Source organism: Rhizobium sp. OAE497, from assembly GCF_040546565.1.
Taxonomy (GTDB): Bacteria; Pseudomonadota; Alphaproteobacteria; order Rhizobiales; family Rhizobiaceae; genus Rhizobium.
Map to the genome: position 1 here is coordinate 339,691 of NZ_JBEPOA010000002.1, position 56,688 is coordinate 396,378.

At 62.6% G+C, this 56,688-nt stretch carries 55 protein-coding genes (2 of these 55 cut by a window edge); 29 read left to right on the top strand and 26 right to left on the bottom strand.

Going from position 1 to position 56,688, the window contains the following annotated elements; all coding sequences use genetic code 11:
* Both ABIE40_RS21120 and ABIE40_RS21125 read left to right on the top strand, forming a co-directional pair.
* Positions 1-353, top strand: the 3' end of a protein-coding gene (locus ABIE40_RS21120; RefSeq protein ID WP_199625617.1) for a DHA2 family efflux MFS transporter permease subunit. It extends 1,225 nt beyond the left edge of the window; only the last 353 of its 1,578 coding nucleotides appear in the window; its start codon lies off the left edge, out of view; it ends in the stop codon at positions 351-353.
* A gap of 14 nt (positions 354-367) precedes the next feature.
* On the top strand, positions 368-1,648 hold the full coding sequence (locus ABIE40_RS21125; RefSeq protein WP_199625618.1) for a beta-ketoacyl-ACP synthase: 1,281 nt from the start codon (positions 368-370) through the stop codon (positions 1,646-1,648).
* Here the strand turns inward: ABIE40_RS21125 and ABIE40_RS21130 are convergent.
* On the bottom strand, positions 1,645-2,232 hold the full coding sequence (locus ABIE40_RS21130) for a TetR/AcrR family transcriptional regulator (protein WP_354541100.1): 588 nt from the start codon (positions 2,230-2,232) through the stop codon (positions 1,645-1,647). The two genes, ABIE40_RS21125 and ABIE40_RS21130, sit on opposite strands and share 4 nt — an antisense overlap.
* A gap of 141 nt (positions 2,233-2,373) precedes the next feature.
* On the opposite strand from ABIE40_RS21130, the gene ABIE40_RS21135 reads away from it, so the two are divergent.
* Both ABIE40_RS21135 and ABIE40_RS21140 read left to right on the top strand, forming a co-directional pair.
* Positions 2,374-3,093: an SDR family oxidoreductase gene (locus tag ABIE40_RS21135; protein ID WP_199625619.1), complete on the top strand. Its 720-nt coding sequence runs from the start codon at positions 2,374-2,376 to the stop codon at positions 3,091-3,093.
* Positions 3,094-3,212: 119 nt separating this feature from the next.
* Entirely contained in the window at positions 3,213-4,367 is a 1,155-nt protein-coding gene (locus tag ABIE40_RS21140) for a metallophosphoesterase (protein WP_199625620.1), read from the top strand.
* A gap of 27 nt (positions 4,368-4,394) precedes the next feature.
* On the opposite strand, the gene ABIE40_RS21145 is transcribed toward ABIE40_RS21140, so the two are convergent.
* From ABIE40_RS21145 to ABIE40_RS21175, 7 genes are read right to left on the bottom strand one after another with little or no spacing between them, the layout of a single operon-like run.
* Complete coding sequence (locus tag ABIE40_RS21145; RefSeq protein WP_199625621.1) at positions 4,395-5,279, bottom strand: alanyl-tRNA editing protein; 885 nt, start codon at positions 5,277-5,279, stop codon at positions 4,395-4,397.
* Positions 5,280-5,301: 22 nt separating this feature from the next.
* Positions 5,302-6,249 carry a threonine ammonia-lyase gene (locus tag ABIE40_RS21150; protein ID WP_199625622.1) on the bottom strand — a complete coding sequence of 316 codons (948 nt, stop codon included), beginning with the start codon at positions 6,247-6,249 and terminating at the stop codon, positions 5,302-5,304.
* Positions 6,250-6,270: 21 nt separating this feature from the next.
* Entirely contained in the window at positions 6,271-7,260 is a 990-nt protein-coding gene (locus ABIE40_RS21155; RefSeq protein WP_199625623.1) for an ornithine cyclodeaminase family protein, read from the bottom strand.
* A 7-nt stretch (positions 7,261-7,267) separates the two neighbouring features.
* A complete protein-coding gene (locus tag ABIE40_RS21160; protein ID WP_199625624.1) occupies positions 7,268-8,380 on the bottom strand; it encodes a DUF2817 domain-containing protein in 1,113 nt (370 codons plus the stop codon).
* Between the two features lie 17 nt (positions 8,381-8,397).
* The gene (locus ABIE40_RS21165) at positions 8,398-9,555 is read right to left on the bottom strand and encodes a M20 metallopeptidase family protein (protein WP_354541101.1); all 1,158 of its coding nucleotides are present in this window, start codon (positions 9,553-9,555) and stop codon (positions 8,398-8,400) included.
* A 39-nt stretch (positions 9,556-9,594) separates the two neighbouring features.
* Positions 9,595-10,551, bottom strand: coding sequence for a Rossmann-fold NAD(P)-binding domain-containing protein (locus ABIE40_RS21170; RefSeq protein WP_199625625.1), 957 nt, complete (start codon positions 10,549-10,551; stop codon positions 9,595-9,597).
* Positions 10,548-11,504 (bottom strand): threonine/serine dehydratase, encoded by a 957-nt coding sequence (locus ABIE40_RS21175; protein WP_199625626.1) that lies wholly within the window; start codon positions 11,502-11,504, stop codon positions 10,548-10,550. Before ABIE40_RS21175 ends, ABIE40_RS21170 begins: the two co-directional genes overlap by 4 nt.
* A gap of 276 nt (positions 11,505-11,780) precedes the next feature.
* Here ABIE40_RS21175 and ABIE40_RS21180 point away from each other — a divergent pair, with 276 nt between their 5' ends.
* The 5 genes from ABIE40_RS21180 (at position 11,781) to ABIE40_RS21200 (ending at position 15,546) form a co-directional block, all read left to right on the top strand.
* Positions 11,781-12,443 carry a helix-turn-helix transcriptional regulator gene (locus ABIE40_RS21180; protein WP_199625627.1) on the top strand — a complete coding sequence of 221 codons (663 nt, stop codon included), beginning with the start codon at positions 11,781-11,783 and terminating at the stop codon, positions 12,441-12,443.
* Between the two features lie 66 nt (positions 12,444-12,509).
* Complete coding sequence (locus tag ABIE40_RS21185; RefSeq protein ID WP_199625628.1) at positions 12,510-13,283, top strand: lysine/arginine/ornithine ABC transporter substrate-binding protein; 774 nt, start codon at positions 12,510-12,512, stop codon at positions 13,281-13,283.
* A 27-nt stretch (positions 13,284-13,310) separates the two neighbouring features.
* Positions 13,311-14,015: an ABC transporter permease gene (locus ABIE40_RS21190; RefSeq protein ID WP_199625629.1), complete on the top strand. Its 705-nt coding sequence runs from the start codon at positions 13,311-13,313 to the stop codon at positions 14,013-14,015.
* Positions 14,012-14,698: an ABC transporter permease gene (locus tag ABIE40_RS21195; protein WP_112714641.1), complete on the top strand. Its 687-nt coding sequence runs from the start codon at positions 14,012-14,014 to the stop codon at positions 14,696-14,698. The genes ABIE40_RS21190 and ABIE40_RS21195 overlap by 4 nt, the downstream gene beginning before the upstream one ends.
* 212 nt (positions 14,699-14,910) lie before the next feature.
* Complete coding sequence (locus ABIE40_RS21200) at positions 14,911-15,546, top strand: hypothetical protein (RefSeq protein ID WP_199625630.1); 636 nt, start codon at positions 14,911-14,913, stop codon at positions 15,544-15,546.
* 7 nt (positions 15,547-15,553) lie between these two features.
* Here ABIE40_RS21200 and ABIE40_RS21205 read toward each other — a convergent pair whose 3' ends face one another.
* Positions 15,554-16,882 (bottom strand): aminotransferase-like domain-containing protein, encoded by a 1,329-nt coding sequence (locus tag ABIE40_RS21205; RefSeq protein ID WP_199625631.1) that lies wholly within the window; start codon positions 16,880-16,882, stop codon positions 15,554-15,556.
* 101 nt (positions 16,883-16,983) lie between these two features.
* Here ABIE40_RS21205 and ABIE40_RS21210 point away from each other — a divergent pair, with 101 nt between their 5' ends.
* The 11 genes from ABIE40_RS21210 to ABIE40_RS21260 all read left to right on the top strand — a co-directional run bounded on the left by ABIE40_RS21210 (position 16,984) and on the right by ABIE40_RS21260 (position 29,285).
* Positions 16,984-17,964, top strand: coding sequence for a substrate-binding domain-containing protein (locus tag ABIE40_RS21210; protein ID WP_199625632.1), 981 nt, complete (start codon positions 16,984-16,986; stop codon positions 17,962-17,964).
* 35 nt (positions 17,965-17,999) lie between these two features.
* Positions 18,000-18,884: an ABC transporter substrate-binding protein gene (locus ABIE40_RS21215; protein ID WP_199625633.1), complete on the top strand. Its 885-nt coding sequence runs from the start codon at positions 18,000-18,002 to the stop codon at positions 18,882-18,884.
* Positions 18,881-19,837 carry an amino acid ABC transporter permease gene (locus tag ABIE40_RS21220; protein ID WP_199625634.1) on the top strand — a complete coding sequence of 319 codons (957 nt, stop codon included), beginning with the start codon at positions 18,881-18,883 and terminating at the stop codon, positions 19,835-19,837. The genes ABIE40_RS21215 and ABIE40_RS21220 overlap by 4 nt, the downstream gene beginning before the upstream one ends.
* The gene (locus ABIE40_RS21225; protein WP_130280405.1) at positions 19,834-20,613 is read left to right on the top strand and encodes an amino acid ABC transporter ATP-binding protein; all 780 of its coding nucleotides are present in this window, start codon (positions 19,834-19,836) and stop codon (positions 20,611-20,613) included. The genes ABIE40_RS21220 and ABIE40_RS21225 overlap by 4 nt, the downstream gene beginning before the upstream one ends.
* A gap of 84 nt (positions 20,614-20,697) precedes the next feature.
* Positions 20,698-21,879, top strand: coding sequence for a M20 aminoacylase family protein (locus ABIE40_RS21230; protein ID WP_199625635.1), 1,182 nt, complete (start codon positions 20,698-20,700; stop codon positions 21,877-21,879).
* A gap of 260 nt (positions 21,880-22,139) precedes the next feature.
* Entirely contained in the window at positions 22,140-23,297 is a 1,158-nt protein-coding gene (locus ABIE40_RS21235; RefSeq protein WP_199625636.1) for a Gfo/Idh/MocA family protein, read from the top strand.
* Between the two features lie 13 nt (positions 23,298-23,310).
* Positions 23,311-24,195 (top strand): carbohydrate ABC transporter permease, encoded by an 885-nt coding sequence (locus ABIE40_RS21240; RefSeq protein ID WP_199625637.1) that lies wholly within the window; start codon positions 23,311-23,313, stop codon positions 24,193-24,195.
* Positions 24,192-25,049 (top strand): carbohydrate ABC transporter permease, encoded by an 858-nt coding sequence (locus ABIE40_RS21245; RefSeq protein ID WP_199625638.1) that lies wholly within the window; start codon positions 24,192-24,194, stop codon positions 25,047-25,049. The genes ABIE40_RS21240 and ABIE40_RS21245 overlap by 4 nt, the downstream gene beginning before the upstream one ends.
* 74 nt (positions 25,050-25,123) lie before the next feature.
* A complete protein-coding gene (locus ABIE40_RS21250; RefSeq protein ID WP_112714661.1) occupies positions 25,124-26,329 on the top strand; it encodes an ABC transporter substrate-binding protein in 1,206 nt (401 codons plus the stop codon).
* 87 nt (positions 26,330-26,416) lie between these two features.
* Positions 26,417-27,550: an ABC transporter ATP-binding protein gene (locus ABIE40_RS21255; RefSeq protein ID WP_199625639.1), complete on the top strand. Its 1,134-nt coding sequence runs from the start codon at positions 26,417-26,419 to the stop codon at positions 27,548-27,550.
* Positions 27,551-27,875: 325 nt separating this feature from the next.
* Positions 27,876-29,285 (top strand): sensor domain-containing diguanylate cyclase, encoded by a 1,410-nt coding sequence (locus tag ABIE40_RS21260; RefSeq protein WP_199625640.1) that lies wholly within the window; start codon positions 27,876-27,878, stop codon positions 29,283-29,285.
* 99 nt (positions 29,286-29,384) lie between these two features.
* Here ABIE40_RS21260 and ABIE40_RS21265 read toward each other — a convergent pair whose 3' ends face one another.
* Positions 29,385-29,756 (bottom strand): glutathione binding-like protein, encoded by a 372-nt coding sequence (locus ABIE40_RS21265; RefSeq protein WP_199625641.1) that lies wholly within the window; start codon positions 29,754-29,756, stop codon positions 29,385-29,387.
* A 71-nt stretch (positions 29,757-29,827) separates the two neighbouring features.
* Between ABIE40_RS21265 and ABIE40_RS21270 the strand changes: the two genes are divergently transcribed.
* From ABIE40_RS21270 to ABIE40_RS21300, 7 genes are all read left to right on the top strand, one after another.
* Positions 29,828-30,814 (top strand): BMP family protein, encoded by a 987-nt coding sequence (locus ABIE40_RS21270; protein ID WP_199625642.1) that lies wholly within the window; start codon positions 29,828-29,830, stop codon positions 30,812-30,814.
* Positions 30,815-30,823: 9 nt separating this feature from the next.
* Entirely contained in the window at positions 30,824-32,236 is a 1,413-nt protein-coding gene (locus tag ABIE40_RS21275; protein ID WP_199625643.1) for an amidase, read from the top strand.
* Positions 32,233-33,759, top strand: coding sequence for an ABC transporter ATP-binding protein (locus tag ABIE40_RS21280; RefSeq protein WP_199625644.1), 1,527 nt, complete (start codon positions 32,233-32,235; stop codon positions 33,757-33,759). The genes ABIE40_RS21275 and ABIE40_RS21280 overlap by 4 nt, the downstream gene beginning before the upstream one ends.
* The gene (locus ABIE40_RS21285) at positions 33,749-34,798 is read left to right on the top strand and encodes an ABC transporter permease (protein ID WP_199625645.1); all 1,050 of its coding nucleotides are present in this window, start codon (positions 33,749-33,751) and stop codon (positions 34,796-34,798) included. The genes ABIE40_RS21280 and ABIE40_RS21285 overlap by 11 nt, the downstream gene beginning before the upstream one ends.
* Positions 34,795-35,736, top strand: coding sequence for an ABC transporter permease (locus ABIE40_RS21290; protein ID WP_199625646.1), 942 nt, complete (start codon positions 34,795-34,797; stop codon positions 35,734-35,736). Before ABIE40_RS21285 ends, ABIE40_RS21290 begins: the two co-directional genes overlap by 4 nt.
* 20 nt (positions 35,737-35,756) lie before the next feature.
* Positions 35,757-37,046, top strand: coding sequence for an amidohydrolase family protein (locus ABIE40_RS21295; RefSeq protein ID WP_199625647.1), 1,290 nt, complete (start codon positions 35,757-35,759; stop codon positions 37,044-37,046).
* A 279-nt stretch (positions 37,047-37,325) separates the two neighbouring features.
* Positions 37,326-37,937, top strand: coding sequence for a pyridoxamine 5'-phosphate oxidase family protein (locus ABIE40_RS21300; RefSeq protein WP_199625648.1), 612 nt, complete (start codon positions 37,326-37,328; stop codon positions 37,935-37,937).
* A gap of 232 nt (positions 37,938-38,169) precedes the next feature.
* On the opposite strand, the gene ABIE40_RS21305 is transcribed toward ABIE40_RS21300, so the two are convergent.
* Together ABIE40_RS21305 and ABIE40_RS21310 are read right to left on the bottom strand one after the other, a co-directional pair.
* Entirely contained in the window at positions 38,170-39,180 is a 1,011-nt protein-coding gene (locus tag ABIE40_RS21305; RefSeq protein WP_199625649.1) for an alpha/beta hydrolase, read from the bottom strand.
* 177 nt (positions 39,181-39,357) lie between these two features.
* Positions 39,358-40,269, bottom strand: coding sequence for an alpha/beta fold hydrolase (locus ABIE40_RS21310; protein WP_199625650.1), 912 nt, complete (start codon positions 40,267-40,269; stop codon positions 39,358-39,360).
* A 148-nt stretch (positions 40,270-40,417) separates the two neighbouring features.
* Between ABIE40_RS21310 and ABIE40_RS21315 the strand changes: the two genes are divergently transcribed.
* Entirely contained in the window at positions 40,418-41,047 is a 630-nt protein-coding gene (locus ABIE40_RS21315) for a TetR/AcrR family transcriptional regulator (protein ID WP_354541102.1), read from the top strand.
* 47 nt (positions 41,048-41,094) lie between these two features.
* On the opposite strand, the gene ABIE40_RS21320 is transcribed toward ABIE40_RS21315, so the two are convergent.
* From ABIE40_RS21320 to ABIE40_RS21345, 6 genes are read right to left on the bottom strand one after another with little or no spacing between them, the layout of a single operon-like run.
* Positions 41,095-42,249 (bottom strand): VWA domain-containing protein, encoded by a 1,155-nt coding sequence (locus ABIE40_RS21320; protein WP_199625651.1) that lies wholly within the window; start codon positions 42,247-42,249, stop codon positions 41,095-41,097.
* The gene (locus ABIE40_RS21325; protein ID WP_199625652.1) at positions 42,246-44,558 is read right to left on the bottom strand and encodes a DUF5682 family protein; all 2,313 of its coding nucleotides are present in this window, start codon (positions 44,556-44,558) and stop codon (positions 42,246-42,248) included. Before ABIE40_RS21325 ends, ABIE40_RS21320 begins: the two co-directional genes overlap by 4 nt.
* The gene (locus ABIE40_RS21330) at positions 44,558-45,640 is read right to left on the bottom strand and encodes an ATP-binding protein (protein WP_112714691.1); all 1,083 of its coding nucleotides are present in this window, start codon (positions 45,638-45,640) and stop codon (positions 44,558-44,560) included. The genes ABIE40_RS21325 and ABIE40_RS21330 overlap by 1 nt, the downstream gene beginning before the upstream one ends.
* Positions 45,633-46,583 carry a DUF5691 domain-containing protein gene (locus ABIE40_RS21335; RefSeq protein ID WP_354541103.1) on the bottom strand — a complete coding sequence of 317 codons (951 nt, stop codon included), beginning with the start codon at positions 46,581-46,583 and terminating at the stop codon, positions 45,633-45,635. The genes ABIE40_RS21330 and ABIE40_RS21335 overlap by 8 nt, the downstream gene beginning before the upstream one ends.
* A gap of 14 nt (positions 46,584-46,597) precedes the next feature.
* The gene (locus ABIE40_RS21340) at positions 46,598-47,044 is read right to left on the bottom strand and encodes a hypothetical protein (RefSeq protein WP_199625654.1); all 447 of its coding nucleotides are present in this window, start codon (positions 47,042-47,044) and stop codon (positions 46,598-46,600) included.
* The gene (locus ABIE40_RS21345; RefSeq protein WP_199625655.1) at positions 47,041-48,327 is read right to left on the bottom strand and encodes an SWIM zinc finger family protein; all 1,287 of its coding nucleotides are present in this window, start codon (positions 48,325-48,327) and stop codon (positions 47,041-47,043) included. Before ABIE40_RS21345 ends, ABIE40_RS21340 begins: the two co-directional genes overlap by 4 nt.
* A gap of 452 nt (positions 48,328-48,779) precedes the next feature.
* Here ABIE40_RS21345 and ABIE40_RS21350 point away from each other — a divergent pair, with 452 nt between their 5' ends.
* On the top strand, positions 48,780-49,097 hold the full coding sequence (locus tag ABIE40_RS21350; protein WP_199625656.1) for a hypothetical protein: 318 nt from the start codon (positions 48,780-48,782) through the stop codon (positions 49,095-49,097).
* 48 nt (positions 49,098-49,145) lie between these two features.
* On the opposite strand, the gene ABIE40_RS21355 is transcribed toward ABIE40_RS21350, so the two are convergent.
* From ABIE40_RS21355 to ABIE40_RS21390, 8 genes are all read right to left on the bottom strand, one after another.
* A complete protein-coding gene (locus ABIE40_RS21355) occupies positions 49,146-50,240 on the bottom strand; it encodes an ABC transporter ATP-binding protein (protein WP_199625657.1) in 1,095 nt (364 codons plus the stop codon).
* Complete coding sequence (locus tag ABIE40_RS21360; RefSeq protein WP_199625658.1) at positions 50,240-51,286, bottom strand: NAD(P)-dependent alcohol dehydrogenase; 1,047 nt, start codon at positions 51,284-51,286, stop codon at positions 50,240-50,242. The genes ABIE40_RS21355 and ABIE40_RS21360 overlap by 1 nt, the downstream gene beginning before the upstream one ends.
* Before the next feature lie 18 nt (positions 51,287-51,304).
* Positions 51,305-52,126 carry a carbohydrate ABC transporter permease gene (locus ABIE40_RS21365; RefSeq protein WP_112714703.1) on the bottom strand — a complete coding sequence of 274 codons (822 nt, stop codon included), beginning with the start codon at positions 52,124-52,126 and terminating at the stop codon, positions 51,305-51,307.
* Entirely contained in the window at positions 52,123-52,941 is an 819-nt protein-coding gene (locus ABIE40_RS21370) for a carbohydrate ABC transporter permease (protein WP_413712535.1), read from the bottom strand. The genes ABIE40_RS21365 and ABIE40_RS21370 overlap by 4 nt, the downstream gene beginning before the upstream one ends.
* Before the next feature lie 130 nt (positions 52,942-53,071).
* Complete coding sequence (locus ABIE40_RS21375; RefSeq protein ID WP_199625897.1) at positions 53,072-54,340, bottom strand: ABC transporter substrate-binding protein; 1,269 nt, start codon at positions 54,338-54,340, stop codon at positions 53,072-53,074.
* 155 nt (positions 54,341-54,495) lie between these two features.
* A complete protein-coding gene (locus ABIE40_RS21380; protein ID WP_199625659.1) occupies positions 54,496-55,455 on the bottom strand; it encodes an AraC family transcriptional regulator in 960 nt (319 codons plus the stop codon).
* 152 nt (positions 55,456-55,607) lie between these two features.
* Entirely contained in the window at positions 55,608-55,820 is a 213-nt protein-coding gene (locus ABIE40_RS21385; protein ID WP_112714709.1) for a hypothetical protein, read from the bottom strand.
* Between the two features lie 72 nt (positions 55,821-55,892).
* Positions 55,893-56,688 carry the 3' portion of a D-TA family PLP-dependent enzyme gene (locus tag ABIE40_RS21390; protein WP_199625660.1) on the bottom strand. 305 nt of this gene lie beyond the right edge of the window, so the window shows 796 of its 1,101 coding nt (coding positions 306-1,101); its start codon lies beyond the right edge, outside the window; the stop codon is at positions 55,893-55,895.

Here is a 56,688-nt window from a genome sequence, read left to right on the forward strand (position 1 = left end):
GCAATCTTGGCGGCGCCGTCGGCATCGCCGTCAGCGCGGCGATCATCAACAACCGCACCAACATGCATTTCAACGCCATCGCCTCCAACCTGACGCCCGCAAACGGCGCCATGGAGCGGCTGACGGGCGGCGTTGCACAGCGCTATTCGGAGGTCGCCGGAAGCATCAATGACGGCCACACCGCAGCGCTGAAGCAACTCTTCAAGCTCGCTTATCGCGAAGCCTCGACCATGGCCTATGCCGATGCCTTCCGGGTGATCATGGTTGCCTTCGTCTTCGCCACCGCGCTCGTGCCGCTGTTGCGCAACGTCACCCCGCCGAAGGGCGCGCAGCCAGGCGGCGGCGGTCACTGATCAGGAGCAATGAAATGACAGCTTACAGGGATCACCTCGGCCGCCCGGTTGTCGCCGTCACCGGCATGGGCATCATCACCTCGCTCGGTCAGGGCATGAAGGATAACTGGGATGCCCTGACATCGGGAACCTCGGGTATTCACGCGATCACCCGCTTCCCGACGGAAGGGCTCTCGACCCGGATCGCCGGCACCGTCGATTTCATCGGCACTCCCGCGCCGAACGCCGTCGAGCGCGCCTATGCCTTCGCCCGCGAAACGACGATCGAGGCGTTGGCGCAGGCCGGCCTCTCCGGCGATTTCAACGGCCCGCTTTTTCTGGCGGCTCCGCCGATCGAGCCGGAATGGAGCGCTCGCTTCGAGCTCGCCGACCGCGCGCCGCCATCCGATCATCCGGGCGACGGCTACAAGCGCTTCCTCGCCGCGATGCGTTCAAAAAACGATCCTGATTTCTACGAGGCCGCACTCTTCGGCGCGATCTCCGAGCGGCTGTCGGATCGCTTCGGCACCCGCGGCCTGCCGGTGACGCTGTCGACGGCCTGCGCGTCTGGCGTCACCGCCATCCAGCTCGGCATCGAGGCCATCCGCCAGGGCCGCACCGAGCGGGCGCTGACGGTCGCGACCGATGGCTCGCTCAGCGCCGAAGCGCTGATCCGCTTCTTGCTGCTCTCCGCTCTGTCGACCCAGAACGACCCGCCGAGCAAGGCTTCTAAGCCGTTCAGCAAGGACCGCGATGGTTTCGTCATAGCGGAAGGCGCCGCCACGCTGGTGCTGGAATCGCTGGAAACCGCCGTTGCCCGCGGTGCAAGGATCCTCGGCATCATGAAGGGCGCAGGCGACAAGGCCGACAGCTTCCATCGCACCCGCTCGTCACCCGATGGCGGCCCGGCGATCGCAACGATCCGCGCGGCTCTCGCCGATGCCGGTCTCGATGAAAGCGGCATCGGCTATATCAATGCCCACGGAACATCGACGCCCGAGAACGACAAGATGGAATATGGCGCGATGTCGGCGGTCTTCGGCGATGCGCTCGCGGGCATTCCGCTATCCTCCAACAAGTCGATGATCGGCCATACGCTGACCGCGGCCGGCGCCGTCGAGGCCGTCTTCTCGCTGCAGACGATGCTGACCGGCACGCTGCCGCCGACGATCAACTACGCCAATCCCGATCCGGCGATCGCGCTCGACGTGGTGCCGAACCGCAAGCGCGACAAGCAGGTCTCCGCCGTCCTCTCGAACTCCTTCGGCTTCGGCGGACAGAACGCCAGCCTCGTCATGGCGCTGGAGCCGGCCTAAGCTCGCCCGGCCCGCGCCGCACTGTCGAGCAGGGTGCCGACGGCCAGCGTGGCAGAGGCGAAGGGATCGGAGTTGCGGCAGACCTGCGCCATCACCAGCGCCCCCTGAAACAGGACGGCGATCTGTTTTCCGAGCGCGCTCGGATCGGCCGCGCCGAAGCGGGCGCACATCTCGATGAAGCGCTGCTCGACATAGTAGCCGAGCCGTTCGCCACGGGCGGCGATACCCTCATGCTTGCCGGCATATTCCTGCGAGGCGCGCACGCCGAGGCAGCCGCGCCGGTCGGCCTCCAGCATTACGCGGCGGCTGTCGAAACAGGCAAGAATCTGGGCGCGTGGATCGCTGTCGGCGGCTAGGGCCGGTGCGAAATAGGCGTCGGCAATGCCCTCGCCGTAATAGTCGAGCACCGCCTCGATCAGATCCTCCTTTGACGGAAAATACTTGTAGAGCGTGCGCTTCGAGATGCCGCTTTCGGCCATGACGCTGTCGATGCCGGTGGCATGGAAGCCGCCGTCATAGAAGCGCTCGAAGGCGAGCTTCAGGATTTCAAGCTTTTTCGCCGGCATCGCGGTCGTCGCGGACATCATCACCTTCCCTGCGTTTCAGAGACCTATTAGCAAATCACGTTGACAAGGTAAACAGATCTGTTTATCTCACTCCTCATGTAAACAGATCGGTTTACATCTTGCCCCCATTTGCCGAAGCAACGCTCGGGAAGGAATGTCATGTCACTGAAGAATAAGGTCGTCCTCGTTTCTGGCGCCAACCGCGGCATCGGCGCGGCAACCGTGCGCGAACTGCTCGGAGCCGGCGTCAAGAAAATCTACGCCACCGCCCGCAATCTTGCCTCGCTTCCCGATTTCGGCGATCAGCGCGTCGTGCCGCTGCAGCTCGACGTCACCAGCGACGCCTCCGTGGCGCAGGCGCTCGCCGCCGCTCCGGATGTCGATGTGCTGCTCAACAATGCCGGTAGCCTGGCCTTCAACGACTTCATCACCAGCTCGCATGAGGAGTTGAACGGTGACATGGAGACCAATTATTACGGCACGCTCCGCGTCATCCGCGCTTTCGTGCCGGGTTTTGCCGCTCGTGGTTCGGGCACGATCGTCAATGTCGTCAGCATCGTCGGCCTCGTTTCCGCTCCGCCGCTCGGCGGCTACTCCGCGTCGAAGGCCGCGCTCCACTCCCTGACGCAGACGCTGCGCGGCACGCTGAAGCCTTCGGGCATCGCTGTCATCGGCATCTATCCGGGCCCGATCGCTACCGACCTCGCCAAACATATCCCGCTGCAGAAGGTAACGCCGGAGCATGCTGCCGCCAACATCGTGCGCGGCCTCGAAAACGGCGATGCCTACATCTTCCCGGACCCGACGGCGCAGCAGATCGAGCATCTCTGGGCCAATGACGGCCGCAGCCTCGAGGCGGCCATGGCCGCGGCGGGCTGACATCGCTCCCGATCAATGCGGGGCCGGCCTCGCCGGCCTCGCTTCGAGCCCCTTTGCATAATGCAGGCGGCCCTCACATATAGGATGGGATACCGCCCGTCCCCTGCTCCAAGGCCACCATGCTCCCGATCTCGTTTTTCGCCCGCGTCCTGACGTTCGGCATCCTGCTGCATCTCTATGTCGGCATCCGGTTGACCTCCGCCGCCCCGGCCGGCAGCTGGGTCACCTGGTTCGCGGTGATCTTCCTTCTCGTATCGCTCATCCTGATCCCGCTCGGCATGTCGGCCCGGCGCATTGCCCGGCAACCGCTCTCCGACCGGATCGCCTGGGCGGGCCTCTCGGCGATGGGCTTCTTCTCCTCGCTGCTGGCGCTAACGGTGCTGCGCGACATTATTCTGATCGCCGCCAATATCGTCGCCTGGGTGACCGGACACGCGCAAGCGATCCCGCTGTTGACGGACTATAGCGCTGTTGCCGTTCCCGTCCTGGCGCTGGCGCTCAGCCTGTTCGGTCTCTACTACGCGCGCCGCCTCGCACCGGTGAAGACGGTCGATGTGCCGATAGCGGGGCTCGATGACGATCTCGATGGTTTCACCATCGTCCAGGTCAGCGACATCCATATCGGCCCGACGATCAAGCGCGGCTATGTCGAGCGCATCGTTGCATCGGTCAATGCGCTGGAGCCGGATCTGATCGCCGTCACCGGCGATCTGGTCGATGGTTCCGTCTCACAGCTGCTGTCGCATACGCAGCCGCTGAGGGCGCTGTCCGCCCGTCACGGCGCCTTCTTCGTTACCGGCAATCACGAATATTATTCAGGCGCCGATCCCTGGATCGCCGAGTTCCGCCGCCTCGGGCTGAACGTGCTGATGAACGAGCATGTGGTGATCGACCACGGTACGGCCCGCGCGGTGGTCGCCGGGGTCACGGATTACGGCGGCGGTCATTTCGACCCGGCGCATGAGAGTGATCCGGCAAAGGCGATCGACGGTGCGCCCGACGTGCCCTTCCGCCTGCTGCTGGCCCACCAACCGCGCAGCGCCGCGGCAGCCTCGGAGGCAGGCTTTACGCTGCAGCTCTCCGGTCATACGCATGGCGGCCAGTTTCTGCCATGGATGTTCTTCGTGCGGCTGCAGCAGCCCTTCGTTCACGGGCTGGCGAAGCTCGGCGATCTCTGGGTCTATACCAGCCGGGGCACCGGCTATTGGGGACCGCCGCTGAGGCTTGCAGCACCCTCCGAGATCACCCGCTTGAGGCTGGTGCCCGGCCGCTGAGCGAACGGGCACCAGGAGAGTTTGATCTTAGCGGCCGGCCGCTCTCGTATGCATGACGAAGCCGCTTTCGGCGGCTTCGATCAGCACGGTGACCTCGGCAAGGTCGGAGAGATCGGCGACATGGGTTCCGGCGCAATACATCTGCGCATCCTGGCCATCCAGGCTGCACTGCCACAGGCGGCGCGCATCGAGCGTCGAGGGAACCGGGGTCAGCGAGATCGCGCCCGGTGCCGAGAGCCAGCCCTTCAACGTCTCGTTTGCTGCGGCGATGACGCCAGGCAGATCGGCGATGAAGCGGTCGAGCTCGAAACCCTTTTTGCGCAGCGTCTTGCCCACCCGGTAGGTATCGACGGAGACATTCTCCGACAGCGACGCGCTGACGATCGCTTCCTTGTCGAGATCGGGGCTGCCGAGGCCATCGACGGCAGCACCGTCCTTCGTCCAGTAGGCCTTGGAAGCGCGGTTCAGCGCGAAGGCGGAGAGATGCGCGGCGGTATGCGCAACGCTGAGCTTGCGGCGGTAATCGGCATCGACCTCGATCGATACGGCGCTACCGATAGCCGGCTTCGCGCCGCTGACGACATGCACGACGACACTCTTCCATTCGTCGCCGGTGCGGCCGAGCGCGCGGGCATCTTCGCCGAGCACAAGCTCGCCGGTCTCGCTATTGGCCATTCCGGTCAGGGCATCGACAACAGGATGGCTGACACCATCGGCGCCGGTCATGGTGCCGCGGTCGGCCGGCTGGTCGGGCCAGCGGAAGCTCACCGGATGAACCGGCGTGCTGTCGCAGACGACGAGCGTGTTGCCGTCTTCTCCGGCTCCGGCAAACAGCACCGTGCCGCTGCCCTTCACCTCGCCGGCGGCGAAGGTGACCAGCGTGCTTTCCCTGACATCAGTTTCAAAACGCATATGCTTTTTCCTAGAGATTATTTCAGAGCCACTGCTTGAGCAGGGCAAGATCGACATTGCCGCCTGAGACGACGCAGACCACCGGGCCCTTGCCGCGCACGCGGTCGCGATTGGCAAGCAGGCCGGCAAGAGCCGCCGCACCCGCAGGCTCCGGCATCAGCTTGCAGCGCTGCATCAGCAGCTTCATCGCCTCGACGATCTGCTCGTCATTGACGAGCAGCACATCCTCGAAACGCTGGCGCACCAGCTCGAAGCATTTCACACCCGCGCTCGGCGCCGCAAGGCCATCGGCGATCGTCTTGACGACAGGCAGACGAACGGCGCTGCCGGTCTTCAGGCTTTCATACATGGCGGGCGCCCCCTCCGGCTCGATGCCGAAGAGCGCGACGGCGCGGTCCTGCGCGATCGCCGCCTTGGCGAGACCACCGGCCATGCCGCCCCCGCCCATGCCGAGGAAGATCGTACCGACATCCGGCAGATCCTCGAAGATCTCGCAGCCGAGCGAGGCATGGCCGGTCATCAGCGCGTCGTCGTCATAGGACGAGATATAGGTGAGGCCGCGCGCCTTGGCCGTATCGAGGCAGAACTGCGCTGCTTCCTGCGGCGTGCCGTGGAGGATCACTTCCGCGCCGTAGTCCTTCGTCGCCTGAACCTTGGTCGGGTTGGCGGTGGCCGCCATGATCACGACCGTCTTCACGCCGAGAACTGCACCGGCATAGGCAAGCCCTTGCGCCGCGTTACCGGCGGAGAAGGTGATCGCACCGGCAGCGCGTTCGGCGTCGGAGAGCGACATCAGCGCCCAGATCATGCCGCGCGGCTTGTAGGAACCGGTCTTCTGCAGAAGCTCGGCCTTCAGATAGACCTCCTCGCCGATCATCTTCGACAGGGTGGTGGAGCGCCAGAGCGGCGTGCGGTGGATGTGCGGCTGAACGGCGCTGCGGGCGCGTTCGATATCGGCGAGCAAGCTCATGATGATCCTTCTCCGTCCTGACTATGAAAAAGCGACGCTGGCGCCAAGCCCGCGCTCGGCAGCGGCTGTATAAAGGTAATGCGCGCAGACGAGATCCTCGGCCGGGATGCCGAGCGACTTGTAGATGGTGATCTCATCGTCCGTCCGGCGTCCGGTCTTGCTGCCGGTGAGGATCTCGCCGATCTCGGCAAGAATATGATCGTCGCCGACGCGCCCTTCGCGTTTGGCAGCGAGAAACTCGCCGCCCTGCAGCAGGGTCGAAGGCTTGTAGTCGACGAAGAACCGGGCCTTCTCGACGGCATCGACATCGATCTCGCGGGCTGCGGCAACGCTCGAGCCGACGACGTTGACATGCGCGCCGGGGCTGATCATCCGTCCCGCCAGGATCGGTTCGGCCGCCCCTGTTACCGTGCAGATCAGGCTCGCGCCTGCGACGGCCGCTTCGACGGTCGGGGCAATCTCGATCTCGCAATCGACGGCTTCCCGGCCTTCCCGGGCGAAATGCGCAGCACGCTCGGCCGAGCGGCCCCAGACGCGAACGCGCCGGAGCTTGCGGACGGCGGCCATGGCGCGCAGATGCTGCAGCGCCTGCTCGCCATAGCCGAGGATCGCCAGATCATCGGCATCCCGCCGCGCAAGAAGCCGGGTCGCCAGCGCGCTCGCGGCAGCCGTGCGGATCGCCGTCACCTCGCCGCCATGAACGATCGCCACCGGCGCGCCACCTTCGGCCTCGAAGAGGGCGATGATGCCGCGATGCGACTGCAGACCCTTGGCGCCGTTTTCCGGATAAACGGCCGTCAGCTTGGCGCCGAAGCTCGCCGGCGCATCCATGGCGCCGGGCATCAGGCCGAAGCCGCGGCCCTGATCGCCGGGCAGGCCGATGATCCAGCGCGGCGGCTGCAGTGTCTCGCCCTTGGCGGTCGCCTGCATGGCCTGTTCCATGAGGCCGATGCAAACGGGCATGGTCAGCAATTCGCGGACGATGGGCTGGTCGATGATGCGTAATGTCATGCTGGGGTCATTTCGGCATTGGTGTTTCGTCATTGAGGCGGATGCGTTCGGCCACCTCGCGGAAGACCTGGCGCCCACGGAACCAGATCATTTCGCGCCAGTCGTCGCGGTCGGGGCAGTGGATATCGCGCCAGCGTCGGCGGGCGGCGCGCGCTTCGCCGGACAGGCGATCCGCATCGCGCCACAGCAGCGCGTCATTGCGCTCCAACCGGGCGCGCTGGCCATCGGCCAGCCATTCGCCGCCGAATTCCAGGCACATGGCGATCACGTCGGCATGCGGCAGCTGGCTTTCGCAATAGCCGTAGAAATGGCCGTGCTGGATGAATTCCTCATGGGCACGATCGCCGGCAAGTGGCGCCTCGATGGTCGGGCCGAACAGGATGTTCGCTTTGTCGAGCTGCGGTCCGCCCGGCATGTGCCAGAGCGGAATGCCATACCCGTAAGGACCGTAACCGGTGTGGATATCGATGACGGCGATGCGCTTCGCCTTGCCGCAATAGCGGGCGAAGATTTCGTCGATCGTCTTGCGGCTCCAGACCGGCGCAGCACCGCCATAGGAGGGAGCATCGGGGAAGGAATATTGGCCGCCCTGCAGCGTCATGCCGGCGGTCAGGCGGCCATGCTTCTCGCGATAGGCGGCAAGCGCCGCATCGGCGGCACTGCGGCTGATGGCATCGTCTTCGGGGCACATGACGTGCTCGTAGAGTTCCGCATAGTCGGGATTGGCAGGCGGGTTGGCGAAGTCGACATAGTGCCGGTTGAGATCGACATTGTCTTCCTGCTGGCGGCGGTCCCAGGCCATGCCCCAGGGATTGATGGCATGGATATGCAGCATCGCGACATCGTCGGGCAGCGCCATGCCAGCACGAATCCAGCCGATCTGGCAGGCCGATCCGGCCCAGCCCTCGACACCATGCGTGCCGGAGACCGAGACGACGAGATAGGGAGCGTCCGCCCGGCCGAAATAGGCGACGTCAGTGGTGAGCGCCTCGCCATCCGGCCCCTTCCCGGGATGCGGGAAGGCGTCGAGCCTTGCCGCACCGGCGCAGGCCTCACGGAACTTCCGGCGGGCCGAAGCAAAGTCGGCCGAGAAGTCATCCAGGAAACTGCGGTCGTCCATGGCTGCGCCTCCGCCCGTCATGCCAGCGCCCGCTCTGCCGTTGCCGCCAGAAGGCTTGCGCCGCGCACCAGGATATCGTCGTTGAAGTCGTAGCCCGGCTGATGCAGGCCGGCGCCCTCGCCCGTCTCGCCGTTGCCGATCCAGATATAGGCACCCGGCAGGTGCTGCAGGAAGACGCCGAAATCGTCGCCCGCCATGGTCGGCGGCAGGCTTTCGAGCTCGCTTTCGCCGAAGAGATCGGCAGCGACGTCGCGGATCAGCTTGCCTTCCGCCCTTGTATTCACAACCGGCGGGCAGAGCCCGTCGTCGAAACGGATGCTGCCCTGCGCACCGGCAATCGCGGCCGCAGAGCCGACGATCTCTTCGAGACGGCGCTGGATCAGCTTGAGCGTATCGAGGCTGAAGGCACGGAAGGTGCCGGTCAGCACCGTCTTCGTCGGAATGATGTTCTGGGCGATACCGCCCTGGAAGGAGCCGATCGTCACGACCGATGCGCTCAGGGGATCGATCGCGCGCGCCGCGATCTGCTGGACGCCGGTGACGAAATGGCCACCAGCCAAAATCGGGTCGCCCGTCAGATGTGGCATCGCCGCATGGCCGCCGCGCGCGGTGAAGGTGACCTCGAATTCGCCGGTTCCGGCCATCACAGGTCCATCATGGACGACGACGGCACCGGCCCGAAGGCCCGGCCAGTTGTGAAGGCCGAAGATCCGTTCCGCCGGAAAGCGGGCGAGAAGCCCGTCGTCGATCATCATCTGCGCGCCGCCATAGCGCTCCTCGGCGGGCTGGAAGAACAGGTAGACGGTGCCGCGGAACTGACGGGTGCGGGCGAGATGCGTCGCAGCGCCGATCAGGATCGCCGTGTGGCCGTCATGGCCGCAGGCATGCATCTTGCCGGTCGTCGTTGAGGCATAGGGCAGACCGCTCTGCTCATGGATCGCCAGCGCATCCATATCGGCGCGCAGCGCCACGGATGGCCCAGGCGCCGAACCATGGATGACACCGACGACGCTATGGCCGCCGATGCCGGTATGAACCTCGATGCCTAGCTCGCGAAGGCGATCGGCGACGAAGGCCGCCGTCCATTCTTCCTCCAGCGACAGCTCCGGATGCCTATGCATCTCGTGGCGCATCGCCTTCAGGCTAGGAAAGGCATCAACAATCAACTCAAGCACGGCACTCACTCCCGAAAACCATGGCCTGCATGCGTGACATCACGCGTCTCCCGCAATTACTGCCGAGGCGATCGCCACGTCCTGCACGGCAAGACCGGTGAGCGAGGCAATCGTCACCTGGTCGGCGCCGGAGCGCGCCTTGGCATCGCCGGCAATGATCTGGCCGAGTTCGCTGACGCGGCCGATATCCACCGTACCGGCATCGAGCGCGCCCTTCAGATCGCCGCGAAGCGATCCCTGGACGCGGCTGTCGACGACGACCATGTCGGCCGCCGAAAAGACATCGGCATGCAGCTCGCGCTTCTCTGGCGTGTCGGCGCCCATTGCGGTGATATGCGTGCCCTTGCGGATCATCGCGCCATGCAGATGCGGGACGATGCTCGGTGTCGTCGTGACGATGATCCGGCAGCGCTCGGCTACCTCCTCGACACTTCCGGCAACGGTCACCGAATAGCCGTCCTGCCGCATTTTTTCGGCATAGGCTTCGGCGCCTTCCTTGCGTCGGCCCCAGACGAGCACGTTCTTGCAGGGGCGGACCGTCTGCAGGAATTTCACCTGCAGTTCGGCCTGCATCCCGGTGCCGATGACGCCGATCGTGTCGACCTCAGCGGGCGCCAGATATTTAGCCGCGACCGCACCGGCGGCTGCCGTGCGGATATCCGTCAGGTGCCCGCGATCGTCGAGAATGGCGGCAAGCGCCCCCGTCTGGCGCTCGAAGGCAAGCATCAGACCGTTGCTGCTCGGCAGGCCATGGCGCGGGTTTTCATAGAAACCCGAGGCGATCTTGACGACATAGAATTCGCCGCCGCCGATATAGCCATACTTGATGTGCACATCGCCGGGCGGATTATCGAAGATCAGCTCGCCCGGAGCCGGAACGATCGCATCACCCGCCGAGAAGGCGCGGAACGCCTCCTCGACACAGACGACCGGATTGATCGCCGTCAGGCGGCTGCGGATTTCCTCAGGCGAGAAAAGACGGGCGGAGGGGGTCAAATGACGCTCCTCAGGACATCGCGGCTGACATTGGCGCCGCAGATGACGGCGACCGAACGGCCACGGGTCCACTCGGGAGCGACCTTGCAGAGACCGGCCAGCGCCACACCGGCCGCGCCTTCGAGCAGCATATGATGGCCGTCGATGAAGGTGCGCATGGCTTCGGCGATCTCTTCTTCCGAAACATCGACCCAATGGTCGACGAGATCACGGCAGAAGGGGAAGGTGATCGTGTCGGATTCCAGACCGCCGGCGGTCCCATCGGACAGGGTATCGTCGGAGGGCAGATCGAGAACTGAACCGGCCTCGACCGACCGCGCCATGACGCAGGAATTCGCGGGCGAGCAGCCGATGATGCGGGTCTTCGGCGAGACTGCCTTCATATAGGCGGCAATGCCGCCGATCAGGCCGCCGCCGCCAACGGAGACGAAAAGATTGTCGATCGGCTGACCGGCGCTCTGGCGCATCAGCTCGACGCCGATCGTGCCCTGGCCGCGCATGACCTCATAGTCGTTGTAAGGCGGAACGTAGAGGCAGCCATGCTCCTTGGCATAGGCGCGGGCATGGATTTCCGTGTCGATGCTGTCATCGCCGTAGAAGGCGACTTCGGCGCCGAGCTTGCGGATGTTGGCAACCTTCGACGGCGAGGCGCCCTCGGGAACGAAGACCAGGCCATTGCCGCCGATGACGCGCAGCGCATAGGCGACGGCCGCACCGTGATTGCCGGAGGAAGCGGTGACCACCTTGGTCTTTGCCGCCTCGTCGCCCATGGCGAGGATCTTGTTCAGCGCGCCGCGCAGCTTGAAGGATCCGGTGTGCTGCAGATTTTCGAGCTTCAGCAGAACTTCCTGGCCGATCTTGTCCGAGAAAGTCGGCGATGCCTCCAGCAGCGTTTCGCGTGCGTAGGGGCGGATGCGGCGTTCTGCCGCTTCGATTGTCTCAGAAATGCTCACATAAAACTCCATTCTTGAATGCTGACGGGCGATCGTCTCAGCGGGCCGAAGACTAGACAAAAAATCCATGGGGAGACACTGCGTCTGCATCCTCGACCTCTGCTCGAGAAAAGGCGGTTCCGCGACGTCAGATGCTATGAAATCCAGCCTTAAGTAGCGATTTCGCAGCTAACGGCACGCAATCCACTTCCTCCCTGAACACTTCCTATACCCGGACGAGATTTGAGACAATATGTCTTGTTTGACAAAATGTCTTACAGGGCGTAACCGTTAAGCATGAAGGAAGTTCTGAAGCCATACGTTCCCGTTTGCCAGGCGATTGCGACGCTGCTGCAGCCGCATGCCGAAGTCGTGCTGCACGACCTTGCGACCGGCAACATCGCCTTTATCGCCAACGCCTTTTCCAAGCGCCGGCCCGGCGACTCCTCAATGACCGATGTGGAAGTGGCGATCTCGATCGACTCCTCCGTCATCGGCCCCTATCGCAAGACCAATTGGGACCGCCGCCAGCTGCGCTCGGTCACCGCAGTCCTGCGCGACCACGCCAACCGGCCGGTCGGGCTGCTCTGCATCAACCTCGATATTTCGGTGTTCGAGGGCGCGGTCGAGTTTATCCGCAACCTCATCCAGTTCTCGCCGCCTTCCGAACCGCCGGAAGCGCTGTTCAAGAGCGACTGGAAAGAGGTCGTCAGCGCCACGATCGACGCCTATCTGCGCGAGCGGCATCTGACGGAAGCCGGCCTCAGCAAGGACGATCTCAGCGAGCTCGTCTCCATTCTCGACAATCAGGGACTGTTCTCGATCCGCAATGCCACCCCGTACATCGCCGAGGTGCTGAGGATGTCGAGAGCGACGCTCTACAAGCATCTCAAGGATCTGAGAGACAAGAAGAGCGGCAGGAATTCTCCGGGAGCCAAGGCGCTCCAGGAGGAAATTTGAGGCTATCCGGCGCCCCCGCCGGCCGGCCTTTGGCAACCACCTCATAAAGATAAAGGGAACTGAGACATGAATAGAACTATCGCTGCGGCCGCTTTCGCCGCACTCGGCCTGCTCGGCCTTTCAGCATCCTCCGCCTTCGCTCAGGAAAAGCTGACCATCGCCACCGAAGGCGCCTACCCGCCCTTCAACTTCAAGCAGGCCGACGGCACGCTCGCCGGCTTCGACGTCGATATCGCCAAGGCGCTCTGCGACAAGATGAAGGTCGAGTGCAAGATCGTCGCCCAGGATTGGGACGGCATCATTCCGGGCCTGCTCGCCCATCACTACGACGCGATCGTCGCTTCGATGTCGATCACCGAAGAGCGCAAGAAGAAGATCGCCTTCACCGACCCCTATTACCACACGGCCGGTGCACTCGCGGTTCTGAAGTCCGCGCCTCTGGCAGGCAACACGCCTGACGACCTGAAGGGCAAGACGCTCGGCGTCCAGTCCTCCTCGACCTTCTCGACGCTGATCGAAGACAAGTACAAGGATGCCGACGTGCGCCAGTACGGCACCGTTGACGAAGCCCTGCTCGACCTCGTCGCCGGCCGCGTCGATGCCGTCATGGCCGACAAGATCACGCTGACCGAGTGGTTCAAGAAGTCGGGCAACGACTGCTGCCAGCTCGCCGGCAACGACATCAAGGACTCGCACTATCTCGGCGACGGCGTCGGCATCGGCATCCGTCAGGCCGAACCGGACCTGCAGGCCAAGCTGAACAAGGCGCTCGCCAATATCGTTGCCGACGGCACCTACAAGACGATCAACGCGAAGTACTTCCCCTTCTCGATCTACTAAGCCGTCGCGCCCGGAGACGAAGAGGCCATGGAAACCCTTGGATTTGGCGCGAATGGCTGGGGCGGCCAGCTCCTCGCCGGCACATTGCTGACGATCGAGCTGGCACTGACCACCCTGCCGTTCGGCTTTGCCCTCGGGCTTGGCCTTGCCCTGATGAAGAACGCCCGCAGCAAGCTGCTGCGGGCAATCGGCGAAGGCTTCACGACAGCCTTTCGCGGCCTGCCCGAACTGCTGACGCTGCTGCTCATCTATTACGGTTCGTCCATCGCCATTCGCACCGTCGGCGAATGGATGGGCTACAGCGTCAATCTCGAACTGAGCCCGTTCATCGCCGGCGTCATCGCGCTCGGCGCGGTCTTTGCCGCCTATTCCAGCGAAGTGCTGCTCGGCGCACTGCGCGGTATCGACCGCGGCCAGATCGAAGCCGGTCTCAGCCTCGGCCTGAAACCCTTCCCGCTGTTTCTCAAGGTGATCTTCCCGCAGCTGCTGCGCCCGGCCCTGCCCGGTCTCGGCAACTGCTGGCTGGCGCTGCTGAAGGAAACGTCGCTTGTTTCCGTCATCGCGCTCGACGACATCCTGCGCCAGGCCTATCTGGCCTCGGGCCAGACCAAGCAGCCCTTTCTCTTCTATGCCGCCGCCTGCACGATCTACCTGCTGCTGACGATGCTCTCGAGCACCGTGCTGATTGCGCTCGAACGCTATGCCAACCGTGGCTGGGGGCATGCGCGATGATCGATCTCGACGTTTTCCAGCAATATGGCGGACGCCTGTTTTCCGGCCTGCTCGTCACCATCGAGCTCACGGTCATCTCCATCACGCTCGGCGCCGTCCTCGCCGCGCTGCTGACCTGGGCCAGGCTGTCCGGCCCGAAGGCGGTGCGGGCTGCGGCCTTCGCCTATTCCTATGCGGTGCGCGGCACGCCGCTGCTCGCCCAGGTCTTCCTGGTCTATTACGGTTCCGGACAATTCCGGCCCGAACTGCAGGCGCTCGGCCTCTGGCAGCTGTTCCGCGAGCCGCAATTCTGCGTGCTCCTGACCTTCAGCCTCAACACCGCCGCCTACCAGTCGGAAATCTTCCGCGGCGCAGTGCTCGCCGTTCCGCGCGGACAGATGGAAGCCGCGAAAGCGCTTGCACTCAGGCCGTTCCTGGCGACCTTCCTCGTCGTCGTGCCGCAGGCAATCCGCCACGGCCTGCGCGGCTTCGGCAACGAAGTGGTGCTGGTGCTGAAAGGCAGCGCGGTCGCCAGCGTCGTCACCGTCTACGACCTGCTCGGCGCCACGCGCTTTGCCTTCCAGCGCACCTATGATTTCCAGCTCTATATTGCGGCGGCGATCGTCTACATCATCATCGTCGAGCTGCTGCGCCGCGGCTGGAATCACCTGGAAGCCCGCTTCCGGCTGAAGGCTGCCCGCTAGTCCAGCCGGCGCTTTTATCGACCTCGACGCGGGCGGCAAGCAGGCCGCCCGGCGCATGATGCTCCCCGTCCGCTAAGGCTTTGCTGCGGCTATGTTACCGGCCGATGTGCAATCGTGAAGGAACGGGCTTGTCCACAGCTGCGTTTTCCAAACGGTAGAAATCGCGTGCCCGGCATGCGATTGACTGATGCGGAATCGCTGACGAGGACATGATGGCTTTCGATTTCGGCATGCTTCCGATTGCTCTTGCTGCAGCAATCGTCGCACCCGCCGCCGCTCCGCAGGAGACGGCGCCGGCGATGCTGCCATTCGGCATATCGCAGGACATGCGCCCCTCAACGCTCGGCTGCGAGGCGATCGATGGCGGCGGCAGCAGCACGAGCGATGCGACCGGACAGTATGTCTGCAAGGGCGCGCCGGAGGCGAGCGACCTCTTCAGCGAATATATCCTCGCCTATGTGAAGGGCACTGGGATCTGCAATATCTCGGCGGTCTCCTCCTATATCGCCGAAGACAGCGACGGAAAGAAAACCCGCGCGCTGTTCGGCAAGGCCTACGTGTTGATGAGCCAGCAGCTCGGCAAACCCGACGAAACGGTCGATCACGCCACCAGCAACGAATTCCGCGACAACCGGCAGTTCGAAGAGGCGATCATCAGCGAAGACCGGCAGATCTTCGACCAGTGGAACGACCTGTCGCTGCGCTTCGGCAATGCCGAGTCCGCTAGCCTGACGATATCGGGCAGCGACGAGCTCGGCCTCGCCGTCTACGGCATCTTCCGCTTTGCCGGCAATGACGACTGCTTGCGCAAGATGGAACTCGCGACCGGCCGCTCCGCCGGCGAATAATCCTTCCTCACTGGTGAACGGCCGCGAGCGCGATGCCGTCGGCAACCTCCTGGCAGCGATCCGTCAGGTTGGCGGTCGCGACGCGCAGGTGGCTGCTCGGCAGGACCGAGAACTTCGCGCCCGGATGAACCGCGATGCCGCGAGCGGCGAGCGTCACCAGAGCAAACGGCTCCGAGGAGACCGGCACCCATGCACATAATCCGCCTCCATGCGCCGCCTCGACCCCGCGCTCGCCAAGCGCACTGATCAGGTCGGCGCGGCGCTTGATGTAGGTGTCGCGCGCCCGCTCCAGCGTTTCGCCGGTTGCCGGATCGCGGAGCAGCCAGGCGGCTGCGGATTGCAGGATGCGGCTCGTCCAGCCGGCGCTGAAGGCGCGGTAGGACTGGATCTGCTCGATCATCGCCCGTGAGCCGGAGAGCACCGCGAGCCGGAGATCCGGGCCATGGGTTTTCGAGAAGGACAGAATGTGGATGACGCGATCCGGATAGAGCGAGCCCAGTGAATGGCGCGGCGCCGACGAAATATCGGCAACGCCATCGTCCTCGACGATCAGCGTATCGCTATCTTTCAGGATCGCCGCCAATGCCTCCATCCGCCCGGCGCTGACACTCTGGCCGGTGACGGAATGGATGCGAGGCTGGAAGATGAAGGCTGCCGGGCGCAGCCGCATCGCCGCTTCCAGTGACGCCGGAACCGGCCCCTCGCCATCGCATTGGACCGGCAGGATGCGCACGCCGCGGTCTTCCAGGATGTCGAGCAGTCGCATGCCTGTGGGAACCTCGATCGCCACCGAGGCCCCCGGCGTCACCAAGGCATGGATCAGCGTATAGACGGCATTGTAGCCGCCATTGGTCGCGAGAAAGGCTTCCGGCTCGTAGGGCCATGAACGCCTGACCGCCTCTTCCAGCTCCGGCAGGATGCGGCTGCGCTCGTAACTGTTCAGGTTCTCGGCCGAGGCGCCATAGGCCATGGCTTCGGCAAGCTTCGGCAGCAGGCGGACATCGGGCACAGCCGCCGTGAGGTCCAGCACGCCCTCACCATAATCGCCGACGCTTGCCAGGCGTTCCGGCTTGGCAATGAAGCGGTCGCCGCTGACCCAGGTGCCGTTGCGGCCGCGGCCGCTGATGATTTTCTGCCGCCGCAGCTCGCTCCAGGCCTCGGAGATCGTCGCGGGGCTGATCCCGAGCGCGAAGGCGAGATCGCGGATCGCCGGCAATTTGGTGCCGACAGGCAGCGCGCCGGCGCGGATCAAGGCACTGGTTTCAATCGCGATTCCGCGAATCGTACGATCGTTCAATTTTTCAGCAAACCAGTTTGCGTCCCGTATTTCGCTCATTTTCGCGCCATTTTTTAATGTTCAATAACGTAATAACATTTGATCAATGTATTTTGAACATTTATCGATCATGAACACAAGCTTTTTAAGAGTAGATGCAAATGCCCCTGACCTTACGCCTCGCCCTTCGTGACTGGGACTACATGACGCCACTGGTTCTCGGTGACGTCTCCTCGCCAAAGCTCGACATCAAGGTCGATCGCGTCGGCACGCTGCTTTCGCATGTCGGCAAGAGCGACCGCTATGACGCCGCCGAAATGTCCTTCAGCCGCTACACGCAGCTGCGCATCGACGGCGACGAGAGCGTCGTCGGCATTCCGAACTTCATCATGCGCGGCTTCCGCCATCGCTGCATCGTCACGACCAAGGACAGCGAGCTGCGCGAACTCGGCGATCTCGCCGGCAAGCGCATCGGCGTCACCGGCTGGCGCGACTCCGGCAATACCTGGACGCGCGCCGCCGTGCGCCGCGAAGGCGTCGGCGTCGAGGATGCCATGTGGTATGCGGGACGCCTGACCGAGGCGCATCCGATCGTCGACCGCCTCGACGGCTTCGGCCGCGCTGGGCGCATCGAAGCCGCTCCCGGCGAGCGCCCGATGGTCGAGCTGCTGAAGGAAGGTGTGCTCGACGCGATCTTCACGCCCTTCATGCCCGACGGCTACTTCGCCAGCGGCTCGCCCTTCCGCCAGCTTCTTTCGGACTTCCGAGGCGCCGAGCGTCGCTATTTCGACGAGGTGGGCTATGTACCCGGTATGCACCTGATCGGCATCAAGTCGGAGATCGCCGCCGAGCATCCCTGGGTGATCGAAGAGCTCAGCCGCCTGATCGATGAATCGCAGCGCATGTGGCTATCCAAGCGGCGCAAATATGCCGAGACGACGCCCTTCATGTTCGACGAGCTTCTGAAATGCGCCGCCGAACTGCCCGAAGGCTGGGATGCAAGCGGCTTTGCGACCAACCGCAAGATGATCGCCGATTTCGCCGGAGAGCTTCATGCCCAGGGCATCTTGCCGCGGCTGATGACGCCGGAAGAACTCTTTCCACTCGACATTGACGGCAGACCGGTAGCTGCCGCCGCCTGACACCCGAGAATACCAAATCAAAAAGGGGAATGACCATGCAATTGAAGAAAATGACCACTCTTGCGCTCGCCGGCGTCATGCTCTCCGGAGCGGCCCTGGCGCAGGATCTGCCGAAGCTCTCGGTCAACGAGGAGCTGAAGGGCAAGCTGCCAGAGGCGATCCGCACGGCGGGCAAGATGATCTCCGTCAATAACGGCTCCTTCCCTCCCTATGAAATCGTCACCGGCACCGAGATGACCGGCGCCAGCGCCGATCTGACCGATGCACTCGGCCAGATCCTCGGCGTCACGATCGAGCATGAAACGGTCGGCGGCCTTCCCGCCCTCCTCGCCGGCGTCAATTCCGGCCGCTACCAGTTCGCCTTCGGTCCCGTCGGCGACTTCAAGAGCCGCGAAGAGGCCAACGACTTCGTCGATTGGGTTCAGGAATTCGTCGTCTTTGCCGTCCAGAAGGGCAATCCGAAGGCGATCACCTCGCTCGACAGCGCCTGTGGCAACCGCATTGCCGTCATGGCTGGCGGCTCGGCCGAAAAGGTCATCCAGGTCCAGGCCGAGAAGTGCAAGACCGACGGCAAGGACCCGATCGAAGTGCAGTCCTTCACCGACCAGCCGAGCTCGATCCTGGCGGTCCGCTCCAAGCGTTCGGACGCCTTCTTCTCCTCCCAGGCACCGCTCACCTATTTCGTCTCGCAGGCCAATGGCCAGCTGGAACTGACGGGTGTCGGCCAGAAGAACGGCTTCGAAGCGCTCTATCAGGGCGCCGTCGTTCCCAAGGGTTCGCCGCTCGGCCCTGTTCTGCGTGACGCGGTCAAGGTTCTGATCGATAATGGCACCTATGCGGCCATCATGAAGAAATGGGGCCTCGAGAACAACATGATCAAGGAGCCGGGCATCAACCTCGGCGGGACGTTGCCGAAATGAGCACTGATATCAAGAACACCGCATCGCCACCCGGCGATGCGGCAGCTCGGGATGTGGCGCATGCCCACAAGCCCTTCCCCACCGGCCGCGTCGCGGCCTGGGTCATCGTCCTGGCAATTGCCGCCTACTTTGCCTGGTCGATCGCCGGAAACGAAAATTTCGGCTGGCCGGTCGTCGCCCAGTATTTCTTCGATCCGGTCGTCATCAGCGGTCTCTATGTGTCGCTTGGCCTGACCGTCGTGGCGATGATCATCGGCGTCATCCTCGGGTTGCTGCTTGCCATCGCCCGCCTGTCGAAGGACGGCCTTGCCAACTCTCTCGCATCGCTCTTCATCTGGTTCTTCCGCGGCACGCCGCTGCTGGTGCAGCTGATCTTCTGGTACAACCTCTCGACCCTCTTCCCGACGCTGTCGATCGGCATCCCGTTCTTCGGGCCGACCTTCGTCAGCTGGGACACGAATTCCGTCATCAGTCCGATGACCGCCGCGATCGCCGGTCTTGCCCTCAATGAAGCAGCCTATATGGCCGAGATCATCCGCGGCGGTCTGCTTTCGGTCGACAAGGGCCAGTTCGAGACTGCCGAAGCCTTCGGCATGACACGGGCAAGGGCGCTGCGCCGCATCATCATTCCGCAGGCGATGCGCTCGATCGTTCCGCCGACCGGCAACCAGCTGATCAGCATGATCAAGGCGACCTCGCTCGTCAGCGTCATCGCCATGGCCGACCTGCTCTATTCGGTCCAGTCGATCTACAACCGCACCTTCGAAGTCATCCCGATGCTGCTCGTCGCCGTCATCTGGTACCTGCTCATCACCTCGGTGCTGAACATCGGCCAGAGCTACATCGAGCGCTACTACAGCCGTGGCGACCGCCGCACCGGCGCCCCTAGGGCCGCGAAGGAGGCCGCCGTGCCGGCACCGGCTCTTGCTGCCGCACAGGAGGTGAGCCAATGAACGCGATCGCGACCATCGAGCCGCTCGTGCGCGCCCGAAATGTCCACAAGTCCTTCGACCAGCTCGAAGTGCTGAAGGGCATCGACCTCGACGTCGCCCCCGGCGAAGTCGTCGTCATCCTGGGACCGTCGGGCTCCGGCAAGTCAACCTTCCTGCGCTGTATCAACCGCCTTGAGACCATCAATCAGGGATCGATCGAGGTGGATGGCGAGCAGATCGGCTACAGCTTCCGCAAGGGCAAGCTGGTGCAGCTTTCTAATCATGCCGTCGCGCTCCAGCGCCGGAAGATCGGCATGGTGTTCCAGCAGTTCAACCTCTACCCGCATATGACGGCGCTGCAGAACATCGTCGAGGCACCCGTCGGCATCCACGGCGAAAGCCGCAAGGAAGCGACCGAGAATGCCAAGCGCCTGCTGGAACGCGTCGGCCTCTCGGCCAAGGCGGACAACTATCCGCGCCAGCTCTCCGGCGGCCAGCAACAGCGCGTCGCCATCGCCCGGGCGCTCGCCATCAAGCCGAAGCTAATGCTCTTCGACGAGCCGACCTCGGCGCTCGACCCGGAACTCGTCGGCGAAGTGCTCGCCACCATGCGCGACCTCGCCAATCAGGGCCTGACGATGATCGTCGTCACCCACGAGATCGGCTTTGCCCGCGAAGCGGCGGACCGTGTCGTGTTCATGGATGGCGGCAAGGTCGTCGAACAGGGCAAGCCCGAAGACGTGCTCGGCAATCCGCAGCACCCCCGCACCCGAAGCTTCCTGTCGCGCTTTATCTGAGCGCGGCAATTCTCCTCCCGAAAAGACGCGCGCCGCTCGCCGCCCTGGCGGCAGCGGCCGCACTCCCGCAAGACCGGAACGGCCATGACCCTCAAGAACGATTTCGCCAGCCTCTCGGATCTCGAACCGATGAAGGCAGAGCTGACGGCGACCCGCCGCCACCTTCACGCCAATCCCGAACTCTCCTTCGAAGAAGCCGAAACCGCGCGCCTCGTCGCCGAAAAGCTCGAGGCCTGGGGCTATGACGTCACGCGCAATGTTGGCGGCCACGGTGTCGTCGCCCGCATGATGGCAGGCAGCGGCAACAAGAGCATCGCCATCCGCGCCGACATGGACGCGCTGCCGATCGCCGAGCAGACCGGCCTCGATTATGCCAGCAAGGTTTCCGGCAAGATGCATGCCTGCGGCCACGACGGCCATACAACCATTCTTCTCGGCGCCGCCGAATATCTGGCCCGTACCCGCCGCTTCAACGGCACGGTGACGCTGATCTTTCAGCCGGCAGAGGAAGCGGGTGCCGTCAGCGGCGCTCCGGCAATGATCGCCGACGGCCTGTTCGAACGCTTTCCCTTCGATGTCATCTACGGTCTGCACAATCATCCCGGTGCTCCCGAGGGCACCTTTCTGATGCGCTCCGGCCCGCTGATGGCAGCCGCCGATACCGCCGAGATCACCATCACCGGCAAGGGTGGCCATGCCTCACGCCCGCACCTGACGATCGACCCCGTCGTCGTCGCCTGCCACCTCGTCGTCGCGCTGCAGACCATCGTCTCGCGCAGCGTCGACCCGACCCAGACGGCTGTCGTCACCGTCGGCGCGATCCATAGCGGCGAGGTTTCGAACGTCATTCCTGAAAGCGCCAAGCTGCTGATCACCGCCCGGTCCTTCGATCCGAAGACCCGCGAACTTCTGGAAGCCCGCGTCCGCAAGCTGACGGAGTCCGTCGTCGACGGCTTCGGCGCCACGGTGGAGATCGACTACGTCCACGGCCACCCTGTCGTCGTCAATTCCGAGGCAGAGACGGAATTCGCCTGGAAGGTCGCCGAAGAGCTCGTCGGCGCCGAAAAGGTCACGACCTGCGCCCTGATCCCCGGGAGCGAGGACTTCTCGCACTTCCTCGAACACAAGCCCGGCGCCTTCCTGCGCCTCGGCAACGGCGTCAACTCGGCCATCCTGCACAGCGCCAAATACGACTTCGCCGATGAAAGCCTGGTGGCGGGTGCTGCCATGTGGGCGCGATTGACCGAGCGCTACCTCGACGAATAGGCTTCAGAGGCCGCCGCCCCGCCTCAAAGGTGGAGCAGCCAACTGGTTCCACGGAACGAAACCAGTTTCATGACGCCAGCGGCAGCCGTTTTCATCGGCTGCCTGCTTTGCTTGCGCGGATATGCCCAAAAACGCGCTTATCCCGTATATTATGAAAATTAATTTCATCAATGCGCTTTCAGGCCCGTTTTCGGTTGACGGCCTCTGATTTTTGTCCCAACTTGAAGAAAATAAATTACGAAATTGGGAACGTCATCGGGATGAAAGTGGGAATCATAGGGCTGGGATTCCGGCTCGGCTACCTCGGCCATGTCTTTACGGCTATCGACAGCAGCTTCGAAATCGTCGGCTATGTCGATCCGGAGCCTGCGGGTCTTCCGGGGCTGACGGAAAAGGGCATTTCGGTCGGCAAGGCCTATGGTACGCCGCAGGAACTGCTGGCCTCCGAAAAGCTCGATCTCCTGATGATCGGCTCTCCCAACCACATGCATCTCGACCATATCCGCCTCGGCCTCGAATCCGGCCTGAAGGTTTTCTGCGAAAAGCCGATCGTCACGACGATCGCCGAGAGCATCGAGCTCGCTCACCTGATGGCGAAATTCGGCCATGAGCGGCTGATGGTCGGCCTCGTGCTGCGCTACTCGCCACTCTACAAGGACCTGCGCGCCATCCAGGCCGAAGGCAAGCTCGGCCAGATCGTCTCGATCGAGGCATCCGAGCATATCGAGCCCTATCACGGCGCCTTCTTCATGCGCGACTGGCGCCGCTACGAGCGCTATTCCGGCAGCTTCATGCTGGAAAAGTGCTGCCATGACCTCGATCTCTACAATGGCGTCATCGGCGCACGTCCCGAGCGCGTCGCAAGCTTCGGGGGCCGCAAGAGCTTCATTCCCGCCAACGACCCGGCCCGCGAAGGCATCAACGATCTCGAACTCTTCCATCGCAAGCCGAGCGGCTGGATGGGCTCCGACAAGGTGTTCGACAGCGACGCCGACATCATCGACTACCAGGTGGCAATCGTCGAATATTCCAATGGCGTCGGCATGAACTTTCACACGAACCTGAATGTCCCCGACCAGTTCCGCCGTTTCGCGATCATGGGGTCGCGCGGCATGGCCGAAGGCGACTTCGTCCGCGGCTATCTCGATGTCCACGAGCAGCTGACCGGCAAGAAGGTCGTCGAGACGAAATACGCCGCGACCGAGCTCTCCCAGCATTACGGCGCCGACGAGCAGATGGCAGCCGATATCCTGGAGAGCGTGCGCACCGGGTCCGAGCTGCCGGTCTCGACGCTCAATGCTCTGGAGGCCGGCATCCTGGCGCTTGCCATGGATGAGGCCCGCATGAAGAAGGCCGTCATCGACCTTCGTCCCGTCTGGGACAGGTTCGACGAGGCGCTACACGCCAGAGCGGCTTGAGGGAGGCGGCAAGATGAGTGCTCAGAAAAGTGCCGTCATCTTCGCCTGGATCCTTCTCCTTCCAGCAGTCATCTACGTCCTGGCAATCGTTGCCTATCCGCTGGTCGACACGTTCATCCTGTCGTTCACGGACGCATCGCTGCGCAAGGTCACGAACTGGGTCGGCTGGGTCAATTACGAGAAGATCTTCAATTCCACCTTCGCGGAAGTCATTCTGCGCACCTTCATCTGGACGTTCTTTTCGGTCGCCCTGAAGATGATCATCGGCACGTTCGGCGCCGTCATGCTGAATGCCGCCGTGCCCGGCCGCTCGCTGTTCCGGCTGCTGACCATGCCGCCATGGATCGTGCCGATGGCGATCGGCATCTTCATGTGGGGCTGGATGTATAACGGCCAGTTCGGGATGATCTCCGGCCTGCTGCAGCGCTTCGGCCTGGTCGATGGCCCGGTCGCCTTCCTCGCCTATGGCAGCACCGCCTTCTGGGCGACGATCGTGACCGACGTCTGGATCGGCGTGCCGCTGGTGACGATCTACTTCCTCGCCGCCATCCAGTCGATCCCGAAGGATCTCTATGAGGCCGCATGGACCGACGGCGCCGGCCGCATGTACCGCTTCCGCCGCATCACGCTGCCGCTGATGGTTCCCGCCATCATCACCATGTCGATGCTGTCGCTGATCGCGACCTTCAATTCCTTCGACATCATCTGGATCCTGACGCAGGGCGGTCCGAGCGGTGAAACGACGACGATGATCATCGACACCTATCAGACGGCAATCGGCTCGAAGAAATACGGTGAAGGTGCAGCCCGCGCCGTGCTGATCTGCATCTTCCTGTCGCTCTTCTGCTTCGCCTATTTCCGCGTCACCCGCCGCCTCAACCCGGAGAAGCGCGCATGAGCAGCCGTCCCATGATCGATCGCTACAGCTGGTGGGAAATCATCCTCATCTATTGCGGCATCGCGATGTTTCTCTTCTTCGTTCTGTCGCCTTTCGTCGAAGGCTTCCTGGTATCCTTGAAGCCGCTCAGCCAGCTCTTCTCCTCGCCATACCGCTTCTGGCCGGAGAACGGCTCGTTCGAGGCCTACAGGACGATGTGGATCAGCGTGCCGGGCTTCGGGCGCTATATCTTCAACTCCTTCTTCATCTCGATCATCGTGACCGTCATCGTGCTCTGCCTGGTCATCCCGGCATCCTATGCCTTCGCGAAGTTCGAATTCCGCGGCATGGGCATCCTGCTCGGCGCCTTCCTGACGGTGAACATGTTCTCCGGCGCCGTGCTGCTCATTCCGCTTTTCCGCCTGATGCGCACGATGGGCGTGCTCAACACCTATTTTGCCATGATCGTGCCGGGTGTCGCCTTCCTGATCCCGTCGGCGATCTGGCTTCTGCGCACCTACATGATCCGCATTCCCCAGGAACTCAACGAAGCGGCTTATATGGATGGCGCCAGCCATTTCTATACGCTCCGCCGCGTCATTCTGCCCATTGCGATGCCGGGGATTATCGTCGTCGCGATTACCACCTTCATCGGCGCCTATGCCCAGCAGTTCATCTTCGCGCTGACCTTCAACTCGAAGACTGAATACATGCCCCTGCCGGTGGGACTCTTCGCTTACTTCGGAAAGCAGGAGGTCATCTGGAACGAACTGATGGCGGCCTCCTTCGTCGGCATCGCGCCGGCGATGGTCGTCATCTTCTTCCTTCAGCGCTACCTTGTCGGCGGCCTGACCGCCGGTGCGGTGAAACAATAAGACCAAGAAAAGAGTGAACAGCTAACAACGAGAATGGGAGTCACGACGTGAACACTACCATCAAGACAGGCCTCATGGCGCTCGCCTTGCTCGGTTCGACGGCACTGACCGCGGTCACTGCCCAGGCAGCCGACAAGGAAATCAGCTGGATCTATTGCGGCGACACGATCGACCCGATCCACACCAAATACATCAAGGAATGGGAATCCAAGAACGAAGGCTGGAAGGTCGCGCCCGAAGTCGTCGGCTGGGCGCAGTGCCAGGACAAGGCTACGACGCTGGCAGCCGCCGGCACGCCCGTCGCCATGGCCTATGTCGGCTCGCGCACGCTGAAGGAATTCGCGCAGAACGACCTGATCGTTCCGGTTCCGATGAGTGACGACGAGAAGAAGGGGTACTACCCGCATATCGTCGACACCGTCACCTTCGACGGCAACCAGTGGGGCGTTCCGATCGCCTTCTCGACCAAGGCCCTCTACTGGAACAAGGATCTCTTCAAGCAGGCCGGTCTCGACCCCGAGAAGCCGCCGAAGACCTGGGCCGAAGAAATCGAGATGGCAAAGACCATCAAGGAAAAGACCGGCGTTCCGGGCTTCGGTCTCTCGGCCAAGACCTTCGACAACACGATGCACCAGTTCATGCATTGGGTTTATACGAATAACGGCGCCGTCACCGATGCCGAGGGCAAGGTGACCCTCGACAGCCCACAGATCCTCGCGGCCCTGAAAGCCTACAAGGATATCGCCGCTTATGCCGAAGAAGGCCCGACGGCATACGAACAGAACGAAGTCCGCGCCATCTTCCTCGACGGCAAGGTCGCGATGATCCAGGCCGGCTCCGGCGCTGCCTACCGCCTGAAGGACACCAAGATCAACTGGGGCGTTGCGACGCTGCCGCTTGGTCCGGATGCCAAGGGCGCCGGCACGCTGCTGATCACCGACAGCCTTGCGATCTTCAAGGGCTCGGGCGTCGAAGAAAAGGCGACCGAATTCGCCAAGTACATCACCTCTCCCGATATCCAGGGCGAATACGAACTGCAGGGCGGCGCTGGCCTCACCCCGCTGCGTCCGTCCAAGAAGGTCGACGAGTTCGTTGCCAAGGATCCCTTCTGGAAGCCGTTCATCGAGGGTATCGATTACGGTGGTCCGGAGCCGCTCTTCACCGATTACAAGGGCTTCCAGAACTCGATGATCGAGATGGTCCAGTCCGTCGTCACCGGCAAGGCAGAACCGGAAGCCGCCCTCAAGAAGGCTGCCGGCGAAATCGAAGCCTTCAAGTAAGCCTCGAAACGAGGATCGCGGTCATCCGGCCGCGATCCTCACCGACCAACTTCATGCGCGTTCAAGGCCGGGACCGGAGACAGATTTTTGGGACAGCTTCAGCTCAATAAAGTTCAAAAATTCTATGGCGACTACGAAGTTCTGAAAGGCGTCGAGCTCGACGTGAAGAACGGCGAGTTCGTTGTCTTCGTCGGCCCGTCGGGCTGCGGCAAGTCCACGCTGCTGCGGATGATCGCCGGCCTCGATGCGACCACCAAGGGCGACATCGTCATCGATGGCGTGCGCGTCAACGATCTGCCGCCGGTCAAGCGCGGCATCGCCATGGTCTTCCAGTCCTACGCGCTCTATCCGCATATGAGCGTCTTCGAGAACATCGCCTTCCCGCTGCGCGTCGAGAAGATGGAGGAGGAGAAGCTCAAGGCCAAGGTGGAGAATGCCGCCCGCATCCTGCATCTCGAAACGCGGCTGCAGCAGAAGCCCGGCATGCTCTCGGGCGGCCAGCGCCAGCGCGTCGCGATCGGCCGCGCGATCGTCCGCGAACCGAAGATCTTCCTGTTCGACGAGCCGCTCTCGAACCTCGACGCGGCGCTGCGCGCCGACATGCGCATCGAGCTTGCCAAGCTGCACCGGCAGCTGAAGGCGACGATGATCTACGTCACCCACGACCAGGTGGAAGCCATGACCATGGCCGACCGCATCGTCGTGCTCGACGCCGGCAATATCTCGCAGACGGGCGCGCCGTTGGAACTCTATCACAAGCCGGCAAACCAGTTCGTCGCCGGCTTCATCGGCAATCCGAAAATGAATTTCCTGCCGGTCACCTGCACCGCGGCCAGCGCCTCCGGCGTCACCGTCGATTATCGTGGCCAGACGGCAACGCTGCCGGTCACGCCGCGCGACGGCATGGTCGGCAAGACGCTGACGCTCGGCATCCGCCCGGAACATATCCAGCTGACCAATGGGGACATATCGCTCGCCGTCACCCCGAGCGTCATCGAGCGGCTCGGCGCCAACACCGTTGCCTATGCAGCACTCGGCGGCGAAACGGAAAACTTCTGCGCCATGCTCCCAGGCAGCGTCGGCATCCGCGCCGACCAGCCCGTCACCGTCGGTATCAACGCCGCCGACTGCCACCTCTTCGACGAGGAAGGCAAGGCCTTCGAGCGCCGGGTCGAACTCACCGAAATCGACATGAACCTGTTGTTGCCGGCAACCGCGTGAGGGTAAGCGAGCCAACCATATTGGCCGGCAACAACTTTGCGGCCACAGCCGTCAGCCTTGCGGCTCAGCCACTACGATCCTCGCTGAAGCCAAGCGGAGCGTACCCGGGTTCGACGCCGAACAACTCATGACGGCGGCATTACGCGGATTTTGTCGGCGCCCGCTCCATAGCCGGTCGCCGTGACTACTCAAGGGTGGCCTCAGGCCTGGTTTGCCGATGTGTGACAAACCATTAACCGAAGCCATCAAAACGCTGGCGGCGGTAACCGCCGCTAAGGTTTCGCTCCTGTAGGTTCACCCTGAAGAAACTCAGGGCCGGCATGCGATGAAGCGTTTCACTGGATTGAAGTTGGTAGGACCTGCGCTATTGCTCGCCGCCGTCGTGATCGCCGGGCTTGCAGCAGTTCCCTATTATGGTGTCGCGCGCCTGGATGCGGAGATCCGCGAGCGTCAGGAGACACTCGTCAAACGAAACATTTCGATCTGGATCACCGACGTCGAATTTGCCCTCACTGCTTGGACAATCTGGGACGAGTCGATCGCCAAAATCGACAACGCATTCGATCTCGAATGGACCGACCGCAACATCGGCAACTCGTTGATTGGAACGTCTCGAACCCGGTTCGTCGCCATTTTGGATGCCGAAGGCAAAATGATCTACGACAAGACCGCCGACGAAGTCGCCACGCGACCATTCTTTCATCGTGGCGCCGCCGAGATCGCTGGGGACGCAAGCGCCCTCGTTGCCCAAATTCGCGACCGCGAGCAGGGTGCAAAGGCATCAGGAATTCCCAATCCTGTTTCATTCAGCAAAATCGAGGTTATTGGAAGTGACGCCGTGCTGCTGACTGCAAGCCTCTTCCAACCGGATTTCAGAACGGCAACACCGCGCGGACCAAGCGCTCCGATCCTCATTTCGGCGATCCCGATTGCCGGCAGCTTACAGGAGTTCCTGGGTAACCGCTTCCTCCTCGATGATGCGACCATAGGCGGCCAGGCCTCCGTTCCGGACAACCGAGCCCGCGTCGAGGTCGCCGTCGGCACCGATGGGCAAAAGGAAGTCCTGTCCTGGAAGCCACCGACGCCCGCCAGGGATTTACTTTTACAATCTCTTCCCCTTGCAGCCGCAGTCATAGCCGTGCTTGTTTTTGGCGCCATATTTGTTGCGAGGATTTCGCGGCAGGCAGTGGTGTCGTTGGTCGAAGCGGAGAAGCGCATGCGACATGCAGCGACGCATGACTTCCTCACGGGGCTTTCCAATCGCACGACGATCGAAGCGCAGTTCAGTCGTCTATCCGAAATAGGAAACGTCATCGTCGTCTGCCTGGACCTCGATGGGTTCAAAGCGGTCAACGACCGGCACGGACATGCCGCCGGCGACGAGGTACTCCGGCAGGTCGCTCAACGCCTTCGATCGTCCACGAGGCATGACGACATTGTCTTCCGTCTGGGCGGTGACGAGTTCGCAATTCTGATGCCTTCGACCACACAGGTCGAAGCGGAGCTGAGTTGCCGGCGGCTTTCGTTGCTTCTCGGCCAGCCCTATGACCTCGATCACATCGAAGCGCGAATTGGCGCCTCGTTCGGTATTGATCATGCCGGTTCAGTTTCAGACCGCAGCTGTGACGAAGCCCTCAAGAGAGCCGACGAAGCGCTTTACGCGGCCAAATCGATTGGCCGCGGATCCGTGGTGACTTTTCAGGCGCAGGGCGACGCCATGCTGGCGTGCGCTTGAGGCTGAAGAGAGCATCACCGGCTCGTGACCTTCGCATCAGGCTCGCATCTTGGCGCAGGTTCATCACACTGAGCGGTTCTCGCGATATAGACTTTTTGGTCAGTCTGAAGCCGAGCGCTTGGGTCGTCGATTGAACTCCAGAAGGTCGTTAGCCGCGATATCAGCCGCGGTAAATTCGTCGCAGGCAAGGTAAGGTGTTTCTGCCAGCAGACGCGTTACCAGCTTCAGCCAGCTTTCGAACATGTCCTGCGCCAAGCACCGCCACTCTTGAAAAATTGCGCCTGCTGCCGCCTTTCCCGTCAGAGACGACCGGCGGGCTGGCACGTCATTTGCCTCTATATGCCGGCTATCCATCGGGCATGATTGCAATCGGGCCGCGAACGGTATCCGGCGCCGCTGAAAATGCCGGCTGATTCCATAACCATTTGAAATCAAATATACTATTTTTAGCTGTGCCCATTCATTGATCACGAACTCTGCTTGACACTTTTTTAACCCCTGCCTATGGTTTTTACCAAATAGTCAAAAAAAGGGGAACGACTATGAAAAATCAGCTCATCATGTCTCGCCGTACCGTTCTGGCCTCGGGCATTGCGCTCGGTGTCAGCGCGCTTTCTCCCGCCGCACGCGCCGCCGCACCGCTCAAGGTCGCCGGCATCCACGCCTCGCCGGTCGAAAATGCCTGGAACTCCTGTCTCCATGCGGCCCTTCAAGCCGCGGCGAAGGAAGGCGTCATCGAATATGTCTTCTCCGAGGGAGTCTCGGGCACCGATTACCCGCGCGCCATGCGCGAATATGCCGAACAGGGCAACAAGCTGATCATCGGCGAGGCCTATGCGGTCGAAAAGGAAGCGCGCCAGGTGGCCGCCGAATATCCCGACACCGCTTTTGTACTCGGCTCCAGCGGCAATGAGGAAGGCGACAATTTCGGCGTCTTCGGCACCTGGAACCATGACGGCGCCTATCTGGCCGGGATGCTCGCCGGCAAGATGACGAAGTCCAACGTCGTGGGTTCCGTCGGTGCGATCCCGATCCCCGAAGTCAACATGCTGATCAATGCCTTCGGCGAAGGCGTCAAGGCCGTGAACCCCGACGCCAAGCACCTCGTTGCCTTCATCGGCACGTTCTTCGACCCGCCGAAGGCGCGTGAAGCCGGCCTTGCCCAGGTCGATGCAGGCGCAGACATTCTGTTCGGCGAGCGCATCGGCACGGCGGATGCCGCCAAGGAGCGCGGCATCAAGGCTGTCGGATCGCTGATCGATTACTCGCCGCGCTATCCCGACACGGTATTCGCCAACGCGCTCTGGGGCTTCCGTCCGATCCTCAATGCGGCGATCGCCGACGTTCAGGCCGGCAAGCCTGTCGGCAAGAACTACACGGCCTTCGGCCTGATGAAGGAAGGCGGCAGCGACATCGTCTATGTGAAGGGTGTGGCCCCGGCCGATGCCGAAACAGCGATGGAAGCCAAGCGCGCCGAAATCAAGGCCGGAACCTTCGAAGTTCCGAGAAACATGGACCAGCCGAAGTAATTCTCGCCCATGTTTCAGGACGCAACCGCGCTCGCCGGGTCGATCAGGGACGGCCGGACCTCGGCAAGCGAGGCCATGCAGGCCGCTATCGACGCGGCCGCGCGTGAGGAGGCGCTTGGCGCGATTGCCTATCTCGATACCGGGATGGGCGTGGAAGCCGCGCGCCGCCTCGACGCCGAGCGGCAAGGCGAGCCCGAGCGTTTCAACGCCCGCGTCTTCGCCGGCGTGCCGACGCTCGCCAAGGATCTCGGCGGGCCGTTTGCGGGCCTGCCCGTTGCGGCCGGTTCGCGGCTCTTCGAGCGCCGGAAATCCGGTCTCGATTCCGACCTCGCCGGCCGTTTTCGCGACGCCGGTCTTGTTCCCTTCGGCCTGACCACCAGTCCGGAATTTGGCCTGTCGCTCGCCAGCGAGCCGGCGATCGGTCCGCTCTGCCGCAATCCGCTCGACCGGAACAAGACACCCGGCGGCTCGTCAGGCGGGGCGGCGGCAGCCGTTGCAGCCGGCATCGTGGCGATCGCGCATGCGACGGACGCCGGTGGATCGATCCGCGTGCCGGCAGCGTGCTGCGGGCTCGTCGGCCTGAAGCCCGGCCGCGGCGCCATGCCCGCCGGACCTTTCTTCGGCAACCATCTCGGCGGGATTGCCAGCGAAATGGCGGTCACGCGCTCCGTACGGGACGCCGCCGCCATATTCGAAGCGCTCGAAGGCCCTGCCCGCGGTCCGTTTGCGGACGCACCATCTGCGGCGCCACCGGAGCGGCCGCTGCGGATCGGCGTGCTGACCGATACGGGCGCGGCCTATCCGACCACCGCAGACCGCGTGCAGGCGGTGGAAGACGCCGCGAAGTTTCTGGAAAGCCGCGGTCACGCCATCGTAGCGCTCGCCTGGCAGGATTTTGCGCCTCTCACCGACACCAGCGCGAAAGTCTTCGGCAACATTATCGCCGCCAACCTTGCCGCCCTGATCGACGGCCTTGCTCTCGACGACGGCAAGACGGAAAAGATGACGCAGGCCTTCATCAACCGTGGACGCACCATGCCGGCACCGGAACTCTGGAAATCACTCGATGCCGGTGTGCGGGTCAGCCATGGTCTCTGGTCCCTGTTCGACAAGGTCGATGCGATTGTCACGCCGATGCTTTCAAGCGCAGCGTTGCCGATCGGCTCGTTTCCATCGGATCACGATGACACCGAGCTTCATCTCAACCGCATGACCGCCTTTGCGCCGCTCGCAGCGCTCGCCAATATATCGGGCTTTCCCGCGATCACCCTGCCCTTCGGCAAGGACGCCGACGGCCTGCCGCTGCCGGTCCAGATCGTCGCTCCGTTCAGCCAGGAGAAACTGCTGCTTTCTCTGGCCGCCACGCTGGAAGCCGACGAACGGTGGCAGCACCCCTTCAGCGTTGCAGGACTGAACGCATGAGCGAAAAGGTTCTCGAGCTCCTCGGCATCAGCAAGCGCTTCGGCGACAATCTCGCCAATGACGACATCTCGCTCGCTCTCGACAAGGGCGAGATCGTTGCCCTTCTCGGCGAGAACGGAGCAGGGAAGACTACGCTGATGAGCATCCTCTTCGGCCACTATGTGCCGGACAGCGGATCGATCCGCATTCGCGGAAAGGATATCCCGCCCGGGCGGCCGCGTGCCGCGATTGCCGCAGGCGTCGGCATGGTTCACCAGCATTTCGCGCTCGCCCCCAACCTGACCGTGCTCGAAAACGTCATGACGGGGACGGAGACGCTCTGGAATATCCGCTCGCAATCGGCTGCGGCACGCCGCAAACTTGCCGGGATAGCCGACCGCTTCGGCCTCAAGGTCGACCCGGATGCCCGTCTAGGCGATCTCTCTGTCGGCGAGCAGCAGCGCGTCGAGATCCTGAAGGCGCTGTATAACGATGCGCGCATCCTGATCCTCGACGAGCCGACGGCCGTGCTGACCAATATCGAGGCCGAGCGGCTGTTTTCGACATTGAAGGAAATGGCGCGCCAGGGCCTTTCCCTGATCTTCATTTCGCACAAGCTCGACGAGGTCATGGCCGCGGCAGATCGTATCGTCGTCTTGAGAGGCGGCAGGATGGTCGCCGAGCGCCGGGCCGTGGAGACCAGCAAGGCGGAACTTGCCGAACTGATGGTCGGGCGGCGCGTCGAGCGGCCGGTGCGCAAACCCTCGACGCCCGGCCCCGTTGCGCTTGAAGCGCGCGGCCTGACGGTCCGCATCGGCGGCGTGGACCGGCTGAAGGAGATCGGTTTCACGCTTTGCGAAGGCGAGGTTCTCGGGATCATCGGGGTCTCCGGAAACGGCCAGGCGCCTCTGGCTCAGCTTCTCTCCGGCACGCTGGCCCGCACGGGAGGCGATCTCCTGCTTTATGGCGAGCCCGTCGGCAATCTCGGCGTCAATGATGTGATTGCCGCCGGCATCGGGCGCATTCCGGAGGATCGCAACCGGGAAGGCGCGATCGGCGACATGGCCATCTGGGAGAACGCCGTACTCGAAAGGCTGCCGGAATATTCCCGCAATGGCCTGGTCGACCGAAAGGCCGGCATGGCCTTCGCCGCCGAAATCATTCAGGAATTCGACGTGCGCGGTGGAGCAGCGGCAAGCCGCACCCGGCTTCTTTCCGGGGGCAACATGCAAAAGCTGATCCTCGGACGCAATCTTCAGCGCCGTCCGCGCATCCTGATCGCTGCCCAGCCGGCACGCGGTCTCGACGAAGGCGCGGTCGCCGCGGTGCACGCCCGTATTCTCGACGCGCGCCGCGCCGGTACCGCCGTGCTGCTGATCTCCGAAGATCTGGACGAGGTGATATCGCTGGCCGACCGCATCCAGGCCATCGTCGGCGGGCGTCTGTCGCCTTCTGTCGATGCGGCGGAGGCCAATGCGCGCCGCCTCGGATTGATGATGGCGGGCGATTGGAGCCATACTGCGGAGACCCGTCATGCGCCTTGAACGCCGCGAGCATCGGCCGCTCTATCTGATGGCCGGGGCGCCGGTCGCCGCAATCATCGTTGCCCTGGCGCTGTCAGGCATTCTGATCGCCATTGCCGGTGCGCCGGTGCTGGAAGCCTACAGGCGCATCCTCATCGGCGCCTTCGGTTCGCGGCTTTCGGCAACGGAAACGCTGACGCGGGCCACACCGCTGATCCTGACCGGGCTTGCCGCCGCAGTCGCCTTTCGCGCCCGCCTCTGGAACATCGGGGCCGAGGGACAATTCTATTTCGGCGCCATCGCAGTCGCTGCCTTCGGCTCGAAACTGCTTGCCGGTCTGCCGTCCATCGCGCTCATTCCGCTGCTCCTCGTCATCGGAGCGGTCGCCGGCATGGTGCTGATCCTCGTGCCGCTCTGGCTGCGCCTGCGCTTTTCGGTCGATGAGGTCGTCACCAGCCTGCTCATGAACTTCATCGCCATTCTCTTCGTTTCGATGCTGATCGATGGCGTCCTCAAGGATCCCCTCGCCTTCGGCTGGCCGCAATCGCAGTCGGTCGCCGATCACGCCATGCTGCCGAAGCTGCTTGCCCGCTCTCGCCTCCATATCGGCCTCGCCATCGCCATCGGCCTGGCGATCGCCATCCATTTCATCCAGTCGCGCACCGTCTTCGGCATGCAGTCGCGGGCTGCCGGGCTCAATCCGCAGGGCGCCGTCTTCGCCGGCGTTTCGCTCGCCCGCACGCTGGTCAAGGTCGCCTGCATCTCCGGCGGGCTGGCTGGCCTTGCCGGTGCCATCGAGGTGATGGGCGTCAGGGGCTATGTGACCACCGATCTTTCGCCGGGCTTCGGCTATTCCGGCATCGTCGTTGCGATGCTGGCGAACCTCAATCCGATCGGCGTCATCTTCGCGGCGCTGTTTACGGCCGTGATGTTTGTCGGCGCCGACGGCATGAGCCGCAGCCTCGGCATCCCGACCTATATTGCCGACGTCACGGTCGCGCTCTCGCTTCTCACGATGGTCGTGGCACTGTTCTTCACGCAATACAGGATCCGCCGATGAGCACGCTGATCGACATCCTCGCGTCGGCCGGCCTCTGGGCGGCGATCCTCCGCATCGCGACGCCGCTGATCTTCGGCACGCTCGGCGCCCTGCTCTGCGAGCGCGCAGGCGTGCTCAATCTCGGCATCGAGGGGATCATGACCTTCGGCGCCATGATCGGCTGGCTTGCCGTCTATCACGGTACCGATCTCTCGACGGGATTGCTGGTGGCGGCACTCGCAGGCGGCCTGTTCGGATTGCTGCATTCGCTGCTGACGGTGACGCTCGGTCTTTCGCAGCATGTCACGGGCCTCGGCGTGACGCTCTTTGCCTCCAGCTTCAGCTACTATGTGTTCCGGCTGATCGTTCCGGTCGCCGGCACTCCGCCGACGATCGTGCCATTCCAGCCGATCGACATTCCCGGCCTCTCATCCCTGCCCTTCATCGGCCCGGCGCTCTTCACGCAGACGGCGCCGACCTATCTGGCGATCGCCGTCGCACTTTTGATGGGCTACGTGATCTTTCGAACCCCGATCGGGCTCGCCATCCGCATGACCGGTGAAAATCCACATGCCGCCGAGGCGCAGGGACTAAATCCTGTGCGGATCCGCTATGGCGCGATCGTCGCCGGCAGCGCTCTGATGGCCGTCGGCGGTGCCTTCCTGACCCTGTCGGCATTCAACAGCTTCTTTCCGACGATGGTGCAGGGCCGCGGCTGGATCTGCATCGCGCTCGTTGTCTTTGCATCGTGGCGGCCGGGCCGCGCGCTGTTCGGCGCCCTGCTCTTTGCCTTTTTCGATGCCTTCCAGCTCAGGCTGCAGACTGCCGTCAGCGGCGTGCCCTACCAGATCTTCCTGATGACGCCGTATATCCTGTCCATCGTCGCGCTCGCCGTGATGGCGCGGCGCGCCCGCGTGCCGCAGGCGCTGATGCAACCCTACCGCCGCGGCGAGCGATAATTTCCGAAGAGGAGCCACCCATGTTCGATCTGATCATCCGCGATGCCAACCTGCCTGATGGACGCAAGGGAATGGACATCGCCGTTTCCGGCGGCCTGATCGCGGCAGTCGAGAAGACTATCGAAGCACCGGCCGGCGAGGAGATCATGGCGACCAATCGCCTGGTCTCGTCACCCTTCATCGATCCGCATTTCCACATGGATGCGACGCTGTCGCTCGGCCTGCCGCGCATGAATGTCTCGGGCACATTGCTCGAAGGCATTGCGCTCTGGGGCGAGTTGCGGCCGATCGTGACGAAGGAGGAACTGGTCGAGCGCGCACTCAGATATTGCGACCTCGCCGTCAGCCAGGGCCTGCTCTTCATCCGCAGCCATGTCGACACCTCTGATCCGAGATTGGTGACGGCGGAGGCCCTGCTCGAGGTCAAGGAGCGGGTGAAGCCCTATATCGACCTGCAGCTCGTCGCCTTCCCGCAGGATGGGTACTACCGCGCCGCCGACGGGGTCGCTTCGCTCAATCGCGCCCTCGACATGGGCGTCGATATCGTCGGCGGCATTCCGCATTTCGAACGCACGATGGATGAAGGGCGCCTATCGGTGCAAGCGCTCTGCCGCATCGCCGCCGACCGCGGCCTGCCGGTCGACATGCATTGCGACGAAACCGACGACCCTCACTCGCGCCATATCGAAACGCTTGCCGCCGAAACAGTCCGTTTCGGCCTGCAGGGCCGGGTGGCCGGCTCGCATCTGACCTCGATGCATTCGATGGACAACTACTATGTCTCGAAGCTCATTCCCCTGATGGCCGAGGCGAGGATCAACGTCATCCCGAACCCGCTGATCAACATCATGCTGCAGGGCCGGCATGACACCTATCCCAAGCGCCGCGGCATGACGCGCGTACGCGAGCTGATGGATGCCGGGCTCAACGTATCCTTCGGGCACGACTGCGTCATGGACCCCTGGTATTCGATGGGCTCCGGCGACATGCTGGAGGTCGGCCACATGGCGATCCATGTGGCGCAGATGGCGGGCGTGGAGGACAAGAAGAAGATTTTCGAGGCCCTGACCGTCAACTCGGCAAAAACGCTTGGGCTCGAAGGCTATGGGCTGGACAAGGGCTGCAAGGCCGACCTCGTCATCCTTCAGGCGGCCGATCCGCTGGAAGCGCTTCGCCTCAAGCCGGTCCGCCTGGCCGTTATCAAGGGCGGAAAGGTGATCGCGCGCACCGCGCCTCGGATCACAACCATATCGATCGACGGGCGGCCGCAGGCAATAGACATCGGGCTCGACTATATTCCCAGGGCCTAGCCGCGCCTGCGCGTAAGAAGCGTTAGGATCTCGCGCTTGCCTGTGCGACGGAAGCCTGATGCCCGGTTTGCCTGTCGCCACCGCCTGCCCACAGGGCGAGCATGATCACCGCAGCGATCAGATAGAAGATCTTGTTCGAGAGATTGCGCAGGGATTTGTTGGCGCGCGTGCATTCGAAATGGGGTTGCAAGGGCTTGGTCCGGTGGATCGAAGTCGCGGAACTTAATGTTTTAGTCCCGCCAAATAAATAGCCAATCCCGAAAGCCTTGCATGCGCTGAGTGAATAGCTTTACGTCCAACGACGATAGGAGACCTGTCTATTTTACGATGACATCAATAACCGAGAGAGCCTGGGACGAGCTTGCAAACGCCGCGCGCAGCAGGTCGCCCTTCAACTTCCTTCAGCTCGCGACATCCGGGCTCGACGGCTCACCGCAGCTGCGCACCGTCGTGCTCCGGCGCTGTGATCCGAAGGAGGCAACGATTACGTTCATCACCGACACCAGATCGCCAAAGGCAATCGAGATCGGCCGCGACCCGCGCGTTTCACTCCTCGGCTTCGATCCCGCCCGAATGATCCAGCTACGGCTCTCCGGCAATGCTCAACTCATCACCGACGAGCAAAAGCGGCACGAGATCTGGGCAGCACTGCCGGAGCGAACCACCGCACTTTTCAAAATGCCTCTGGCTCCCGGAACTGCCATTAGCGATGACGGCGATGCATTGCATCGCGCCGCCCTCGACAATCCGGACGTGGCATTCGCGAGACTGGCGGTTATCATCGTTCGTCTCTCTCGCCTCGAATGGCTGGACGTCAGCGGCGAAAATCACCTGCGTTGGGCGAACGAGCTGACGGCCAGTGGCTGGAAAGACGTGAGGCTGTCACCCTGAGAAATGCGCGACTTTCGTCGCGCATCTGCCGTTTTCCAAAGCAATCGACAAGCAAGGCGACAGGGTGTCCGCGCGTATCGCGCCTGGAATTGAAACCGCAAGCAGGCGATTTTCTTTCCCCCACCGCCACGACGGTGAGTAAGCTACTGCTGATCTCCGGCGCGGAAAAGCATCGGACAGTCGCGGCGCTCGCGGCTTGATCGGCCATCGCCGGCCTTCTGCACATAGCTCCTCATTCGCCTGCGTGAACGATGGTGCATGCCCAACGGTCCTGCACGAAACGCGAAACCGCCTTCTGCAACTCGCGATCCTCCGGCGTCCCGCCCATGAAGCCGCCATGCGGCATGGCCTCGAAGACATGCAACTCTGCTTTGACGCCAGCGGCTATCAAGGCGCGATGCATGCGAACGGTGTTCGACAGAAAGAGATCGCGCGTGCCAGTCTGGAGAAAGGTCGCCGGCAGTCCCTTGAGATCCCCGAACAGGGGCGAGACGTAGGGGTGCTTCAGGTCTGCACCATTGGCATAGAGCAGATTGCTGGACATCAGTGAGCCGGGCAGCACGACGTCAACCATCCTGTTGGTTTCAAAACTGTCGCCCGATTCCGTCAGGTCGGCCTGCGGGGATAGCAATACCAAGCCGGACGGCATCGGAAGCCCTTCATCGCGCGCTCGCAGCATCAACGCCGCCGCGAGATTACCTCCGGCCGACCGGCCGCCGACAACGATGTCGTCAGGTGCATGCCGCTCAAGAATGTAGCGATAGGCCGCGACGCAGTCGTCGAGTGCGGCGGGATAGGGATGCTCGGGCGGCATCCGGTAGTCGACGCCATAGCAGAGCACTCCATGCTGGTCCGCCTGCATCCGGGCGCCGGCCAGGCAGGCCTCTCCACCGCCGAACACAAGCGCACCGCCATGGAGATCGAGATAGGCGCGAGCGGGATCGAACGTTTTATGCGGGATCGCGACATGGATCGTTGCCTCGCCCACTTTGATGGTATCCGCACTGGAATGCAGATTTCCGGCGAGCCTTGCCACCGCCGCCGAATATTGCATGTCGACGGCGGCTTTGATCTTCATCCATCCATCCCGGTCATCCGGGCTCGGCATGCTGTGCAAGGCGTTGAGCGGCACGCCATCCTCCCGTACCATCCGCTCAAGCACAGCCAGAGCCTCCTTGCTGATCGAGGTGGGAAACGGCACCTGACGCGCCTGCACTGCTACACCGTGCTTCTGATCGTCCATATTCTCCAGGCCTTCAATATGCATGCATCAGTGCGCCGCCGTCTTCGCGGCTTGCGCACTTCGCCAAGGTTCCACGTCGGAAAAGCCCTATATTATCGTCACTACGCTCGGACAATGCCGGACAGCCCGAAGATGCTGGTCGCTCGGGGCGGCGCCTCACCCGCCCCGAAGTCGAAATCAGTTCGCCGTGGAGACGGAGCCGGCGAAAGCGGACAGGTCGCGGTTGAAGCGGGCGGCTTCTTCGAGGAACGGTGCGTGACCCGAGTTGGCGTAGATCTCTGTCCGGATTTTCGGATTGAGTTCGCGGGCCCGATCGATGCTGGGCTGGACCTTCACGAGATTGTCCTTACCTCCATAGAGCAGCAAAACCGGAACCTGTGCCTTGGGAAGGCCTTGCGCGACGGAGACCGTCATCGAGGGTGTCGCCTTCGTCATGACCCATGAGGCCATGGCGGCATTTGACAGCAGGCGTTCGAATGTCGCCCTGTCGGGCTGCGTTTCGAAGCAAAGGCTGAGGAATGTGCGTACCGCATCGAGATGTGTTCTGAGGTCGTCAGATGCCATCCCGGCATAGACCTGCGGATGCGATGTGATGAGCTCGGCATTGAGATCGATAACACCGTCCACATAGACGATGCCGCCTATGCCACCGTCCCCGTAAGCAGCGAGGTAGTTGGAAAGGACGACACCGCCCAGCGACCATCCGACGAGAACGGGGTTTTTCGCGCCGCTTGCCTTGAGTACCACCGAAAGATCGTCGGCCCAGCGGCGGCCATCGTGGTAGAAGTCTACCCCGTCAGGCTTTCCGGACAGACCATGCCCGCGCATGTCGTAGCTGATCAGGCGGAATTGCTGCAGATCGGCGCTGCCAGTCTGCTTGTCCCAGTTGAGATGGCTGCCAAGCAAGCCGTGGATGAAGACGATCGGCCTCCCGGCTGGATTGCCGGTTTCCTGCACGGCAATGTCGATACCGTCGGGTGCCTTGACGGTGTAGTCTTTCTCCGCGGCCATCGCGACGGATGACAGACCGAGCAGGATGACGGATGTCAGCATCCCACGGACGGCTTTTACAATTTTCTCTCTTTTCATGACGCACTTCTTCGTTCGCGGAAGGCGAGGCTTCCGCGTTGGTTGGATCGATTTGATCGGCTCGTGATCTGGCCTGCGGCTCCAGCGCGCCAGAATGGCTTCCGGAACCGCAACCGCTTGTCTTTAGTGACCGCTAAAAACTACAGGCTTGATTTTTGATGTCAACTTGTTTTTAGTGATCGCTATGGATAAGACAATCAAGCGGCGCCGCGGAGGCCCGCGTACTTTTGACAGAGCACAGGCGGTGGACACCGCAATGCACCTCTTCTGGCGGCATGGATACGAGGGCGTTTCTCTAAACGATCTCACCGAGGCGATTGGCGTCGCTCCCCCGAGCATCTATTCCGCTTTCGGCAGCAAGGCCGGCCTCTACCGGGAGGCGCTCGACCATTACTTCGGCCTTCCGGGTGCCTTGAAGGATCTGGGAGAGAAGGAAACGCTTGCCGAAACCGTCGACACCCTTTTCGCCAGGGCCGTCGATGCAGTCGTTGATCCCGCAGGCGAGCGCGGATGCATGATTTCGAGCGGCATGCTGCAAACTGCGGCCGAACATTCCGATCTGGCGAAAGAGCTCGCCGATAGGCGCAATGAGATGCGTCTCGCGATTGCCGGAGCACTGCAGCGTTGGCTGCCCGAAGATCGAGCTGCGTCCGTTGCCCGCTACATTCTTGCTGTTCTTCAGGGCTTGTCGGTACAGGCCCGGGACGGCAGCACGCGCGAAGAGCTCAAGGAGGTAACGAAGGTGGCGAGCGCCGGAGTTCAAGCGATGATTGGCTAGGCGCCGGCATCCTCGCGATGCCTCCGCTCATCGAGCAGTCCTTGATTTCAGGGTTCGCTTCTTCGGATGAGCTCGATGCCGTTTGCGCTGGCCCATTGGCCGATATCCTGCTTCGTCAGAGCGGTCGCCATCAGATCGGGGAACTGATCCGGCGTGCAGGCAAAGACCGGGCAGTCCATTGCAGCAATCGCACCGGCGTGACGGCTATCGTAGCTTGGCCGGCCGTCGTCGGAGAGCGCCAGGAGCACGATGACGTTGACGCCGGATTGTTTCAGCGCCGCCACTCGTCCCAGCATGGCGTCTGCATCGCCGCCCTCGTAGAGATCGGTGATCAGCACCAGATGCGTCTTGGCTGGCCGGTCGATCTTGGTCTCGCAATAGGCAAGTGCGGCATTGATATCCGTGCCGCCGCCGAGCTGAACGCCGAAGAGCACCTGGACCGGATCGGCAAGATTCTCGGTGAGGTCGACGATCGAGGTGTCGAAGCAGACCAGCTTCGTCGACAGAACCGGCAGCGAAGCCATGACCGCAGCAAAGATCGAGGCATAGACGACCGATGGCGCCATCGAGCCCGACTGGTCGACGCAGAGCAGGACATGGTCGAGATCGACGCGCGTTCGCGTCTTGCGGGCAAAGCCGACAAGCGTCTCCGGTACGACCGTATTGTAGTCCTTCTGATAGTGGCGGAGATTGGCGCGGATGGTGCGCGGCCAGTCGATATCGGCATGCCGCGGCCGGTGCGTTCGCTTAGAGCGGTTCACCGCACCGGTCAGCTTCTCCACCGTCTTGGATTGCAGCCGTTTCATCAGGTCGGCGACTACCTTGTCGACAACGGTGCGGGCGGTCTCCATGGTCTTTTCCGGCATGGCGCCACGCAGCGAGATCAGATCGGCGACGAGGTGGACGTCCGGTTCCAGGGTTTCCAGGAACTCCGGCTCCATCATCAGCGCCTTGAGGTTCAGGCGCTCGAAGGCATCCTTCTGGATGACCTGCACGACCGGCGTCGGAAAGAATTCGCGGATATCGCCAAGCCAGCGGGAGACCTTCGGCGAAGAAGCCCCGAGCCCGCCGCGCCCCTTCTTGCCCTCGCCATCATAGAGAGCCGACAGTGCCTGGCTCAGCCGCCGATCGCGTTCGCCAAGCCCTCCCATATCGTCATCGCCGAGAGCAAGCTTCCAGCGGCGGGTCTGTTCGGAGGTCATTGGCTCATTCCCAGAATGTGCTTCAGAAGCGGCAAGGCGCGTTCGAAGGCGGAATCGTCCGAGGTTTCGGCTTGGGTAGACAAGGTTTCTCTTCGTCCGCCGGCGATACGTTCCATGATCCGTTTGCGGCCGCTCGCATCGAAGCCGGACATGGCGCGGCGCAGAAGCGGCAAGCTTTCGACGAAGACCGCCTCGTCCAGCCCGCAAAGCCACTCGTCGATCAGCAAGAGCAACGTCTGATCCTGGATCAGAACCTCTGCCGAGCCTGCGATAAAGGCTTCGATGAAGGGGCCAGCGCGTGCTGGCGCCTCGCCGACGATCTGGCGGGAAAAGGCTGCTGAAACCCGTTGCCTATCCCAGATGCCGAGATCGGGCAGCCGGCGCAGGCTGAAGCCGACGGCTGGCGCCACCGCCTGTTCGTCATCGACCAGCAGCGCAAGCTGGCGGCGCCATTCCGCCAGCAGCGCGGCATCGCTGAAAAGGCCAAGCGCTTCGTCGAAGGCGCGCATCGCGCTCATGCGTTTCGACGTCGCGTCCTCATCCAGCTGGCGTGAACCGATGCGCACGCCGGCATTCACCTCGACGCTGATCGCGGTGACCAGCGCCCGCAGCTCCCGCTCCGGCAGCTTGCGGGCGGTGCCATAGCGCACGATGCGCACAAGCGGCGGCACCGCATTCATGAGATCGGTAATGTCGTTGCTCTGGACAGCCGCAGCCTGCAGAAGACCGATGCAGGCACTTGCCGCATCAGGAAGATCGGCGACAAGGGCACCCCGCACCAGATCCGAAAGCGGCGCGATACCTTCCGCCTTCCGGCCGCGATCGATCGTTGCGGCCGCGGCAGCCTGCTCGATCGTCAGACCCCAGACAAGCGCTTCGGCCAGTGCCACCGACATATCCGGAGACCAGGTGAGGCGCCAAATTTCGCGATATGTCCCTCTTCCGGCTTCCGCATCGATCAGCCGCCCCCACTGGATGCCGATCAGGTTCAGGCGATGCAGGAAGGTGGATTTCAGCAGGCCCGCCTCGCTGCGCAGGTCGAGCTTTATCTCGCTCACCGCCTCTTCCGGCTTCAGTCGCGTCCTCTTGCACCAGGCCTCGAAATCCCTGGCGAGCGGCATCTGAGGCACCGCCTCGTCGATTTCGCCGATGCGGTTTCCCATGTAGAGTTTGCGCTCGATCATCGCGAGCTGCAGGCCGTCGCCATGGCAGAGCGACGACAGAGAGGCATCCCGCATTTCGGCCAGGCCTGGCATGCTCAGACCCCGCATGCTAGCGAGCCCAAGTGCAAGCCGCGCCGCCTCGATGGCCGAGGCCGTGGAGGCATCGAAACCTTCCTGCCGCAAAAGGGTTGCGGTCCGTGCCTGCCAGACGGCGGCAAAGGCTTCCGGGCCATCATGCCGATCGCCGGAATAGAGCCCCCAGAGATGCCGGTACCAGCCAGGCGAGATGACGCCCGCGCCATAGCCCGACGCATAGCTGAGACGCCCGTCGCTCCACGGCGCCCAGGTTGCCTCCACCTTGATCTTCGGTAGATCCTTGACGATGGCGCGGTCCTCGGCAGCCGTCGTTTCCTCACGAAGCCCGCCGATATGCCAGGCGCCGACCACGACCGCGACCTCGCCCTCATGGCTCTTCAGCGCATCGCGGATATGCCCGCGCATGAAGGCCTCCCGGCGGCTCTCGCGCAGCCGTTGCCGATCACTCATGCCTCCGGCATCCGACTGGTATTGACGCGCTTCCGTCATGGCGGTTTCGATGGCGGCAAATATCTCGAGCGGCGACTGGCCGCCGCCATGCTGCTCGATCAGCCCATTCCAGAAACTCTCGCCGTCGCCATATCCGGCCGCTTCCGCCAGGAGATCGAGCGGGTCGAAGCGGAGTGCCGAGCCCTCATCCGCTGCGGCATCACTCCCTTCGTCCTGCACCTCGTGGGGTTTCTCGAGGGTCGAGCGGGCCTCCTCCTTGGCTGCCTTGGCAAGCGCGAGGGACACGGAAGCCGGCCAATCGATGAAGCGTACGGCGCGGCCACGGGCGAGCGCCCATTGCATCGCAACCCATTCCGGCGAGAATTCCGCGAAAGGCGCGAATACGGCATTTGCCGGCTCGTCCGCAGCATAGAACAGCATCGCCAGCGGTGGCTTCATGCCGGGCAGCGCCGCATACTGGATGAGTGCATCCCCCTCCGGCGCGCCCTCGATCAAAACGCAGGCGGGATCGAGGGCGTCGAGCGCGCCCTTGAGAAGCGCCGCCGAGCCCGGTCCGTGATGGCGGATGCCGAAGAGATGCGCCTTTCGCTTGGCAGCCATCAGATCACCTCGCGGATGGCCTCGTAGAGATCGCTCCAGCCGTCGCGCGTGCGCACCACGGTTTCCAGATATTCGGACAGCGCCACGCTGTCCTGCACCGGATCCTTGACCACAGCACCGACGATGTTGGTGGCAAGCGCATTGGCATCGATCCGGCCGTTGCCGAAATAGGCCGCCTCCGTCCAGGCCGAGACGCCGACGGAAATGGCTTCCGCCGTCGAGAGCGTACCGGTCGAGGTCTTGAGCTTGGTCTTGCCGTTCAGCGTCTTGCCATCGCGAATTTCGCGGAACAAGGTGACGACGCGCGCCAGCTCCTTGTCGGCCGGTTGGATTGGCGGCAGGCTGAGATTGGTGCCGATCTCGCCGACACGCTTCACGACAATCTGCGTTTCCTCATCGAGCGAGCTCGGCGACGGCAGCACGACGACGTTGAAACGCCGCTTCAGCGCCGAGGAGAGATCGTTGACGCCCTTGTCACGATTGTTCGCGGTGGCGATGATATTGAAGCCGCGTTCCGCGCCGATGGCGATATCGAGTTCCGGTACGGGCAACGTCTTTTCGGAAAGCACGGTGATCAGCGTGTCCTGCACATCCGAGCCCATGCGGGTCAGCTCTTCGAGCCGCAAGAGCGTGCCCTCCTCCATCGCCCGCACCAGCGGTGTCTTGACGAGAGCCTCGGGCGAAGGCCCTTTGGCCAGAAGCAGGGCGTAGTTCCAGCCATAGCGGATCTGGTTTTCGTCAGTGCCGGCCGTGCATTGGATGAGACGCTGCGACGAACCGGAGATCGCTGCGGCGAGGTGTTCTGAAACCCACGATTTGGCAGTGCCCGGAAGCCCGAGCAGCAATAGCGCCCGGTCGGTCGCCAGCGTCGCGACAGCGGTTTCGATCAGCCGTCGATTGCCGACATATTTGGCGGTGATCGCGGTTCCATCGGATGCCTTTCCGCCCAGCAGATAGGTCACCACGGCCTGCGGAGACAGTTTCCAGTTGCTCGGCCGCGGGCGATCGTCGCCCTTTGCAAGCGCGGCCAGCTCGCCGGCATAGATTTCTTCCGCGGGGCGGCGAAGGTGGGCTTCAGACATGGTCGGTCTCCAGGCTATTCATAAGATCGAGGAAAAGAATGGCGTTGCCGGTTTTGGCGGGGTCGAGCGCAGCGAACTCCGTTCGCAAGGCCGGACGCATCGCCGGCGGACACATGGCGGCCATGTCGTCGATGATATCCGCATCGTAGCCGGCATTTGGCTTGCGAAGGGCAAGCCATGGCTTGGATCTCAGCACATCGGCGAACATCTTCTCAGTTGCTTCTGCGGCCAACAGCATCGCCATGCGACGTATCACCCATGGCGTCGTATCGCTTCCCCATCTGTCCGGCCGGAAGACATGGGCAACCCAGGCGCGCCGCATGTCCTGATTGTAGTCGGCCAGCGCTTCATCATCCGTCGCATCCACCAGCGCCCAGGCATCGGGCAGATGGCCGTCGGTGACCATTTCCACGACATCGAGCCGCCCGTCCTGTGTTGCCATGAGAAAGAAGGCCAGCAGCAGATCGTTCTGCTTTTCAGCGGCAGCAATCATGGCCTCCACCGAGAGCGACAGCGCACCGGCAAGCATCTCAAGGCCGATCGGCCCGAAGGCTTGATTGAGCCAGGCCCTCTTGGTGTGATCCCGCACGGTCGCAGGCAGTTCCAGCGTCAGAACCGTCTTCTTGAATATGAGCCCGGATTTCGAAACCTTGATGCGCTCCACCACCTCGCGCAGGGCAGGATCGCTGCCCTCGAAACCAGGCAGTTTCACGATCAATCTCTGCGCCAGCGCGCGAACACGCGGTGCGCGATCCTTTTCGAGGCTCTTCAGGAACGGTGCATCGGCTTCCGAAAGACGCTCACGAAAGGCGCCAAGCAAACGGAAGCGGCTATCGGCATCCTCCGTTTTCCAGACCGCTTCGACCAGCGCCCTCGCCGCGTCCGGATCGATTGCCCGGCGGCCGCTGATATATCCCGCCTTCACCGCCGGCGTCGCAAGCATCCAGTTTTCGTCGCTCAGGCGATCGGGCGCGAAGTAATTCTGCTTCTGAGCGACCGGCTTCTCCCGCTCGGAAAAGCAAGCGCTTCCGCACCGAGATCTTCCGCATGGGCTTTCACGAAGGTTTCCAGCTTCGGCAGATCGAAGGGATGCAGCCTCAGCTTCCGTTCGACAAGCTTTCGCACGATCGCGGCGGACAGCGATGCCGATGCCTGGCCCTTGCCCGTCATAAGACGGATCAGAAGTTTGCGCGCCGCGTCCGGCATGATCGTGGCGTTGTGCGCAATCACATCCTCGACCTGGAACTGCAGCGGCTGCGGCGGACGGTCAAACCGCAGGGCCTGAGCGGCCAATGCGAGAGCCTGCAGGGGATCCGTCGCGCCGATCGCGTCAAGCGGCAGGCCATCGCGGGCGCCGGTAAGAAGCTTCGGCAGAATTGCGGTCTTCAGTCTTCCTCTGATCATGCTGTCCACCGTCCCAGTGCCGTCTCCGACCAGCAAAGCGTCAGCTCACTGCCATCCCAGAGGGCGGCCCCATCAATCGTCTCGAATTGCAGCAGCGGCCAGCTGACAGTCGATTGCGACCTTGCGACAGGAAGGCTGATCTCGTCGCCATGCAGGTAGAAAGCATCGCCCGATCGCCTGAGCCGTGCCCCGCGAAACATCATCGGATATTCCTGGAGCCAGGGCTTTTCGATCAGCCCGTCTTCATACAATCCGTAGGCTGCGGCCAGATTCTGCTCTGGGAGAGCCAAAGGCGCATCGGAAGGCTCCGCGCCGGTCAGTTGATTGGCGATCAATGCACGGAGCGCCACGCTCGCGGGGTAGAAGACCAATTCGGCCTCGAAGGCATCGCCGAGGCTATAACCACTTGAAGACGCTCCGGTCGACACCGGGACATATTCGATGAGGACCGCCTGCCGGTCATCGCCCTGAAGCCAGGTCTCGATCCGCCGCAACTTGTCGGGCTGCACCTCGCTGCGGACCGCCCAGACCCGCCATGTTCCCGAAACACGCAGAGCCTGCTTGTCTTCCAGTAGCGCCTCTCGCGTGACGTTCCAGCCGACCAGCTGCCGGATATCATGGCGCATGGGTTCGGAGAGATCATTTTGCCGGCGGTAGGCCTCAGCAAGCAGGTGCAGCATGCCAAGCTCGCGTATCGCGGCCATCGGACGCTCTGCGTCGGGGAGCGCAAACAGGCGGCTGGGCATCGTATCCATCCGAAGCGCCAGACCGGCTGCCTTTGCATCGAACAGACGCTGAGCCATAACCCGGCAGACGGCAGACGCCTTTGCCGGAAAGGCCGCAAGCCCAGCATCCGTCTGGTCGGCAAGCCAGATATCCAGTTCGTCAAGACCGTTTGTGATCGACGTCTCGCGTTCGAGCCGATTGCGCTCGCGGGCCGCCGCCGCCCGGGCTTCCGCCTTGGGATCGGCCTCAGCCTCAATCTCCTCGATGGCCGAGATCGAAGCCTTGGGCTTTTCGGGTGTGGCCGCCGGTGACGCGGCCGATGGACCGCGACGGCGCACAAGCCAGTCGTTCACCCAGTCCGGCACCGGCCGCTCCTGAAAATCCACCTTGCCCTCGACCCGCATCCACATCAGGGCGAGAGAATGCTTGCAGGGAAATTTCCGGCTCGGACAGCTGCACTTATAGCCGGCATCGGCCTCGGTCACCGAGATCCTGTAGGGGGGTCGCTCCCGAACCCTGGCACTCCCCCCAGATGAGCCCGGCGCGATCCTCGGCAATCGTCGGCCAGCTCGAAGGCTTCAGAAGCTTCTTCGCCGCTGCCAATGAGCCTTGATCCGGTGCAAGCTCCTCGATTTTTGCCAGCGTCAGACCCAAACGAAACCTCCGAACCGCCTACTTTCAGCTGCATCTCAAAAGAGGCGTAGCGGGCAACCACGACGCCAAGTTGACGAGACCCGAACAGACATGGAATCGCTTTACAATCGGTGAAGGGGCGGATGCCATCCGCAAGTTTCGGCTGAGCGTTCGGCGTGCTGTCCGAGCACCGATTGCGCCAGCGTTACCCAGCCAAGTGACTTGTGTCATTTTCACCGCGATCACCGAGCCAACCTGTGAACATTCGAAGTTTCGATTGCCGTTCATGGACAAAGGAGGCATTAGCCTAACGCTAGCGATTCTGCAGTCTGACGATTGGAGATGCGGCAGGAAACGGCTGCATCCCGAAGGGGCAATGTTCGAGCCGATGCGCGAATATCTGAAAATACCGAGCCGGGTTGAAGTTGTCCGCGCTCGCGAGATCATTTCGGCATCGGGAGAAAGCTGGGACACTTTGCCGGATTGGGTTGGCGAATGCTACCAACGTGGCGGGATGGTTATCTCCGCGACGGGTGTCACGGTATTCAATGGCCCGGAGGCTCTGAGAGCCCAGCTTGCCGATTTCGTCGTTCGCGATCACAACGGCATTTTTTCCGTCTACGGCGAGACGGCTTTCGAGCAGAATTTCGTGCCGGCCCACTCCGCTGAAGTCTTCAAGTTGCACGCAGCGTAAGCTGCGAGCGCCCGGTCCGCCGCGCCGGGCGGCGGACCGAAGCCAATTCTAGTTCAGACCGGACCGGCGCAGGGTCAGCCCCGTGCCGGCGTCGAACAGATGAATGCGCGTCTCATCGAGCGCAAACGAGACGCGATCGCCCGACTTGGGGCAGGATGCGGCCTTTACCAGTGCGCCCACTTCCTTTCCTGCGACCTGGAAGGTGACCAGGGCATCGTTGCCGTGAAACTCGATAAGATCGGCCAGGCCGGAAAGCGTGTTGGCAGCGCCGGGCGGCGCGGCGGCAAGGTCGGGCGGCCGAATGCCGAGGACGACCTTCTGGCCTTCGGTGAGTGAGAATGCGTCGCCGACGATATGAATGTCCGAGCCTTCAGCGCGAAGGATCCAACCGCGCTCGCCTCTGGCGACCGAAACATCGATCAGGTTCATGTTCGGCGTGCCGATGAAGCCCGCCACAAACAGCGTCCTCGGGCGTTCGTATATCTCGGCCGGCGTTCCAACCTGCTCGATCGCCCCACCCTTCATCAGAACGATGCGGTCGGCAAGCGTCATCGCTTCAAGCTGGTCGTGCGTGACGTAGATCGTCGTGGTCTGCAGCTTCCGATGAAGCCTTGCGATCTCGACCCGCATGTGATGACGGAGCTTGGCGTCGAGGTTCGAAAGCGGCTCGTCGAACAGGAACACCTTGGGCGTCTTGATCATCGCGCGCGCGATCGCGACACGCTGCTGCTGGCCGCCTGAAAGCTCGGTCGGCTTGCGCGTGAGATACGGATCGAGGCCAAGTGTGGCGGCGACCGCCTTGATCCGCTGGTCGATCTCGCTCTTGGGAACTTTCATCCGCTTGAGGCCGAAAGCGATATTGTCGTAGATCGTCATGTGCGGATAGAGCGCGTAATTCTGGAAAACCATCGCTACGCCGCGGTCGCGGGGCTCGAGATCGTTGACCTCGGTTCCGCCAATCGAGACCGAGCCGCCGGAAATCTCTTCCAGCCCGGCGATCATTCTGAGGAGCGTGGATTTTCCGCAGCCGGACGGGCCGAGGAAAACGATGAACTCCCGGTCAGCCACATCGAGATTGAAGTCCTTGATGACGTTGATGGAACCGTAGCTCTTGTCTACGTTGGCGCAGGCGATATTGGACATCAGTTTCCTCCCGCTTCCATCAGGATCTGCAGCTTGACATCGGTCGGACGGGCAGAGGCCGCCCGCTCGAACGCCTTCACGCTTTCGCGGAAATCGAAGGTCTCGGTGATCAGCGGCTTGAGATCGACCTTTCCGGAGGCAATGAGCTGAAGCGCCCGATCGAAGATGTTGGCATATCTGAAGACGGTCTCGATACGCACTTCCTTGGCAATGGCGCCGGAGACGTCGAACTGAACGGGTTCGACCGGCAGGCCGACCATGACGAGCGTTCCGCCGGGGCGGACGAGATCGAAGAGGCCTTGATAGGCCTTGGGGCTGCCGCTCGCCTCGAACACGACGTCGGCGCCCCAGGCTTCGGTCTCGGAGGCGATGACATCCTTGAGCGCCCGCTCGGCGATATTTACGGGGATGATGCCGGGATAGCGTCCGGCGATCTCCAGCTTCTCGGCGCTGAAGTCCGAGATGTAGACCCGGCTGCACCCACCGGCGAGCGCTGCGAGAGCCACCATGATGCCGATCGGGCCACAGCCGATCACCGCGGCGACGTCGCCCGGCGCGATACGGGCACGGGCTGCCGCCTGCATGCCGATCGCAAACGGCTCGACCATCGCCCCTTCGGCGAACGAAACATTGTCCGGGAGCTTGTAGGTGAAGGCAGCCGGATGCACCGTGTAGGGCGTCAGCACGCCGTGAATGGGTGGCGTCGCCCAGAAGCGGACGCTCGGGTCGACATTGTAGATGCCGAGCTTCGAGGCGCGCGACGAGAGGTTCGGAATACCGGGCTCCATGCAGACCCGGTCGCCGACGGCAAGGCTCTTCACGTTCGATCCGACTTCGACAACGGTGCCGGCAGCCTCGTGACCGAGAACCATCGGTTCCCTGAGGACAAACGGGCCGATGGCACCGTGGGTGTAATAGTGCACGTCGCTTCCGCAAACGCCGACCGTGTTGATCTTGATCTTCACGTCGTCAGGTCCGACGGCCAGCGGGAGATCGATATCCCTCAACGCCAACACGCCCTTTTGCTCCAGAACGAGAGCTTCCATTTTCAAGATTCCTTTTGACTAAGACGACTTGCGCTTGAAGGCGCTGTTCAGCATCCCGCTCAGGACTCCGAGGAAGAGCAGCGGGGGAATGGATAGCAGGACGACCGACGCGTTGAGGATGCCCCAAGGGACGTCCCGGCCGAGCTGGGTGAGTTCAGAGGCCACGATCGGCAGCGTCTTGGCGTCGGAAGTGGTCAGCATCAGAGCGATCAGGAATTCGTTCCAGACAAGAACGAAACTGAAGGCCACCGCTCCGATCAGCGAGCGCGCCGCAATCGGTAACGCAATCAGGAAGAAGATCGAAAACAGGCCGTATCCATCGACGCGGGCGGCTTCTTCGACTTCCTTGGGAACACGCGCAAAGGCCGGGACGCTGAGCCAGACCACCGTTGCGAGCGTCAGCAGCGTATAGGTCACGATCATCGACAGCCGTGTGTCGTAGAAACCGAAATCCAGCCAGATAACCATTAGCGGGATCGCCACCGCCACCGGGGGCAAGAAGCGCAGGGACAGAACGAAGAACTGGATGTCCTTCGACCAGCGGTTCGGATAGCGCGCGATTGCATAGGCCGCCGGCAGACCGAGAACCGCGCCGATCAACACGGCAGTGCCGGAAATGATCAGCGAGTTGACCAATCCTGCGAAGACGCTGTCGCGGCCGAGCACATAGGCGAAATTGTCGAGGGTTGGGGTGAAGAAGAACAACGGCGTCGGCGTGACGATATCGACGCGGTTCTTGAAGGCGTTGAGGGTCGTCCAGAATACCGGGAACACTGCCGAAAACGCCGCGAGTGCGAGAATGGCCTGGCCGGCAAGACGGCCGAACTTGAACTTCCTCATACCTTGGCCCTCTTCCAGATAAATGTGAAGGCGACCGAAGTTGCGATCATCATGAGCACCGCCATGCTCGAAGCGTATGAAATCCGGCCTGACTCGATGAAACCTTGCGAGAAGGCATACATATCGAGGGTCTCCGTAGAGATACCCGGCCCGCCACGCGTCATCACGTAGATGAGGTCGAAGGCACGAAGGGACTCGATCATCTTGACGAAAGCCAGCGAGATCAGCGGCGCCTTCAACATCGGCAAAGCGACGTAGGCGTAGACTTCCCATGTCCGCGCGTGATCGAGCCTGGCAGCCTCGAAGGGCTGCGGAGGCAGCGTCTCGAGCAGCTTGAGCACGATCACCGAGAAGAACAGACCCCATTGCCAGACGTCGACCAGAGCGACGGTGCCAAGCGCGGTCAAAGGGCTAGACAAGAGGTCAAGCGGCTGGCCGGTGATCGCCTTGTAGGGATAGGTGATGATGCCGTAGAGCGGATGGAAGGCGAATTTCCAGACGAAAGCCGCGGAAACCCTTGGCAGGATCACAGGCATCAGAAACAGAAGCGAAAGCACGTTTCGTGCCTTTGGCGAGGCACATTCGAACAGCAATATCCCGAGGCCGACGGCAATCACGAGGGTTGCGGTGACGGTCAGCACTTCCCAGGTGAGCGACACCTGGATCGAGTTGAGGAAACGTCTGTCGGAGAAGAGCGAGATATAGTTCGCGAAACCGATGAAGCGGCCATCGGGACGGCTGAGCTCCCGGTCCTGGAATGAGATGACGATGGCGTAGACAGTCGGCACAAGCGCAAGGATGGCCAGGACGACCATCGCCGGCGTCAGAAAGACTGTTTGCAGGGCAAGCTTGTTTTTCACGGGATAACCTCCGGCGGCGGCACGCCGATGGAAAGCAAACCCGGCGGGACGCACCCGCCGGGACATGGATCGAATAGGTTGCTGACTACTGGCTACGCGACGCCAGATCCTTGGCAAAGTAGTTCAGCTCGTCGAGGCCACCCTTGATGTCGGTGCGGCTACCGGTGATCAGCTCTTCGAGGATGATGCCCCAACGATCGCCGAGATCGGGCCACTGCGGGTTCTGCCAGAAGTTCACCGCCGTGACCTTGCCGGTGTCGGCCAAGGCCTGGCCGAGTGCCGGGCCGTACATTTCGGCAAACTTCGGGCTGGTCATCACGCTCGTGCGGTTCAGCTCGCTGAACTGGCCTTCCGCAAGGCGACGCTGTTCATTTTCCTTCGACGTCGCCCAGCCGATGAACAGGCCAGCGCACTGCTTGGCCGCGTCATCCTTGTTCGCCTTGGTGCCGATTGCCAGACCGTGGCCATAGCCACCACCAGTCAGCGGTGTCGGAGGCGGCAGGTAACCGATCTTGTCGGCGACCTGCGACGACTTCTTGTCGAGCGCCATGCCGACGAGCGGCGTGGATTCGATCAGCATCGCCACCTGGCCCGAGGTAAAGGCCCCGACGGCTTCGTCCCAGCCACCGGTCTGGCTGCCCGGAGCCGAATATTTGAAGAGCTTGAGATAGGTTTCCGTCGCCTTCACTGCCGCATCGCTGTCGAATGCCGGCGTCTTGCCATCGAACCAGTTGCCGCCGAAGCCCTTGAAGAACGGCATCCAGCGCCAGACGTTCGCGCCCGAGCCGCGCTGACCGCGAAGCGCCGTGCCATAGATGCCCTTGTCGGGCTGGTTGAGCTTTTCGACCGCGGCAACATATTCGTCGAGGGTCTTGGGCGGCTGGATACCGGCCGCTTCAAGCAGGTCCTTGCGATAGACCATCAGGTCGCCGCCACCGGTCAGCGGCGCGAACCATACCTTGCCGTCGAAAGTCGCAACCTTCTGGCGGCCCGGATCGAAGTCGGCGTAGTCATAGTCCTTGGGGTAATAGTCGAGCAGAGGCGCGACCCAGCCGGACGACGCAAACAGCGCGACGTTGGCTTCGTCAATATAGTACACGTTGTACTTCCCGATCGTCGAGGCGTCGGCCTTGGTCTTGGCGCGGCGATCGTTCTCGTTCAGGTAGTCGATCTGGAAGTCAGCGCCTCCGCTGAGCTTCGTGAACTCGTCCTTGTACTTCTCAAGAAGGGTCAGTCCATCGCGGGGCTGAGCGAGCACGCGGATGGTGCCGGAGCACTCTGCTGCGGCTGCGAAGGATGTTGCAGCGCCGAAAAAAGCGCATGCGATAGCAATGCTCGAAACGAGCGTCTTCATCGGTTTCATGTGTGAATCTCCCAAAACTACCGAGCAGACTATGGATTTCCCGATCCCGTCTGCGCCTCCCAGCGATGTCGATCGCTGTGGTCATAGTACGAAGTCTCTTGCGGTGAACTAGCGCGCACCATGCGACAAATCTATACTTTAATGCGTTATGCGGCCGTTTGGTCTGCGGGTCGCACAGGCCGCCGCTGGGTCGTCAGCCGGCGATATGCCGACGGAGTAACCTTGTGGTGGCGCTGAAACGTCCGATTGAAATTGGAGATGTTCAGATATCCCACCTCAAAACAGATATCGGTGATCGGCATATCCGTATCGGACAACAGCTTGCAGGCCTGCCAGATGCGCAGCTTGTTGACGTGGTCGGTGAAGGTGTTGCCCGTATTTTTCTTGAAGAAGCGCGAGAAGGCGCTCTCGCTCATGCCGGCAAGCTCGGCGACCTCGGCCATATGGATATCCGTGGCGAGATTCTGAAAGATGTAGATCAGCGACTTCTGAAGCGCGTCCAGTGACTCCGTTTCGAGCTTCGGCGCGAATTCCGGTGACGAGAGAAGCTCGTACTCGCTGGATGAAGCAAGCAGATCAAGGAGCTGGACAAAGAGGGACAATCGCGAAAACCCCGTCAGATCGCCCATCTGCTCGATCATTTCAGCGGCTTTCGCCCTCGTCGCTCCGACATAGACAAGTCCGCGCTCGGACCTGCGAAAGAACTCGTCGAGCTGTCCAAACTCCGGAAAGGCTGCCGAAATGCCTCGCACGCGGTCGGGATCAAACTGGATGACGACATCCCGCCCCTTTATGATCTCGCCAGGCTCCGTTGCCGTGACCCAGTCGTGCGGCAGGTTCGGGCCGACGACGGTCAGGTAACCGGAATGGAACTCACCGATATGATCGCCCACGAAGGCCATCCCGCTGGAATTTCGCAGAAGATGGATTTCGATCTCGGGGTGATAGTTCCAGACGTTGCGCTCCCAGGGATAATCGTCCACCCGCCAGAGAAATGTCTCATTGGCGTTGGTGACGATGTGCTCATAGGTCGGCGGATTGCCGGACAATGACGCGGATTTCGCGCCCAATGCCCGTTTCGCAGCCGTGGACCTGTGTTTCAGCATCGCCCTTCCTCGCGAAAATCACGCGGCACAGAATTAAGCGGTTTTTCTCTGCTGTCGAGATGCATCTCAAGTGAGGCGAACCCTGGGCTGGCCGGTGCGATAGCGGCGATGCGCGGCCTCGCTAAGAAATGTTGCCCAGCCTGGCCCGTGCTTTATTCGCCTTCGGTCAGGCCGTCATAGACTTCCATCAATGCATTGGTGATCGCCTGCCCGAGTGCGGCACCCGCAGCGCGGACGTCGTTCTCGTCGCCGTCGCGCGCCGATCTGGCGAGTTCGAAGCCCTGTTCGCTGACGATCAGCTTGGCGACTTCGATCGCCCATTGGCCGAAATCACCGCGATTTCCGATCTGGATCTGTTCTTCCACGCCGCTCTCCTTCGCTCGTTGGCCTTCATCTAGCCGATGTGGCCGCGGGCGCAAGCGCGAATGGCAGATTGCCTACCAGACGAGGCCGCGGGCGGCGACTTCCTCGACGCGGGTGACGACGCCGTTGCGGTGAAAAACCATCGTGTCGAAGAGGTTCGAGACGACGCACGTGTGGTTGGGGATGATGAAAATCTTCTCACCGATCTGCGGGCGCGGCCCGGTGCAGGCAGAGAGGTCGATCACGCCATGCTCTTCAGAAAGGCTGGCGATCTTTGCTTCGGGATAACCGACCACGAGGCCGAAATCGCTGAAACCCTGCAGATCCGAGGTCAGCGCCTTCGAGCCGGCATCGATGACGGCGCGATCGCCGTTCGGCCGGGAGACAACGGTCGCGACGATATACATGGCGCAGTCATCTTCGGTGCAATGGCCCATGCGGATCATCTGGCGGTCGTTGTAGATATAGGTCCCGGCCCGGTGTTCGGTGGCCGACTTGACGAGATGGGCGTCGAAAAGGCTCGGCGTGCCGCCGTTGCTGACGATCGGGCAGGCGATGCCTTCGGCGCCAAGCTGCTGCAGCGTCGCCTGGATGAAGGCTTCCACTGCATCGGCCGCCTGCGGCTTCGGGTAGGTGAGAATGCCGCCGAAGGTCAGGCCATCGGCAGCGGCGATGCGCTTGGCAAGCGAGGCCGCCTGTTCCGGTGTCTGGACGCCGCAGCGCGCGCCACCGGTATCGCACTCGACAAGCACCGTCAGCGGCTTGCGGCCGGAGAAATGCGCCGAGAGACCATCGACCGTCACATCGCTGTCGGCGACTACCTTGAGACCGGAAATGCGGTCGTTCAGGTTGCCGAGCCGGTCGAGCTTC

Excerpts from the sequence above, each read along its gene's own strand:
- ABIE40_RS21330 (WP_112714691.1), bottom strand. The coding sequence starts at position 45,640 with ATGTCTGAAGCCCACCTTCGCCGCCCCGCGGAAGAAATCTATGCCGGC.
- ABIE40_RS21205 (WP_199625631.1), bottom strand. The coding sequence starts at position 16,882 with ATGAGCGAAATACGGGACGCAAACTGGTTTGCTGAAAAATTGAACGAT.
- ABIE40_RS21360 (WP_199625658.1), bottom strand. The coding sequence starts at position 51,286 with ATGGAAGCTCTCGTTCTGGAGCAAAAGGGCGTGTTGGCGTTGAGGGAT.
- ABIE40_RS21145 (WP_199625621.1), bottom strand. The coding sequence starts at position 5,279 with ATGCGTTTTGAAACTGATGTCAGGGAAAGCACGCTGGTCACCTTCGCC.
- ABIE40_RS21235 (WP_199625636.1), top strand. The coding sequence starts at position 22,140 with ATGAAAGTGGGAATCATAGGGCTGGGATTCCGGCTCGGCTACCTCGGC.
- ABIE40_RS21125 (WP_199625618.1), top strand. The coding sequence starts at position 368 with ATGACAGCTTACAGGGATCACCTCGGCCGCCCGGTTGTCGCCGTCACC.
- ABIE40_RS21305 (WP_199625649.1), bottom strand. The coding sequence starts at position 39,180 with ATGGACGATCAGAAGCACGGTGTAGCAGTGCAGGCGCGTCAGGTGCCG.
- ABIE40_RS21185 (WP_199625628.1), top strand. The coding sequence starts at position 12,510 with ATGAATAGAACTATCGCTGCGGCCGCTTTCGCCGCACTCGGCCTGCTC.
- ABIE40_RS21320 (WP_199625651.1), bottom strand. The coding sequence starts at position 42,249 with ATGACCTCCGAACAGACCCGCCGCTGGAAGCTTGCTCTCGGCGATGAC.
- ABIE40_RS21280 (WP_199625644.1), top strand. The coding sequence starts at position 32,233 with ATGAGCGAAAAGGTTCTCGAGCTCCTCGGCATCAGCAAGCGCTTCGGC.
- ABIE40_RS21230 (WP_199625635.1), top strand. The coding sequence starts at position 20,698 with ATGACCCTCAAGAACGATTTCGCCAGCCTCTCGGATCTCGAACCGATG.
- ABIE40_RS21225 (WP_130280405.1), top strand. The coding sequence starts at position 19,834 with ATGAACGCGATCGCGACCATCGAGCCGCTCGTGCGCGCCCGAAATGTC.
- ABIE40_RS21270 (WP_199625642.1), top strand. The coding sequence starts at position 29,828 with ATGAAAAATCAGCTCATCATGTCTCGCCGTACCGTTCTGGCCTCGGGC.
- ABIE40_RS21210 (WP_199625632.1), top strand. The coding sequence starts at position 16,984 with ATGCCCCTGACCTTACGCCTCGCCCTTCGTGACTGGGACTACATGACG.
- ABIE40_RS21220 (WP_199625634.1), top strand. The coding sequence starts at position 18,881 with ATGAGCACTGATATCAAGAACACCGCATCGCCACCCGGCGATGCGGCA.
- ABIE40_RS21195 (WP_112714641.1), top strand. The coding sequence starts at position 14,012 with ATGATCGATCTCGACGTTTTCCAGCAATATGGCGGACGCCTGTTTTCC.
- ABIE40_RS21335 (WP_354541103.1), bottom strand. The coding sequence starts at position 46,583 with ATGCTTGCGACGCCGGCGGTGAAGGCGGGATATATCAGCGGCCGCCGG.
- ABIE40_RS21295 (WP_199625647.1), top strand. The coding sequence starts at position 35,757 with ATGTTCGATCTGATCATCCGCGATGCCAACCTGCCTGATGGACGCAAG.
- ABIE40_RS21200 (WP_199625630.1), top strand. The coding sequence starts at position 14,911 with ATGGCTTTCGATTTCGGCATGCTTCCGATTGCTCTTGCTGCAGCAATC.
- ABIE40_RS21245 (WP_199625638.1), top strand. The coding sequence starts at position 24,192 with ATGAGCAGCCGTCCCATGATCGATCGCTACAGCTGGTGGGAAATCATC.
- ABIE40_RS21150 (WP_199625622.1), bottom strand. The coding sequence starts at position 6,249 with ATGAGCTTGCTCGCCGATATCGAACGCGCCCGCAGCGCCGTTCAGCCG.
- ABIE40_RS21155 (WP_199625623.1), bottom strand. The coding sequence starts at position 7,260 with ATGACATTACGCATCATCGACCAGCCCATCGTCCGCGAATTGCTGACC.
- ABIE40_RS21180 (WP_199625627.1), top strand. The coding sequence starts at position 11,781 with ATGAAGGAAGTTCTGAAGCCATACGTTCCCGTTTGCCAGGCGATTGCG.
- ABIE40_RS21355 (WP_199625657.1), bottom strand. The coding sequence starts at position 50,240 with ATGTCCAATATCGCCTGCGCCAACGTAGACAAGAGCTACGGTTCCATC.
- ABIE40_RS21325 (WP_199625652.1), bottom strand. The coding sequence starts at position 44,558 with ATGGCTGCCAAGCGAAAGGCGCATCTCTTCGGCATCCGCCATCACGGA.
- ABIE40_RS21285 (WP_199625645.1), top strand. The coding sequence starts at position 33,749 with ATGCGCCTTGAACGCCGCGAGCATCGGCCGCTCTATCTGATGGCCGGG.
- ABIE40_RS21350 (WP_199625656.1), top strand. The coding sequence starts at position 48,780 with ATGTTCGAGCCGATGCGCGAATATCTGAAAATACCGAGCCGGGTTGAA.
- ABIE40_RS21190 (WP_199625629.1), top strand. The coding sequence starts at position 13,311 with ATGGAAACCCTTGGATTTGGCGCGAATGGCTGGGGCGGCCAGCTCCTC.
- ABIE40_RS21370 (WP_413712535.1), bottom strand. The coding sequence starts at position 52,941 with ATGGTCGTCCTGGCCATCCTTGCGCTTGTGCCGACTGTCTACGCCATC.
- ABIE40_RS21130 (WP_354541100.1), bottom strand. The coding sequence starts at position 2,232 with ATGTCCGCGACGACCGCGATGCCGGCGAAAAAGCTTGAAATCCTGAAG.
- ABIE40_RS21340 (WP_199625654.1), bottom strand. The coding sequence starts at position 47,044 with ATGATCAGAGGAAGACTGAAGACCGCAATTCTGCCGAAGCTTCTTACC.
- ABIE40_RS21310 (WP_199625650.1), bottom strand. The coding sequence starts at position 40,269 with ATGAAAAGAGAGAAAATTGTAAAAGCCGTCCGTGGGATGCTGACATCC.
- ABIE40_RS21375 (WP_199625897.1), bottom strand. The coding sequence starts at position 54,340 with ATGAAGACGCTCGTTTCGAGCATTGCTATCGCATGCGCTTTTTTCGGC.
- ABIE40_RS21240 (WP_199625637.1), top strand. The coding sequence starts at position 23,311 with ATGAGTGCTCAGAAAAGTGCCGTCATCTTCGCCTGGATCCTTCTCCTT.
- ABIE40_RS21290 (WP_199625646.1), top strand. The coding sequence starts at position 34,795 with ATGAGCACGCTGATCGACATCCTCGCGTCGGCCGGCCTCTGGGCGGCG.
- ABIE40_RS21365 (WP_112714703.1), bottom strand. The coding sequence starts at position 52,126 with ATGAGGAAGTTCAAGTTCGGCCGTCTTGCCGGCCAGGCCATTCTCGCA.
- ABIE40_RS21140 (WP_199625620.1), top strand. The coding sequence starts at position 3,213 with ATGCTCCCGATCTCGTTTTTCGCCCGCGTCCTGACGTTCGGCATCCTG.
- ABIE40_RS21380 (WP_199625659.1), bottom strand. The coding sequence starts at position 55,455 with ATGCTGAAACACAGGTCCACGGCTGCGAAACGGGCATTGGGCGCGAAA.
- ABIE40_RS21135 (WP_199625619.1), top strand. The coding sequence starts at position 2,374 with ATGTCACTGAAGAATAAGGTCGTCCTCGTTTCTGGCGCCAACCGCGGC.
- ABIE40_RS21275 (WP_199625643.1), top strand. The coding sequence starts at position 30,824 with ATGTTTCAGGACGCAACCGCGCTCGCCGGGTCGATCAGGGACGGCCGG.
- ABIE40_RS21215 (WP_199625633.1), top strand. The coding sequence starts at position 18,000 with ATGCAATTGAAGAAAATGACCACTCTTGCGCTCGCCGGCGTCATGCTC.
- ABIE40_RS21160 (WP_199625624.1), bottom strand. The coding sequence starts at position 8,380 with ATGGACGACCGCAGTTTCCTGGATGACTTCTCGGCCGACTTTGCTTCG.
- ABIE40_RS21250 (WP_112714661.1), top strand. The coding sequence starts at position 25,124 with ATGGCGCTCGCCTTGCTCGGTTCGACGGCACTGACCGCGGTCACTGCC.
- ABIE40_RS21260 (WP_199625640.1), top strand. The coding sequence starts at position 27,876 with ATGAAGCGTTTCACTGGATTGAAGTTGGTAGGACCTGCGCTATTGCTC.